This is a genomic window from Conyzicola lurida (genome assembly GCF_014204935.1).
Lineage (GTDB): Bacteria > Actinomycetota > Actinomycetes > Actinomycetales > Microbacteriaceae > Conyzicola > Conyzicola lurida.
Window position 1 is genome coordinate 3576605 of record NZ_JACHMJ010000001.1, and the last position, 56423, is coordinate 3633027.

At 69.7% G+C, this 56423-nt stretch carries 58 protein-coding genes and 3 tRNA genes (2 of these 61 running past the window's edge); 41 read left to right on the plus strand and 20 right to left on the minus strand.

The genetic code is table 11. The annotated features are described in order from the left end of the window. A protein-coding gene (locus tag HD599_RS17395) for a glycosyltransferase family 2 protein (RefSeq protein WP_184239966.1) crosses the window boundary here: on the plus strand, positions 1-816 show its 3' portion. 96 nt of this gene lie to the left of the window's left edge; 816 of the gene's 912 nt are visible here — the last part of the coding sequence; its start codon lies off the left edge, out of view; it ends in the stop codon at positions 814-816. Then, positions 816-2288 carry an oligosaccharide flippase family protein gene (locus HD599_RS17400; RefSeq protein WP_184239968.1) on the plus strand — a complete coding sequence of 491 codons (1473 nt, stop codon included), beginning with the start codon at positions 816-818 and terminating at the stop codon, positions 2286-2288. Before HD599_RS17395 ends, HD599_RS17400 begins: the two co-directional genes overlap by 1 nt. On the opposite strand, the gene HD599_RS17405 is transcribed toward HD599_RS17400, so the two are convergent. Together HD599_RS17405 and HD599_RS17410 are read right to left on the minus strand one after the other, a co-directional pair. Then, positions 2219-3583: an O-antigen ligase family protein gene (locus HD599_RS17405; protein WP_184239970.1), complete on the minus strand. Its 1365-nt coding sequence runs from the start codon at positions 3581-3583 to the stop codon at positions 2219-2221. The two genes, HD599_RS17400 and HD599_RS17405, sit on opposite strands and share 70 nt — an antisense overlap. Before the next feature lie 4 nt (positions 3584-3587). After that, positions 3588-4337: a hypothetical protein gene (locus HD599_RS17410; protein ID WP_184239972.1), complete on the minus strand. Its 750-nt coding sequence runs from the start codon at positions 4335-4337 to the stop codon at positions 3588-3590. A 153-nt stretch (positions 4338-4490) separates the two neighbouring features. Here HD599_RS17410 and HD599_RS17415 point away from each other — a divergent pair, with 153 nt between their 5' ends. Then, the gene (locus HD599_RS17415; RefSeq protein WP_184239974.1) at positions 4491-5171 is read left to right on the plus strand and encodes a hypothetical protein; all 681 of its coding nucleotides are present in this window, start codon (positions 4491-4493) and stop codon (positions 5169-5171) included. On the opposite strand, the gene HD599_RS17420 is transcribed toward HD599_RS17415, so the two are convergent. The 8 genes from HD599_RS17420 to HD599_RS17455 all read right to left on the minus strand — a co-directional run bounded on the left by HD599_RS17420 (position 5134) and on the right by HD599_RS17455 (position 15037). Continuing rightward, on the minus strand, positions 5134-6009 hold the full coding sequence (locus HD599_RS17420; RefSeq protein WP_343062148.1) for a glycosyltransferase: 876 nt from the start codon (positions 6007-6009) through the stop codon (positions 5134-5136). The two genes, HD599_RS17415 and HD599_RS17420, sit on opposite strands and share 38 nt — an antisense overlap. Positions 6010-6011: 2 nt before the next feature. Then, a complete protein-coding gene (locus HD599_RS17425) occupies positions 6012-7940 on the minus strand; it encodes a DUF4082 domain-containing protein (protein ID WP_184239976.1) in 1929 nt (642 codons plus the stop codon). A 79-nt stretch (positions 7941-8019) separates the two neighbouring features. Next, the gene (locus tag HD599_RS17430) at positions 8020-9885 is read right to left on the minus strand and encodes a glycosyltransferase (RefSeq protein ID WP_184239978.1); all 1866 of its coding nucleotides are present in this window, start codon (positions 9883-9885) and stop codon (positions 8020-8022) included. Beyond that, positions 9882-10898 (minus strand): TolB-like translocation protein, encoded by a 1017-nt coding sequence (locus HD599_RS18380; protein ID WP_184239980.1) that lies wholly within the window; start codon positions 10896-10898, stop codon positions 9882-9884. Before HD599_RS18380 ends, HD599_RS17430 begins: the two co-directional genes overlap by 4 nt. Next, the gene (locus HD599_RS17440) at positions 10895-12145 is read right to left on the minus strand and encodes an MFS transporter (protein ID WP_343062149.1); all 1251 of its coding nucleotides are present in this window, start codon (positions 12143-12145) and stop codon (positions 10895-10897) included. Before HD599_RS17440 ends, HD599_RS18380 begins: the two co-directional genes overlap by 4 nt. 2 nt (positions 12146-12147) lie before the next feature. Then, positions 12148-12894 carry a hypothetical protein gene (locus tag HD599_RS17445; protein ID WP_184240703.1) on the minus strand — a complete coding sequence of 249 codons (747 nt, stop codon included), beginning with the start codon at positions 12892-12894 and terminating at the stop codon, positions 12148-12150. A gap of 2 nt (positions 12895-12896) precedes the next feature. Beyond that, positions 12897-13520 carry an acyltransferase gene (locus HD599_RS17450; RefSeq protein WP_184239982.1) on the minus strand — a complete coding sequence of 208 codons (624 nt, stop codon included), beginning with the start codon at positions 13518-13520 and terminating at the stop codon, positions 12897-12899. A gap of 2 nt (positions 13521-13522) precedes the next feature. Continuing rightward, positions 13523-15037: a sugar transferase gene (locus tag HD599_RS17455; RefSeq protein ID WP_184239984.1), complete on the minus strand. Its 1515-nt coding sequence runs from the start codon at positions 15035-15037 to the stop codon at positions 13523-13525. Between the two features lie 483 nt (positions 15038-15520). On the opposite strand from HD599_RS17455, the gene ypfJ reads away from it, so the two are divergent. Beyond that, positions 15521-16390: a KPN_02809 family neutral zinc metallopeptidase gene (gene ypfJ, locus HD599_RS17460; RefSeq protein WP_184239986.1), complete on the plus strand. Its 870-nt coding sequence runs from the start codon at positions 15521-15523 to the stop codon at positions 16388-16390. 6 nt (positions 16391-16396) lie between these two features. On the opposite strand, the gene HD599_RS17465 is transcribed toward ypfJ, so the two are convergent. The 5 genes from HD599_RS17465 to HD599_RS17485 all read right to left on the minus strand — a co-directional run bounded on the left by HD599_RS17465 (position 16397) and on the right by HD599_RS17485 (position 19933). Then, positions 16397-16624, minus strand: a complete 228-nt coding sequence (locus HD599_RS17465) for a hypothetical protein (protein ID WP_184239988.1) — start codon at positions 16622-16624, stop codon at positions 16397-16399. A gap of 122 nt (positions 16625-16746) precedes the next feature. Continuing rightward, a complete protein-coding gene (locus HD599_RS17470; protein ID WP_184239990.1) occupies positions 16747-17133 on the minus strand; it encodes a flagellar assembly protein FliW in 387 nt (128 codons plus the stop codon). Then, on the minus strand, positions 17130-18011 hold the full coding sequence (gene flgL, locus HD599_RS17475) for a flagellar hook-associated protein FlgL (protein ID WP_184239992.1): 882 nt from the start codon (positions 18009-18011) through the stop codon (positions 17130-17132). The genes HD599_RS17470 and flgL overlap by 4 nt, the downstream gene beginning before the upstream one ends. A 3-nt stretch (positions 18012-18014) precedes the next feature. Beyond that, positions 18015-19421, minus strand: a complete 1407-nt coding sequence (gene flgK, locus HD599_RS17480; RefSeq protein ID WP_184239994.1) for a flagellar hook-associated protein FlgK — start codon at positions 19419-19421, stop codon at positions 18015-18017. 29 nt (positions 19422-19450) lie between these two features. Next, positions 19451-19933, minus strand: a complete 483-nt coding sequence (locus HD599_RS17485) for a flagellar protein FlgN (protein WP_184239996.1) — start codon at positions 19931-19933, stop codon at positions 19451-19453. A 384-nt stretch (positions 19934-20317) separates the two neighbouring features. Here HD599_RS17485 and HD599_RS17490 point away from each other — a divergent pair, with 384 nt between their 5' ends. The 30 genes from HD599_RS17490 (at position 20318) to HD599_RS17635 (ending at position 45454) form a co-directional block, all read left to right on the plus strand. Beyond that, on the plus strand, positions 20318-21139 hold the full coding sequence (locus tag HD599_RS17490; RefSeq protein ID WP_184239998.1) for a sigma-70 family RNA polymerase sigma factor: 822 nt from the start codon (positions 20318-20320) through the stop codon (positions 21137-21139). A gap of 130 nt (positions 21140-21269) precedes the next feature. Further along, the gene (locus HD599_RS17495; RefSeq protein ID WP_184240000.1) at positions 21270-22409 is read left to right on the plus strand and encodes a flagellin N-terminal helical domain-containing protein; all 1140 of its coding nucleotides are present in this window, start codon (positions 21270-21272) and stop codon (positions 22407-22409) included. Between the two features lie 139 nt (positions 22410-22548). Then, positions 22549-23931, plus strand: a complete 1383-nt coding sequence (fliD, locus tag HD599_RS17500; protein ID WP_184240003.1) for a flagellar filament capping protein FliD — start codon at positions 22549-22551, stop codon at positions 23929-23931. 2 nt (positions 23932-23933) lie between these two features. Continuing rightward, positions 23934-24380, plus strand: a complete 447-nt coding sequence (gene fliS / locus HD599_RS17505; protein ID WP_184240005.1) for a flagellar export chaperone FliS — start codon at positions 23934-23936, stop codon at positions 24378-24380. Beyond that, positions 24373-24687 carry a hypothetical protein gene (locus HD599_RS17510; RefSeq protein WP_184240007.1) on the plus strand — a complete coding sequence of 105 codons (315 nt, stop codon included), beginning with the start codon at positions 24373-24375 and terminating at the stop codon, positions 24685-24687. The genes fliS and HD599_RS17510 overlap by 8 nt, the downstream gene beginning before the upstream one ends. A 126-nt stretch (positions 24688-24813) precedes the next feature. Then, the gene (locus HD599_RS17515; RefSeq protein ID WP_184240009.1) at positions 24814-25155 is read left to right on the plus strand and encodes a flagellar basal body protein; all 342 of its coding nucleotides are present in this window, start codon (positions 24814-24816) and stop codon (positions 25153-25155) included. Then, positions 25155-25547 (plus strand): flagellar basal body rod protein FlgC, encoded by a 393-nt coding sequence (locus HD599_RS17520; RefSeq protein WP_184240011.1) that lies wholly within the window; start codon positions 25155-25157, stop codon positions 25545-25547. The genes HD599_RS17515 and HD599_RS17520 overlap by 1 nt, the downstream gene beginning before the upstream one ends. After that, positions 25547-25852 (plus strand): flagellar hook-basal body complex protein FliE, encoded by a 306-nt coding sequence (gene fliE, locus HD599_RS17525; RefSeq protein WP_184240013.1) that lies wholly within the window; start codon positions 25547-25549, stop codon positions 25850-25852. The genes HD599_RS17520 and fliE overlap by 1 nt, the downstream gene beginning before the upstream one ends. Next, complete coding sequence (fliF, locus tag HD599_RS17530) at positions 25852-27444, plus strand: flagellar basal-body MS-ring/collar protein FliF (RefSeq protein ID WP_184240015.1); 1593 nt, start codon at positions 25852-25854, stop codon at positions 27442-27444. The genes fliE and fliF overlap by 1 nt, the downstream gene beginning before the upstream one ends. Further along, positions 27441-28460: a flagellar motor switch protein FliG gene (gene fliG, locus HD599_RS17535; RefSeq protein WP_184240017.1), complete on the plus strand. Its 1020-nt coding sequence runs from the start codon at positions 27441-27443 to the stop codon at positions 28458-28460. Before fliF ends, fliG begins: the two co-directional genes overlap by 4 nt. Beyond that, a complete protein-coding gene (locus HD599_RS17540) occupies positions 28450-29058 on the plus strand; it encodes a FliH/SctL family protein (RefSeq protein ID WP_184240019.1) in 609 nt (202 codons plus the stop codon). The genes fliG and HD599_RS17540 overlap by 11 nt, the downstream gene beginning before the upstream one ends. Further along, positions 29055-30398 (plus strand): FliI/YscN family ATPase, encoded by a 1344-nt coding sequence (locus HD599_RS17545; RefSeq protein ID WP_184240021.1) that lies wholly within the window; start codon positions 29055-29057, stop codon positions 30396-30398. Before HD599_RS17540 ends, HD599_RS17545 begins: the two co-directional genes overlap by 4 nt. Further along, complete coding sequence (locus tag HD599_RS17550) at positions 30398-30829, plus strand: hypothetical protein (RefSeq protein WP_184240023.1); 432 nt, start codon at positions 30398-30400, stop codon at positions 30827-30829. The genes HD599_RS17545 and HD599_RS17550 overlap by 1 nt, the downstream gene beginning before the upstream one ends. Positions 30830-30831: 2 nt before the next feature. Beyond that, complete coding sequence (fliK, locus tag HD599_RS17555) at positions 30832-32331, plus strand: flagellar hook-length control protein FliK (protein WP_246376977.1); 1500 nt, start codon at positions 30832-30834, stop codon at positions 32329-32331. Between the two features lie 46 nt (positions 32332-32377). After that, on the plus strand, positions 32378-32827 hold the full coding sequence (locus HD599_RS17560) for a flagellar hook assembly protein FlgD (RefSeq protein WP_184240027.1): 450 nt from the start codon (positions 32378-32380) through the stop codon (positions 32825-32827). A 23-nt stretch (positions 32828-32850) separates the two neighbouring features. Beyond that, on the plus strand, positions 32851-34041 hold the full coding sequence (locus tag HD599_RS17565) for a flagellar hook protein FlgE (RefSeq protein ID WP_184240029.1): 1191 nt from the start codon (positions 32851-32853) through the stop codon (positions 34039-34041). 114 nt (positions 34042-34155) lie between these two features. Next, on the plus strand, positions 34156-34476 hold the full coding sequence (locus HD599_RS17570; protein ID WP_184240031.1) for a flagellar FlbD family protein: 321 nt from the start codon (positions 34156-34158) through the stop codon (positions 34474-34476). Next, entirely contained in the window at positions 34476-35240 is a 765-nt protein-coding gene (locus HD599_RS17575; RefSeq protein WP_184240033.1) for a motility protein A, read from the plus strand. The genes HD599_RS17570 and HD599_RS17575 overlap by 1 nt, the downstream gene beginning before the upstream one ends. Next, complete coding sequence (locus HD599_RS17580; RefSeq protein WP_184240035.1) at positions 35237-36136, plus strand: OmpA/MotB family protein; 900 nt, start codon at positions 35237-35239, stop codon at positions 36134-36136. The genes HD599_RS17575 and HD599_RS17580 overlap by 4 nt, the downstream gene beginning before the upstream one ends. Positions 36137-36172: 36 nt before the next feature. After that, the gene (locus HD599_RS17585; RefSeq protein ID WP_343062150.1) at positions 36173-37102 is read left to right on the plus strand and encodes a flagellar motor switch protein FliM; all 930 of its coding nucleotides are present in this window, start codon (positions 36173-36175) and stop codon (positions 37100-37102) included. After that, positions 37103-37831 (plus strand): flagellar motor switch protein FliN, encoded by a 729-nt coding sequence (gene fliN / locus HD599_RS17590; RefSeq protein ID WP_184240037.1) that lies wholly within the window; start codon positions 37103-37105, stop codon positions 37829-37831. Then, the gene (fliO, locus tag HD599_RS17595; protein WP_184240039.1) at positions 37832-38296 is read left to right on the plus strand and encodes a flagellar biosynthetic protein FliO; all 465 of its coding nucleotides are present in this window, start codon (positions 37832-37834) and stop codon (positions 38294-38296) included. A 41-nt stretch (positions 38297-38337) separates the two neighbouring features. Further along, positions 38338-39135: a flagellar type III secretion system pore protein FliP gene (gene fliP, locus HD599_RS17600; RefSeq protein WP_184240696.1), complete on the plus strand. Its 798-nt coding sequence runs from the start codon at positions 38338-38340 to the stop codon at positions 39133-39135. After that, complete coding sequence (fliQ, locus tag HD599_RS17605) at positions 39135-39410, plus strand: flagellar biosynthesis protein FliQ (protein ID WP_184240041.1); 276 nt, start codon at positions 39135-39137, stop codon at positions 39408-39410. Before fliP ends, fliQ begins: the two co-directional genes overlap by 1 nt. A 1-nt stretch (position 39411) precedes the next feature. Further along, positions 39412-40170, plus strand: coding sequence for a flagellar biosynthetic protein FliR (locus HD599_RS17610; RefSeq protein ID WP_184240042.1), 759 nt, complete (start codon positions 39412-39414; stop codon positions 40168-40170). Beyond that, positions 40171-41298 (plus strand): EscU/YscU/HrcU family type III secretion system export apparatus switch protein, encoded by a 1128-nt coding sequence (locus HD599_RS17615; RefSeq protein WP_184240044.1) that lies wholly within the window; start codon positions 40171-40173, stop codon positions 41296-41298. A gap of 1 nt (position 41299) precedes the next feature. Continuing rightward, positions 41300-43351, plus strand: a complete 2052-nt coding sequence (locus HD599_RS17620; protein ID WP_184240046.1) for an FHIPEP family type III secretion protein — start codon at positions 41300-41302, stop codon at positions 43349-43351. Then, a complete protein-coding gene (locus HD599_RS17625; protein WP_184240048.1) occupies positions 43326-44216 on the plus strand; it encodes a hypothetical protein in 891 nt (296 codons plus the stop codon). The genes HD599_RS17620 and HD599_RS17625 overlap by 26 nt, the downstream gene beginning before the upstream one ends. A gap of 9 nt (positions 44217-44225) precedes the next feature. Beyond that, positions 44226-44510: a carbon storage regulator gene (locus HD599_RS17630; protein WP_184240050.1), complete on the plus strand. Its 285-nt coding sequence runs from the start codon at positions 44226-44228 to the stop codon at positions 44508-44510. 206 nt (positions 44511-44716) lie between these two features. Continuing rightward, positions 44717-45454: a WecB/TagA/CpsF family glycosyltransferase gene (locus HD599_RS17635; RefSeq protein WP_184240052.1), complete on the plus strand. Its 738-nt coding sequence runs from the start codon at positions 44717-44719 to the stop codon at positions 45452-45454. A 101-nt stretch (positions 45455-45555) separates the two neighbouring features. Here HD599_RS17635 and HD599_RS17640 read toward each other — a convergent pair whose 3' ends face one another. The 4 genes from HD599_RS17640 to HD599_RS17655 all read right to left on the minus strand — a co-directional run bounded on the left by HD599_RS17640 (position 45556) and on the right by HD599_RS17655 (position 47577). Next, positions 45556-47190 (minus strand): DUF885 family protein, encoded by a 1635-nt coding sequence (locus tag HD599_RS17640; protein ID WP_184240055.1) that lies wholly within the window; start codon positions 47188-47190, stop codon positions 45556-45558. Between the two features lie 79 nt (positions 47191-47269). Then, positions 47270-47345, minus strand: a tRNA-Phe gene (locus HD599_RS17645). A gap of 62 nt (positions 47346-47407) precedes the next feature. Further along, positions 47408-47481: transfer RNA gene (locus HD599_RS17650), tRNA-Asp, on the minus strand. Positions 47482-47504: 23 nt separating this feature from the next. Next, a tRNA-Glu gene (locus HD599_RS17655) sits at positions 47505-47577 on the minus strand. Positions 47578-47839: 262 nt separating this feature from the next. Here HD599_RS17655 and HD599_RS17660 point away from each other — a divergent pair. Together HD599_RS17660 and HD599_RS17665 are read left to right on the plus strand one after the other, a co-directional pair. Continuing rightward, complete coding sequence (locus tag HD599_RS17660; RefSeq protein ID WP_184240057.1) at positions 47840-49198, plus strand: M23 family metallopeptidase; 1359 nt, start codon at positions 47840-47842, stop codon at positions 49196-49198. Positions 49199-49213: 15 nt separating this feature from the next. Continuing rightward, complete coding sequence (locus tag HD599_RS17665) at positions 49214-50608, plus strand: C40 family peptidase (RefSeq protein ID WP_184240059.1); 1395 nt, start codon at positions 49214-49216, stop codon at positions 50606-50608. 125 nt (positions 50609-50733) lie between these two features. Here the strand turns inward: HD599_RS17665 and HD599_RS17670 are convergent, their stop codons facing one another. After that, positions 50734-51225, minus strand: coding sequence for an inorganic diphosphatase (locus HD599_RS17670; RefSeq protein WP_184240061.1), 492 nt, complete (start codon positions 51223-51225; stop codon positions 50734-50736). Between the two features lie 46 nt (positions 51226-51271). Between HD599_RS17670 and tilS the strand changes: the two genes are divergently transcribed. From tilS to folP, 5 genes are all read left to right on the plus strand, one after another. Continuing rightward, positions 51272-52324, plus strand: coding sequence for a tRNA lysidine(34) synthetase TilS (gene tilS / locus HD599_RS17675; protein ID WP_184240069.1), 1053 nt, complete (start codon positions 51272-51274; stop codon positions 52322-52324). Between the two features lie 19 nt (positions 52325-52343). After that, complete coding sequence (gene hpt, locus HD599_RS17680; RefSeq protein ID WP_184240071.1) at positions 52344-52895, plus strand: hypoxanthine phosphoribosyltransferase; 552 nt, start codon at positions 52344-52346, stop codon at positions 52893-52895. 112 nt (positions 52896-53007) lie between these two features. Then, positions 53008-55017, plus strand: coding sequence for an ATP-dependent zinc metalloprotease FtsH (ftsH, locus tag HD599_RS17685; protein WP_184240073.1), 2010 nt, complete (start codon positions 53008-53010; stop codon positions 55015-55017). A 6-nt stretch (positions 55018-55023) separates the two neighbouring features. After that, complete coding sequence (gene folE / locus HD599_RS17690; RefSeq protein ID WP_184240075.1) at positions 55024-55605, plus strand: GTP cyclohydrolase I FolE; 582 nt, start codon at positions 55024-55026, stop codon at positions 55603-55605. Beyond that, a protein-coding gene (folP, locus tag HD599_RS17695) for a dihydropteroate synthase (RefSeq protein ID WP_343062151.1) crosses the window boundary here: on the plus strand, positions 55595-56423 show its 5' portion. The gene runs 77 nt beyond the window's last position; only the first 829 of its 906 coding nucleotides appear in the window; the start codon lies at positions 55595-55597; its stop codon lies off the right edge, out of view. Before folE ends, folP begins: the two co-directional genes overlap by 11 nt.

Consider the following 56423-nt stretch of genomic DNA (forward strand, 5'->3'; position numbering starts at 1 on the left):
CTCGACAACGGCAGTGACGACGGCGGCTGGGAGCGCGTGAAGAGCCTCTCGCTGGTCGAACCGCGCATCGTCGCCCACGCGCGCGACGACCGGCCGTTCACCGACGACATCCGCGCCCAGCTCTACGCCGCCTATGCGCCGGGCGCCCGTGCGGGCGATTGGTGGTGCCGCCTCGACGCCGACGAGCTCTACGTCGGCGACCCGCGCGACGTGCTCGCCGCCACCCGCCCCGACCAGTTCTCGGTCTGGAGCGCGAGTCTCTCCTTCTATTTCACCGACGAGGATGCCGCCCGCTACGCGGCAGACCCACACGCTTTCGACGACGGGGTCAGCGTGCTGGAGAAGTGCCGCTACTACCTCAACCACTGGTCGGAGCCGCGGTTCTTCCGGCACGATCCTGGTGTGCGCTGGCGCGAGGGCGACGGCGGCTACCCGTCGGCCGTCTTCGCCCGACCGGCCTCGCCGACCCGCGTGCTTCTGCGGCACTTCCCCTACCGCTCGCCGGCGCAGATCCAGCGCCGGCTCGACGCCCGCGCCGCCGGGGCGGAGTTCGCGCACGAGAACGTCGTCGACTGGGCGCGGGCGGTCGCGGGAATCCGCGAGCAAGGGCGCTTCGTCGCACGGCCGGGCGCGCAGACCGCCACCTGGCTCGACAGGGTGGTCGCGGCATCCGCCCTCGACTTCGACGCCCACGACGGCCACTTCGTCGTCAACGACGAGCTCATGCCGCCGATCCCCGCCCCGCTGCCGCGCGCGCAGCGGTGGCGTGCGTCGGCCCGGCGGTTCGCCCGCCGGGTGCGTGCGGGGGCGGGCTGATGGCGATCGAGCTGCCCGACCCGCTGGCCCCCGGCCCGACCGCCGAGCCGGCACCCCGCGCCCCGACCGTGCGCCGCGGACTCGCCTGGAGCACCGCGAGCAACATCGTGCTGCGCGTCGGCAACCTCGCGGTCGGCATCATCATGGCGCGCATTATCGCGCCCGAGGAGTTCGGCGTCTTCGCCGTGGCCCTCACGGTCTGGTCGGTGCTCGGCTCGGTCGCCGAGTTCGGGCTGGGCGCCGATCTCGTGCGGCGCGACGACTACGAGCGGCATCTGCCGACCGTCGCGACGCTCGGCGCGGTGCTCAGCGGGTCGCTCGCCCTCGTCATGGTGCTCGGCGCCCCGACGATCGCGGGGCTGTTCGGCAGCCCGGCGGCGACCGGGGTGGTGCAGCTCATGGCGATCCCGATGGCGCTCATCGGTCTGTCGGTCGTGCCCGCCGCGCTTCTGCAGCGCTCGATGCGGCAGGGCACGCTGTTCGCGATCGACGGTTCCTCGCTCGTCGTCTCCACGGCCGCGACGGTGGTCTTCGCGCTCGTCGGCCTCGGCCCCGCGGCGCTCGCCCTCGGCCGGGTCGCCGGGCAGGGGCTCACGGTGCTGCTGCAGTACATCGCGGTCCGGCGCTGGCCGGTGTTCGGGCTCGACCGCACGGTGCTGCGCGAGGCCGTCGGGTTCGGGCTGCCGCTCGCCCTCGCGAACGTCGTCGGCTGGTCGATCATCAGCATCGACAACCTCATCGTCGCCCGCACCACGAGCCCCGAGGAGCTCGGCCTCTACGCCCTCGCCTTCAACGTCGCCTCGTGGCCGATGTCCGTTGCCGGTCAGTCGGTGCGGGTGATCGCGCTGCCCGCGTTCTCCCGGTTGCCGGATGACGCCCACCGCGGCCGCGCGATGGTGCGGGTCAGCGGCCTCATCTGGTCGGTGAGCGCGGTGATGGCGCTCGGACTGGTCTTCGTCGCGCCGCAGGTCGTGACGGTGCTCTACGGGGAGCGCTGGGCCGGGGCCGCGGCGGCGGTCGCGCCGCTCGCCGTGTTCGGGGCGTTCCGGGTGATTTTCGACCTGGCGGCGACGTACCTCATCGCCTGCGGACACACCCGGCAGGTGGCGGTGGTGCAGGTGGTCTGGCTCGTGGCGCTCGTGCCGGCGATGATCGCCGGCGTGACGCTCGGCGGGCTGGCCGGCGCGGGCTGGGCGCACGTCGTGGTGGCCGTGGTGGTGGTACTGCCCGCGTACCTCGTCTACCTGCACCGGGCGCGCGTGCCGGTCGCCCGATTCCTGCGCGCGTGGACGGTGCCGACCCTCGCGGGACTGCCGCTCGCCGTCGCACTCTGGGTGATCACCTCGACGCTCACGCTGCCCCTGGTGGTGCTCGGCGCGGCGGCGGGTGCCGGGCTGCTGCTCTACGCGCTGCCGATGTCGCGCTGGTGGATCGGCCGGGCGCGGGCCGTGGGCGTCGACGCCCCGGTCTGATCCGCGGCCGTGCCGCGCAGCCGGTAGTTGGCGCCCGCCATCCCGATCACGAGAAAGAAGATGCCCGTCGCCATCGGGAAGGCGAACACGTCGAACGTGGCGAGCAGCACCGCGCCCACCGCGCTCGCGGCCCCGAGCCCGTGGCCGATACGGCGGGGCAGCTCGGGCCGGTGCTCGCCGCGCCAGACCAGTCCGCTCACCACCGCGGCGCCGCTGAGGGCGAGCAGCGCGACGATGCCGAGAACCCCGATCTCGATCGCGGACTGCAGCAGCTGGTTGTCGAGGATGCGGTACTCGGGCAGGAACGTACCGGGCCCCCGGCCGATCACTGGGCTGCGGGCCACGAACTGGCCGACGAGGTCGTAGCTGCCGATGCGCGACGACGTGCTGGAGTCCTCGCCGCCGAACAGGCCGCGGATCGTGCCCACCATGCCCGGCACGAGCAGGTACACGCCGGCCACCAGCACGCCCGCGGCGCCCAGCGCGATCAGCCGCATGCGACCCGACCAGGTCGGGATGAGTACGAGCATCCCCATAGCGAGCCCGAGCAGTGTCGACCGCGACACCGCGAGTGCGGCGGCGAGCACGATGAACAGCACGGGAAGCCAGCGGCGCAGGGCGGGCCGCCCGGTGTCCCAGAGCGCGAGGGTCAGCGCCACGGGCATCATCGTCGAGAGCACGAACCCGTACTCGAGCGGGTGGCTCGCGGTTCCCGACGAGCGGGCGAACCCCGACCGCACCTGCAGCGCGCTGTCGGCATTGGTCGACAGCCCCGGGATCTGCAGCCAGTCGATCAGCGAGAGGCCGGTGGCGAACTGCAGCAGCCCGAGCAGGCCGAGCAGCCCGGCCGCGAGGCAGGCGCGACGCACGAGGGTGAGCAGACGTTCGTAGTTCGGGATGCCGTCGGACACGAGTAACACGAGCCCGATCCACGCGAAGACCTTCACGAGGCCCGTGTCAGCGGGACTCGCCTCGCTCGAGGGCAGCCCCCGGAACATCGCCCCCGCATAGCTCACGGTGACCGCGGCGAGATAGACGAACGCGGCGATGCGCACCGGGTTGCCGGGGTTCCGCTCGGAGCCGCGCTGCAACTGGTGCCAGCACCACCACAGCCCGCCCGCCGTGGCCCAGAGCAGCGCGGGGGACCCCACCGAGCCGAGGGCGGTCACCGACTGCCCGGCCGGCACCGCGAACAGCAGCACGAGGAACACGGTGAGGAAGCTCACCGCGTCGAGCGGCGGGTGCTCCGGCGGTCCGACGACGGATCGCCGGAGCAGGGGGTCCGGTGCCGTCATGGTCTCAGGTGGACACGTGCGCGGAGGCGCCGGCCGGGCGCTTCTTACGCGGCCGCGCCGAGGCGACGTCGGCGGTCGCCTCGCCGGTGTCGTCGGGTTCGTCCTCGGGCGCGGGTGCCGCGGCGAGGCGCTCGCGCCGCTGCCGGCGCCGGCGCGCGATGCTCAGCACCAGACCGTCGACGAGCGCGGTCAGCAGGAAGGTGGCGACGAGTCCGCCCGCCGCCACGCCCAGCACACCGCGGGTGCGGTCGTTCGTGAGCGCGGTCGGCTTCTCGTCGACCGCGAGGTCGAGCACCGACATCCGGGCCGCGTCGGGCACCGCCACGTCGTTCTGCAGCGCGGCCAGCCGCACGGGCAGGGTGTCGAGCACGGCCCGCAGGATGCTGCGCGCGCCCGACTGCGTGTCGCTGGTCGCCGTCACCAGCAGGATCGGACCGCTCGCGTCGCTGTCCCGCTCCACCGTGTAGCCGGTCACGCCGGGGTCGTCGCCGAGGATCTCGCTCGACGTGGCGTCCGAGTTGACCGAGCGCATCAGCACCTCGAGGGCCGGGTTGAGGCCGCCGAGGTACAGGAAACCGTTGCCGCCGTCGGGCACCGTGCTCGAGCCCGGGAGCAGCACCGCGGTGCCGGAGATCTCGTACGTCGGCTCGCTCGCGTCGTAGACGAGGTAGGTGGCGCCGGCGGTCAGGAGCACGCCGACGACGATGACGTACCAGCGCCGGAGGGATGCGCTGAGCAGGTTGGAAGCGAGCATCGATGCAGTGCCTTTCATGACCGTGCCAAGGCACTCGGGTAGTCACTAACCACCCAATTTATTAGCGGGAACGGCCGCGGCACAGGGATTACATTTCCTGCCCGTTTCTGGTCAAATGGCCGGGCTGCGCGGCACGGAAAAGAGGGGGCGACGGTGGTTTTCGACCTGCTTCTCGCCTGCCTGCGCCGGTGGTACATCGTGGTCCTCGGCCTCGCCTGCATCGCGGGCGTGGCGTACACGCTCGACCGCACGCCCGGCGTCTACTTCGCGCAGGTCGACGTGCTGTTCCTCGCCGACGAGAGCCAGGCCGGCGCCAATCCCCTGCAGAACCAGGAGGACAGCGTCATCCACTTCGCCTCTGTCGTGCAGCAGTCGGTGAGCGACGGTGCCGTGCAGACGCGGCTGTCGTCGCCGAGTGCGACGCTGCAGGGCTCGGGCATCCGCGAGGGGTACGTGGCGCGCCTGTCCGACGCGGGCGGCCAGTGGGAGAGCAGCTTCAACCGCGCGGTCATCGAGATCGAGGTCGTGGACTCGTCGCTGGCCGAGGTGCGGCGCGTGGTCGACGAGGTCGTGGGCAGGATCACGGCGGAGACGGCGCGCATCCAGGAGGAGGCCGGCGTCGACCCGGCGACGTGGGTGACGGCCGACGTCGAGACCGAAGAGGTGTCGATCGGTTACATGGGCAGCACCCGCGGCAGCAGGCTGCGCGGGCTGGCCGCGGTAGCGCTGGTCGGGGGAGCGGCGACCGTTCTGACCGCCGTTCTCGTCGACCGCTGGCGCTCCCGCCGGGTCGTGGTCAGGTCGCGCGCCGCAGCCGAGCCAGCCGCAGTTTGATCGAGTCGAGCCCCGACCGGCCGACGAGCTTCAGCGCCGTCGCCTTGGCGGCGGCCCGGGCGACCTCCGCCACGCGTCGTGCCGGCCGCACGCCGAGCAGGTCGACGGCCGAGCGCAGCCGTCCCGGTTCCGTGGCTTCGTCGAGCAGTCCGGGGAACAGCTCGCGGTAGGGGGCCGGGGAGGTGAGTGCTCCGTGTACCCGGTTGCTCACGTTCGACCCGTGCACCACCTGAAGCCAGGCCGGTGCTCCACGGACTTCCACCACCGGCATCCGCTCGCCCAGAGCCGTGTGCCAGTCGACCCAACAGGTCTCGGCCGATGCCCACGGTTCGACGACAGAGCAGAACGCGTTGCTGCGGTCGGTGCGCCGGTAGACGTCGGTACCGCTCGCGATCAGCCCGTTGACGAGGTAGATCGCCGCCCGGCCCGCCCGCTGCCCGCGCGCCTCGGCTGCCGCGTGCAGCCGCTCGGTGAAGTCGCGCGCGAGGCCGTCGTCGTTGTCGACGTTGGTGGTCAGCAGCAGGTCGCCGCGGACGCCGACGACGCGCTCGATGTCGCCCAGCAGGTCGGCGCGCGACACCTCCTCGCGGAACAGCGGCGAGAAGGTGCCGACCGCCCACCGGGTGCGGATCCGGTCGAGCAGCCACGCGGGGCTCTGCGGGTCGAAGTAGACGATCCAGTGGAAGTCCCCGTGTGTCTGCGCGCGCACCGCGGGCAGGCAGTACCGCTCGAACAACTCGGCGCGCTCGACCAGCCAGCCCTCCTTGGCCCGCACCACGCTCTCGGCCCCGGCCGAGGGCAGGTTGAACCGGGTCAGGAGGACCTGGTCGATAGCCACCTCTACAGCGCGATCTTGTACACGTGGTAGCCGTACTCGGCAGCGAAGGTGTCGGTGAAGATGCCGGCCGCGTTCGCCGTGAGCGACCGGTTCTCGAACAGCACCTCGACCGAGCGGCCGTCGACCCCGGCCGGCAGCGTGAACGAGCGCGCGCCCGGAGTCGACGAACCGTCGATCATCGCGAACACGTAGGCGTATCCGCCGCTGGTCTTGAGCATGGTGTCGAGTCCCGGGCCGAACGAGTAGTCGTACGACTGGGTGTTGATCACCGGGGCGAGCGCCTTGATCTGCAGGTTCACCGTCTGCGCGGCCGTCACGTTGGGTGCGGCACACGAACCCTTGGCGTACTGCACGACGCGGATCAGCCCGCCCGCGGTGCAGGTGCCCGACATGCTCTGGTTGAAGTAGACGATGCCGCGGGCCTCGTTGATGACCGAGTTCATCACGGCGCCCTTGAGCTCGCCGGGCTGGATGTTGCGGACGAACTGTTCGCCCGGCCCGCCGTTCACCAGGTCGATGAACTGCCACATCGGCTGCAGTGATCCGTCGACCGCGTCACGCGCGCGCAGCGAGTTCATCATCTTGCCGTAGCTCGACGACGTGCGGCAGTTGCTCTGGTCGATCGGGGTGAGGTAGATGTCGCGGTACGGCTTCCAGTCGCAGTAGGGGATCGTGTACCAGTACATGTCGGTGGAGACCACGTCGGTGTATCCGTTCACGTACTGCTCGGCGTCGGCGGCCGGCAGGTCGGTTCCGAGCACCATCTGCGTGAAGTTGGCGTACTTGAAGCGCCCGTCGTCACCGATCGAATCGACGATCTGCTGCAGGTGCCGGTGCCCCTCGGCGGCCGGCCAGCGTCCGTCGACCTCGTCGTCGAGGAAGTTGCCCACCCAGTAGTCGCTCGTGCCGGTGAACGAGGCGTTGAGCTTGTCACCGATCCAGTAGGCCTCGTTGCGCTCGAACAGCGAGTAGGAGGTGCCCTCCCACATGCCCGAGTACGAGTTGAAGCCGAGCGACTTGTCGTAGGCGACCTCGGCGTCGTTGCTCACGCCGTTGAAGGTCGCGACGATCGGGAAGAACGAGGGGTCGGTCCAGCCGACGGAGGCCGGCTTGTCGAACTGTCCCCAGTAGGACGGGCCGCCCTCCCACGCGATGCGGGGCAACGCGAGCTCGCCGCTGCCGGGAGGCGGGGTGGGCGTCGGAGTCGGCGTCGGAGTCGGAGTCGGTGTGGGTGTGGGTGTGGGCGTCGGCGTAGGGGTGGGCGTCGGTGTCGGTGTCGGAGTAGGGGTGGGGGTCGGAGTAGGCGTCGGAGTCGGTTCGGGCGTCGGCTCCTCACCCGTGGCCGTGAACACCACGTCAACGTAGTAGTTACTGTCGTGGTAGTTGTAGGTCGGGAAGGCGCCGGGCGTGTAGTTGTACACGCCGCCGCCCGCCGGCACCGTGAGCGGGCCGACCGTCACCGGCTCGGTGAACACGTTCTCGTCGCTCGAGTACAGGCCGAGAGGCGCCAGGTAGGACGCGACGTAGGTCTCGCCGGCGGTGATCGCGACGGGCTCGGCCAGGGTCGCGGTCTGCCACCCCGACTTCGACTCGTTCACGAAGGGCGCCGTGGCCACGGCCGTGCCGTCGGCGGTCCACAGGGTCGCGACGTGCTCGCCCCTGTTCTGCTTTCCCTTGTAGTAGCGGATGCCCGAGACTGTTCCGTCGACACTGCTCGTGAACGTGACGCCGAGCTCGACGGCCGAGGTGTCGAGGTCGGTGACCGTGACCGGCACGGTGTCGTCGGTGAAGATGCCGTCCGCGCTCGCCGCGGGGAGACCGACGATCTGGGAGACGGCGACGAGCGAGGCCACCGCCACGCTCGCGACCACAGCCACCAGCCGCCGTCGATTGTGGCCCGTGGATCCGGTCGTCTCGTGCGTCATTGCCATGCGTGTCATCGTGTGTCCCTAGGGTTGGTCCCCCACAGAATCCCCCACCGGAGCAAATCTCCCCTTGACGCTAACACCGTCATTTTTCGACGTCCAATGAATTTATCTTCATCTGGCGCGGGCTCTCCGGCAGGGCGCATCTACCCGTGCTGAACGCGGGGGAAGTGGCGGGCACGATGTAGGTCACGGGGGCGCGGCTCGACTCGTCGCGGTCCCAGGCGGCGGCGCTACCCGACCGGGCCGTGCGGCCCGCGAGCGTCAGCGCGGCGTAGGCCGCGGCATCCACGGCACTCAGCGGTCCGCGCACGCTCGCGGCCAATTCGCGCAGGGTCGAGCGGGTGGTCGAGGGTGCCGTCGTCTCACGGTTGCCGCGCCGCTGCCGGCGCAGGATGGCAAGGAGTCCGTCGAGTCGTCGCGGGGTGCGCACCCGCACCGGCTCGGTCTCGACGACGCGCTTCTCGTGCGCGCCGAACAGCGCGTCCACCACGAGGTCGTCGGCGGTCAGCTCCGGGAACTCGCCGAGCCGCTCGTGCCCGCGTCGCCCCAGAGCGTAGGCGCCGGCGCCCCAGAGCGCACCGCTCGTCGAGGGCAGCCGGGTGCGGGCGCGGTAGTACGCGCGCACCGGCGCCGACGCCCCGGTCGTGTCGTAGCGGAACGCCGGCCGGGCCGCGAGCACCGCTCCGCTCTCCAGCTCGGCGAACACCGCCGCGATCGCGCCGGGGTGCAGCTCGACGTCGGCGTCGAGGTAGAGGCGCGGCCAGAAGCGCGCGAGCCGGTCGCCGCGGTTGAGCGCCGCCGCCTTCGACGGGCGGGCGGTCTCGACCACGCGTACCCCGCGGAACTCGCGGGCGATCGCGGCCGTGTTGTCGCGGCATCCATTGCAGACCACGATCACTTCGAGACGGTCGGATGCCGCGAGCGACGCCAGCGGAGCGAGCGTGCGCCGCAGCACGGCCGATTCGTTGTGCGCGGGGATGATGACGGCGCCGAGCACGCCCCGGTCGGGCAGATCCGGCCAACGGGTGGCGTGCGGCAGGCGGTCCCACGACGACCGGTCGAGCAGCACGCGCAGGGTCGAGCGGTGCACGCCGCGGTAGCCCCGCAGCGCCTCGTGCAGCACGACGACGGCCCGGTACGCGGCGGCGTACCCGCGCCCGTGGTACTTGGCGATGTAGCGCACGCGGTTCACCGCGAGCAGGGCGTGCAGCTCGGCCGAACTGCCGGAACCGCCCTGGTCGTGCCGCACGAGCGCCCGCGGCTCGAACCAGACGTCGAACCCGGCGTCGCGCACCCGGCGCAGGTAGTCGGTCTCCTCGGAGTAAAGGAAGAAGCGGGGGTCCCAGTCGCCCACCGCGCGCACCGTCTCGCGACCGAGCATCACGGCCGCGCCGGTCGCCCAGTCGACCGTGCGGGCGCGCAGGTAGCTCGCCGGCCGCCCGTCGAGTTCGCTCGGCAGCCACGGAGGCGCGCCGCTTCCAAACAGCGCGTCGCCGACCGCTCGTGGCAGGCTCGGCTCCCGGCGGAGCGACGGGTAGGTGCTGCCGTCGACGGCGGAGATGAGTGGCACGACGGCCCCCGCCCCCGGGGTGCGCAACCGGTCGAGCATGCTGCGGATACTGCCGGCCTCGACCACGAGGTCGGGGTTGAGCACGAGCGAGGCGTCGGCGTCGCCCGCCGCCCGCAGCGCGAGGTTGATGCCCTCGGCGTACCCGCGGTTGCCGCCGGCGTCGACCAGGGTTACGTCGGGATGGCCGGCGAGCAGCTGCAGGGTGCCGTCGGTCGACCCGTTGTCGGCGACGACCACGCGCAGCCGCGAGTCGAGGGCCTCGTGCCGCAGGCTGGCGAGCAGCCCGCCGAGGTGCGCCGCGCTGTTGAATGTCACGACCGCGACGGCGACGTCGGCGACGTCCCCGGCGGCCACGAACCGGCCGTAGTCGCCGGTCACGGCCGCACCACCGAGGGAGAGGACGCGTGGGCGATGAAGAGAGCGGATGGCGCAGAGCCGTCGGCCCGGATCGACCAGACGTCGCTGTCGCCGACCGCTTCCGACGGCAGGGCGTAGAGCAGGGTGGAATCGTCGAGCCATTCTGCCTGGTCGTCGATCGAGCGGTCGTCCGGCAGGATCGTCTCCTCGCCGCTGTCGAGGTCGAGCACCGCGAGCGACCAGTGCGGGGCCGTCGCGCTCGCCACGTTCTTCTTGTAGACGACACGGGTGCCGTCGGGGGAGATCGACGGGCACTCAGCCGTCTTGTGCACGGTGGTCAGCGTGCGGTCGGCGATCGACCCGCGCACGAGCCAGGTCGAGCCGCCCGTCGCCGCGGTCGCATAGAAGGCGTCGTCGTCGCCCGGCACGAACGTCACTCCCCAGAAGTTGCGGTCGACAGCGGTGTTCGGTTCGCCGTCGACCAGCAGTTGCCATTCCTCGAGGTTGCCGAGGTCCTGGCCGTCGGCCGTGACGATGCGGGTGGCGGTCGAGAAACCGATCGTGGCGTACCCCTCGCCGGTGACGAACGACGTGAAGGCGGCGAGCTCGCCGTCGGGAGAGAGGCGCGCCCGGCTCGGGATGCCGGGGAGCGGCCAGGTGCTGGTGACGGCACCGTCGGCATCGAGCAGGTTGGCAGAGAATGTGGTGAGGATGCCGCGTTCGATGCGCAGGCACACGGTGGCACTGGTCGCGGAGTACACCCGGTCGCACGAGACGTCGGTCACGGTGCGCTCGCCGCCCGGGTCGTCCGCCGCGACGCTCGCCACGAAACCGTAGCCCGCGTCGGGCGTCGAATCGCGGAAGACGATGCGTCCCGCATCGTCCCGCGCGTCGAAGGCCGCCGTCTGCACCGCGGCCAGGTTCTCGGAGCGGGAGCGCGTGTCCGACGCGGCGACCAGGGCGACCGCCGCGGAACCGCCGAGCAGCACGACGGCCAGCGCCGCGACGACGAGCAGCCGGGCGCGGCGGTTCACGACTGCACCCGGAGGAGGGGCCGCACCAGCACGAACAGCACGGGAATGGCGACAGCCAGCGCCGCGGCGACGATCAGCACCGCGCTCTCGCGCCCCACGGCGAACCAGAGCACGCCGAACCCGGTCGAGCCGACCAGCCGGCCGACAGCGACGACGGTCTGCGCGGCCGCGATGCCGCTCGCGGTGGAGCCCTCCGGCGCGAGCTCCCCGGCGAGGGCCGCGAGCACCCCGTCGGTCGCGGCATAGAACGCGCCGAGCAGCGCGAGGCAGGCGACCGTGACGACCGCGCCGCCCACGGGCAACGCCGCGCACGCGTAGGCGGCGAGGAGCGCGACGTGGCCGAGCACGAACACCCGGGCGCGGCCGAAGCGGTCCGCCACCCGGCCGAGCGGCACGGCGAACAGGAAGAACGCCACGTTGGTCCCCACGTAGAGCAGCGGGAACCACTGGGCGGCGAATGGGCTGCGGTCCTGCAGCACGAGGTAGACGAACCCGTCGCCGACCGTGAGCACGGCGAGCACCCCGGCGGCGAGGATCAGCCGGCGCAGTCGCGGATCGGTCAGGTTGCGCCAGCGGAACGGGGCACGCGGGGCGACCCTCTCCCGGCCCTCGCGCGCGGCACGCCGGCCCGGCACGAGCAGCCCGAGGATCGCGACCCCGAGCAGTGCGAAGGCCAGCGACGCGACGAAGACCACGTGGTAGCCCTGCGGAATGAGGAACAGGATGACGAACGCGAGCAGCGGTCCGACGGCGGCGCCGATCGTGTCGAGCATGCGGTGTACGCCGAACGACCGTCCGAGATTCGTCGTCGTCGACGACGCGGTGATGAGCGCGTCGCGCGGCGCGGTGCGGATCCCCTTGCCCAGCCGGTCGAGGGCGATCACGGTGGCGACCGCCGCGAACCCGTTGACAACGAGCAGCACGATCTTCGTCCCCGCCGACAGCGCGTAGCCCGCGAAGGCGACCCACTTCGAGTGGTCGGTGCGGTCGGACGCCCAGCCGCCACCGATGCGCACGATCGCGCTGACCCCTTGGTAGAGCCCGTCGATGAAGCCGTAGGCGATGGTCGAGAGGCCGAGCGCCCCGGTGATGTAGAGCGGCAGGATCGACGCGACCGACTCCGACGAGATGTCGGTGAGCATGCTGACGATGCCGAGCGTGATGACGGTGGCCGATACCCGCGTGGCCGGTTCCCCGCGTCGGGACGCGCGCGTGCGGTCGCGGCGGTCGGACAGCGAGATGTACACGGCTACTGCGCCACGGTCAGCACGGCGAACAGGGAGTACGCGGCCCCGGCCGCGGTCGGCGAGACGGTGAGCGTCACACTCGAGTCGGCGCGCGCGAAAACCATTCCGGTGTCGGAGCCCGCGGCCGGCAGGGGGCTTCCGGCGAGATCCAGCTTCGCGAACGCCGACTGGAAGTACTCGACGACAGACTGCGGCGACTCCGTCGTCGTCGCGTCCACCGTCGCGTGTACCACGGGTCCGTCCGAATCGAGCGAGGACGACACCACGGTCGAGCCCGCGAGCAGGGTCAGACTGTCGGGGAACCCGGGCACGAGCGCCTTGGCCGCGGAGACCGCCTCGGGCGGCAGGGTCGCGAGCGGCGCGGGCGGAGGGTCGGCCGGCATTACGACGGGATCGGTCGGCAGGTGCTCCACCTCCGTGGTCGTGCGGGGCACGGCCGGCGCCGGGGCGGGTGCGGGGGCAGGAGCCACGGTCGGCGCGGGCGCGGGCGCCGGCGCGGGGTCGGCCGCGGCATCCGGAATCTCGCCGTTCGACGGCGGCACGGGGGTCGCGGGCTGCACGTCGAGCGGCGGTGCGGTCGGTCCGGGAGCCGGTGCCTCGGTGCTCCGAGGGCTGGCGGATGGCGCGGCGACCACGGGTGCACCCGCCGACGTCTCGGACGTCGGCTGGGGCAGATTCGCGGCGACGAGCGCGCACGCCACGGTGGCCGCGCCGAGCGCGACCAGGGTGATGCGGTGTCTGCGGTCCATCGTCATAACGGCGTGAGCATCCCCTCGGTCTCTTCGTAGCGTTCGCCAGTCCTCGGGCAGACGAACGAGCCGTCGGCCGCGCGCTCCAGCGGCACCCCGGCCCGGCCGACCCAGCCGACCCGGCGGGCGGGGACCCCGGCGACCACGGCGTAGTCGAGCACGTTCTTGGTGACGACGGCCCCGGCAGCCACGAGCGCGTAACGGCCGACCGTGATCGGGGCGACGCACACGGCGCGGGCGCCGATCGAGGCGCCGGTGCGCACCGTCACTCCGACCGCCTCCCAGTCGTCGTTCGACTTGCGCGACCCGTCGACGTTGATCGCCCGCGGGTAGGAGTCGTTGGTGAACACGACGGCGGGGCCGACGAAGACGCCGTCCTCGAGCAGCGCCGGCTCGTAGATCAGCGCGTAGTTCTGCAACTTGCAGTTGCGGCCGATGATGACGCCGGGGCCCACATAGGCGCCGCGTCCCACGATGCAGCCGGCCCCGAGCTGGGCGTACTCGCGTACCTGGGCGAGGTGCCAGACCACCGAGTCGGCGCCGATCGTCGCCCGCGGGTCGATGTCGGCGGAGACCGCGATGCGGGCGGGCAGCTCGTTGCCCGCGAGAGTGGCGTCGAGTCCCATCATCAATACGCTCCGACCGGCTGGGCGACGACCTTCACCGTGCGCCACAGGATGATCAGGTCGCCCATCAGCGACCAGTTCTCCACGTAGTAGAGGTCGAGGCGCACGCTGTCTTCCCAGCTCAGGTTCGAGCGGCCGCCGACCTGCCACATGCCGGTGAGGCCCGGCTTGATGTACAGCCGGCGGTGCACGTGCTCCTCGTACGCGCTCACCTCGATCGGCAGCGGCGGGCGCGGGCCGACGAGGCTCATATCGCCCATCAGCACGTTCCAGAGCTGCGGCAGCTCGTCGAGCGAGTACTTGCGCAGCACCTTGCCGAGACGGGTGACACGCGGGTCGTTCTTCAGTTTGAAGAGCACGCCGTTGCCGTCGTTCTCGGCGCCCACCGCCTCATAGGGGTGCGGGGCGGTCTCGGACATCGACCGGAACTTCAGGATGCGGAACGGATGGCCTCCGCGGCCGACCCGCTCCTGCGCGAAGAACGCGGAACCGGGGCTGTCGAGCTTGACCAGCAGGGCGATGACGGCGAAAGCGGGGCTGAGGAAGAGCAGGGCGACACTCGCCATCGCGACATCCATCGCCCTCTTCGCCACATGCTTTGCGCCGTCAAACTGCGGGATCTCGACGTGGATGAGCGGGAGTCCGTCGACGGGGCGGAAGTGGATGCGCGGTCCGGCGATGTTGGCGAGGCTGGTGGCGAGGATCAGCTCGGCCGTCGAGCCCTCGAGGTCCCAGGCCAGATCATGGATGAAATCGCTGTCGGACGCCTGGCCGGCGACCACGACCCCGTCGACCCGCAGGGTCTTGGCGAACTCGGCGGTGCGGCTGAGGTCGCTCAGCACGACGAGGTCGCCGAGGGCGCTGATCGACTGGGTGGGTTGCCCCTCCTCGACCACGGCACCGACGACGAGGTAGGCGGCGCCCGAGTTCGCGTGCATCTGCCGCACGACCTTCTCGACGTCGCGGCGTCCGCCGATGACGATGACGCGGGAGAGGAAATGGCCGGCCGCACGCTGCGTGATCAGCCACTGGCGCCACAGCCACCGGCCGAGAAGCAGACCGAGCAGGCCGGCCGGGAAGGTGAGGGTCACGAACCAGCGCGCGGCGTCGGCTTGGAAGACGACGAAAGCGACGGCGAGGATGCCCAGCGCCGTCATGCTCGCGTTGAGCACGCGCTTGTACTCGCTCGCCCCCACGCCGATGACGCGGGGGTCGCGGCTGCGGAAGGCGGAGAGGGAGGCCGTCCAGATGCCGAGCACGAGCAGTGACATCCAGGTGAAGCCGGCGGTGTCGTGGCTCACACCGAGGTGGGCGACGAACGTGATGGCGACCGCGAGCACGATCACCGAGGCGTCGGTGATGCGGAGCTTGCGGCGGTAGCCGCCCGCCCAGCGGGCCCCGCTGGCCGGTATGGCTGCAGCAATCGGCTCGGTCGAATCGTGGATGGTGCGTTGATGTGACGGGTGATGTGGCGCAGTACGCCGGGCGCGGGTTCGGGAGACCGCAAATTCGACCATGTTATTCCTGCAATTCCAGTACAGCGGGGACCACTGAGAGCACCGTGGGTGGCGGTGCTCGAACTTCGTTTGCCGAGGCGGTGCGTCGACTGGGTAAGTGCCGGCGTCGTCTCGTTGTCGGGTTGGTGTCACCCGTAGGGGGGAGACGATCCCGAGGTTAGGCTCGCTGCTCACGCGGCAGGCATCCCCCCTTTGGGGGGCATCGCGGGGTACACGCGCTGTGGTTAGGTTGGCGGATTTGTCCGCGGGCCGTGGGGCCTCGACGCGTGATTTCACGCGGAACCCAGGCCCTTACTGTACGGGGTACAGCCGTGTCGGCATATCCCCGCCGAGGGACACGGGGGGCCGTGACTAATCGTCGTGAACGGGGGACACCGCAAGGCGGGCGTCGGTGCCGGGCGGGCCGACCGTCGGACCCGCGCGGGAGGCGGTTGAGCGGTCGAGTTTTCCGGCGGAGGAACATCCACGGAGTACGGTGTGGAAATGACGTTCAACGACAACGCCAAAATCGACTCGAGCAAGGTGCGCCGACGCGGTCGCGCGACGGGGATCGCCGCGGGCGGTGGAGGTCTGCTTGTTATCGGGCTGTTCATCGTCTCGCAACTGATCGGGGTCGATGTCACCGGTCTCGCGGGCCTCGCGGGCGGCGGAGACACGGCAACCGACGAGGCGATCCAGAACTGCGAGACCGGCGCGGACGCGAACGACGGCCTGGATTGCCGTCTCGCCGCGGCATCCGATTCTCTCGACACCTACTGGAGCGCACAGTCCTCCGCCGCGTACGTCACGCCGGGAGTGGTCCTGTTCGACGAGCAGGCCGGCACGGGCTGTGGCAGCGCGACCAGCGCGACCGGCCCGTTCTACTGCCCCGCCGACCAGACGATCTACATCGACCCCGGCTTCTACGAGGAGCTGCGCACGACCTACGGCGCGACGGGCGGACCGCTCGCCGAGATGTACGTGATCGCGCACGAGTGGGGCCACCACATCCAGAACCTCAGCGGCACGATGGACACCCTCGACCAGCAGACCACCGGCCCCACGTCCGACGGCGTGCGCCTCGAACTGCAGGCCGACTGCTTCGCCGGCGCATGGGCGGGGGAGGCGTCGACGGTCGCCGATTCAAGTGGCACGCCGTTCCTCGAGCCGCTCACGACCGATCAGGTGGCCCAGGCGTTGAGCGCCGCCGCTGCCGTGGGCGACGACCGGATTCAGGAAGCGGCGACCGGGCAGGTCAACCCGGAATCGTGGACGCACGGCGCGAGCGATCAGCGCCAGAAGTGGTTCACCGCGGGGTTCGAGAGCGGGCCGGCCGCGTGCGACACCTTTGCCGTGGGCGCGGCCGGCCTGTAGTCACCGTCAGTCGAGCGACTCCTCGAGCGCCCGCTCGGCCTCCTCGATGGTGGCGAAGGTGCCGAGGGTCTTGGCCAGCCGCGTCGTCGCGGCGAATCCGGCACCCCAGCGTGCCTCCACCATTCCGACGAAGTCGCCGTTGCGACGCGCGACCCAGAGGCCGGCCTGCTCGACAGTCCACGCGATGTCGACGGTGGTGGCCGACTTCTTCGAGGTGTGCGACGTAATGCTCATCAGTGATCTCCCTTCATTGGGCGGTGATGAGTGACACTATCCCTCGTACGGGGGATCGCCGGAAGACCCTTACGGGTCGGGCATGAATGTGCCTCAGCGCGACCGGTCTCGCCGGGGAGGGCTCAGGCGGCGCGGTCGGCGGTGAGCTGCGCGCGCAGGGGGTAGTCCTGGCCCTCGAGAATGATCTGCGCGCTGGCACCCGTCGCCGCGTTGACCACGATGGGGGCGAGCAGGTTGGTCGTGGTTCCGTCGGCACCCGGGTTCGCGACGACGAGGACGAGAGCGTCGGTCGGGGCATGGATGTCGAGGGCGACGCAGTCCTCGTCGGAGATGATCGGCGCGTAGTCGGGCAGGTACACGCCGGCGTCGAGCACGAACAGACGGATACCGCTGTCGTCGGCGGACTGCAGCGAGAACAGGCCGTCGGCGCCGTCGATGTCGGTGAGCACGAATCGCGTGTGCGGGGCGAGGCCGTGCGGCGAGGTCGCGAAGGTCAGGAGCGCGCTCATCGGAGGAAGTCCATGAGGGTCTGCTGGAGGGCGCGCGAGGTGACGGAGAGTGCTGCCTGGTAGTTCAATTCCTGTGCCTTGAGATCGATGATGGCCTGGCCGAGGTCGAGGTCCTCGATTTCGGCGCGCTGTGCCTCGAGAGAAACTGATTCGGTCACGTTCGCTCCCTGGGTCTTCAGTACCTGCGCCTGGCGGGCGCCGACCGCGCCCTGTTGACCGAGGATAGTCGCCACCTTGGTGTCGATCTCCGTCAGACGCGTTCCGACGTTCACGCCGGAGCGCAGGTCGGTGATGATGTTGTCGACGAGAGCGAAGATGGAATCGTCGCCGACCCCGAAGGTGGCAGCGCCGTCGGCGTCGACGCGGATCGCGACGTCGGTGCCGATGCGGCGCTCGACCGAGCTGCCCGTGCCGGTGAACGTGAGGTCGTCGTTAAACGCGACCCCCGCGTCGGAGTTGCCGGCGAAGACCGAGCGGCCGAGGTAGGAGGTATTCGCGGTCTTGAGCAGTTCGGCGCGCAGGCTCTCCAGCTCGACGGCGATCGCCTCTTTCTGCAGGGGGGACATGGCGCCGTCGTTGGCGCCCTGCACTGTCAGGTCGCGCACGCGGCTCATGATGTCGGTGGAGGTCGAGAGCGCGGTGTCGACGGTGGTCAGCCAGGCGTTGCCGTCGCTGATGTTGCGGGCGAACTGGCTGGTCGCCGCCTGGGCCGAGCGGACTCGCAGCGAATCGGACGTGCCTGCCGGGTCGTCGGAGGGCTGATTGATGCGGACGAGGGTTCCGGCCGCATTCTGCTTCTGGGCGAGGGCGCTGAGGCTCTGCTGCAGGTTGCGCTGCGCGGTGATCATCAGACCCTGGTTGGTGACGCGGTTGATCACGGGCTATCTCCCCACGATTCCGGTGCGGTTGATGAGCGTGTCGAGCATTTCGTCGACCGCCGTCATCACTCTCGCCGCACCCTGGTAGGCGGTCTGGAAGGTCAGCATGTTGACGTTCTCCTCGTCGATGTCGACCGAGGCACTGGCGAGCTGGTTGTTGACCGCCGCCTTCGTCGAGAGGTCGGCGAGAGCCGACTGCTGCACGCCGGTCTTGGTCGTGACCCCGATACCGGTGACGATCGTCGACCAGAGCGAGTCGGGAGAATCCACGGCCGTGCCGAGCTTGCCGATAGCGGCGGCGACCGAACCGTCGAGGCCGCCGGCGCCGGGCGCCGCGTTGGCGATCTGGCTCACGTCGGTCGGGATGACGATCAGGCCGAGAGCCGCCGGTACGCCGGCGGTGAAGCCGAAGAAGTCGTGGCCGGTGGTTCCGTCGGCGATCGCTCCGCCGCTGTGGATGCCGTTCACGTCGCCGGCCAGCTTGGTGGCGAACTCGTTGTAGCTGTTCGCCGCCTGCACGAGCGCGCCGCCGGTTCCGAGCATGGAGAGCGCGCCGGCGATCTCGCCGCCGTCGGCCCCGACGGGGACGGTAGGGCGGTCGACCCACGACAGTGTGACGGGGTTGGTGCCGGCAGCGGCCATCGATGCGCCGCCGGTCACGGCGATCTTGTACGATTTGTCGCCGGAGACCAGAGCGTTGCCGCCGACGAGCACCTCGGCGGTGCCGTCAGGCAGGGTGCGCACGCTTGCACCGGTGAGGGTGGAGATAGTCGTCGTGAGGGCGTTGCGCTGGTCGATCAGTTCGTTGGCCGATCCGCCAGCGGCGAGCGTTGACCGGATGAGGCCGTTGAGCCCCGCCACCTGCGACGCGGCGTCGTTGAGCTCGTTCGCCATACCGACGGCCTCGCTGCGCAGCTGCGTCCACTGGTAGTCGACCGCGGTGTACCCCACCGAGATCTGGGTGGCAAGCGCGCTCGACTGCTGCAGCAGGACGGCGGCGGTGGCCGCATCGCCCCCGCGGTTGCTCATGTCCTCCCAGGCGCCCCACACCGTGCTGAGCTGGGCGGAGAGGCCGTCGTCGCCGGGTTCGTGCAGCGACGCCTCGAGGGTGCTGAGCACGTTGCCGCGCACGCCCCAGTAGCCGCTCGACGCGCTCGAGGTGCGCACCTTGTTGTCGAGGAACTCGTTGCCGAGGCGTTCGATCGAGGTGACGGAGACTCCTTGGCCGACCTTGACCTGCCCGGTGAGCGGACCGACCTGGGCGAGCGAACCCGCCGCGCTCTGCACCGCACGCTGACGCGTGTAGCCGGCCGTGTTCATGTTGACCATGTTCTGGCCAACGACGTCGAGGCCCTGACGGGCGGCGACGAGGCCGGTGTAGGCGGTGTTCAGGCCGCTGAAGGTGCTCACTGTCGTGTCCTTGGTTTCTTCGGTTCGATCTAGAGTTTCAGGTCGAACATTCGGGCATTGACCGAAGCTTCGGAGACGCCGTTGGCGTCGTAGGTGCCGCTGGACGAGCCGTCATGCGCGAGCGCTTCCTGCGTGGAGCGGATGGCGACGCGGAGGTACTGCACGTTCAGGTCGCGCAGCTCCTGGATCTCACGGGTGAGGGCGGTCATGGCGGTCAGGTGAGCCGTCAGGATGCCGCGCCAGGTCTCGTCGCTGACGTGAACGGTGATCTCGCGGAGCGTGGCGCCCTCGTCGATACCGAGCTCGTCGGCGAGCGTCGTCACTTCGACCGACCGGGCGAGGCCGGCCAGACGCAGCTTCTGCATGACCTGTTCGACCTCCTGCGTGGCGTACTGCAGCCAGCGCGCCTTGCCGGAGGTGAGCAGCAGTTGCTCTTCGGTCAGTTTGAAGACCAGCAGTTCGAGCAACTCCCGCTCTCGCCACAGGGACGCGGACAGTTCATGTGTACCCATGACTGAATGACCTCTCTGCCTGCTCGAGCGATACACCGCCAGAAGGGATCTTGAGTAGCCCCGGGTTCGCGTCATAAGCGACTGTCGGCAAGGGTACCAACGCCGTTAGCCGAACAGCCGGGAAACTTTGGCGGATTTCCGGGATTTAACGCCGATTGAACGCGCGACCCGTTCGAGGGAGCCCCGTTCGGGGGCGACCCGCTTTGGGGGCGCTGCACCCCCAGAGTTTGCTTTCTGTCAGTTGGCTGAACGCATACAGTCGCAAGTACCCGAATAAAGCGCGTGTTTACCCTGGCTCGCGATGCACGACATTACGTCCAGAATTAAGCGGCATTCGCGCTGTACCGCGCGTGCCGTTGCAACAACGTTGACGGGGGTCACGCTGTGGAACGGTTTGAAAGAAACAAGCTGGTGGTGGAAAATCTGCCACTCGTCGGGTATCTCGTTTCCGAGGTCTGGGCCAAGGCGCGCCACCTGTCGAGAGACGACCTGGCGTCCGCCGGAGCGCTCGCACTCGTCTCTTCCGCGGACTCGTTCCGCCCCGAACTCGGCATCCCGTTCGGCGCCTTCGCCCGCCGCCGCATCGTCGGCGCTTTCGCCGACGAGATGCGTTCGAGCGACTGGGCGACCCGCGGCGCACGCCGCCGCATCAAAGACACTATGGCCGTGCAGGACACTCTGACCGCCGCGATGGGCCGCAAGCCCAACGTCGACGAGATCGCCGCCGCGCTCGGCGTCGACCGCGAGGAAGCCGCCGCCGGCATCGCCGACGCGTCGCGCGTGGTCGTCACCCTCGACGAGACCGTCGCCGACGTGCTGGTCGCCGACTCGGCGCTGCCCGAGGAGACCGTGCTCTCCGCCGAGCGGCTCACCTACCTGCGCGCTGCCGTCGATTCGCTCCCCGAGAAGATGCGCGTCGTCATTTCCGCCATCTACTTCGACGACAAGACGGTGAAGGAGATCGCCGAGGAGTCGGGAACGACCCACTCCGCCGTGTCGCAGCTGCGCAGCGAGGCCGTGCGCCTGCTGCGCGACGGGCTCGAGACCCACTATTCCGACGCGCCCGACTCTGCCGGCGAGTACACGCCCGCATCGCGCATCGCGATCTCGAGCCGCAGCGCCTACCTGGCGCGGGTGGCCGAGGCCGCGATGGTGACCTCGGTGCGCGACCGGGGCGCCGTGCGCACCGAGGCCGCGGCATCCTGATTTCGGCTTTCGAACACGACTAAAAAAGCTTCGCTTCGTGCCTAACGCGTTTTGGCGGGCAGCCGATAGCTAAAGGTATCGGCCCATGGATGGGCAGATGCAGCCAAACCCAATCACGGAGGAAAACATCATGGGTATGCAGATCAACACCAACGTTGCGGCGCTCAACTCGTACCGCAACCTGTCCAACACGCAGAACGACCTGTCGAAGTCGCTTGAGAAGCTCTCCAGCGGCCTCCGCATCAACCGCGCAGCGGATGACGCAGCGGGTCTGGCAATCTCCGAGGGCCTGCGTGCGCAGGTCGGTGGCCTCACGGTCGCCTCGCGTAACGCTCAGGACGGCATCTCGGTCATCCAGACCGCTGAAGGCGCGCTGACCGAGACCCACTCGATCCTGCAGCGTCTCCGCGACCTCGCCGTCCAGGCCGGTAACGACTCGAACAACTCCGAGTCGCGTGCCGCCATCACGACGGAGGCCACGCAGCTGACCGCCGAGCTCACGCGTATCTCCGACGTCACCAACTTCAACGGCACGAAGCTGCTCGACGGCTCGTCCGCGTCGCTCAGCTTCCAGGTCGGTGCAGACGGTGCCGCCAGCAGCCAGATCTCGGTGAGCCTCACCGGTGCGAACGTCAAGGGTGTCGCTTCGGCGCTCACCGTTGGTGCTGCTGGATCGCAGATCACTGTCGCCACCCCGACCGCGGTCACCGGCGCTCAGTCCTTCACGGTCACGAAGGGCGGCGCCGCGACGGTCGTCACCACCGCATCGCTCGGTGCGGCCGGCAGCATGACCTCGGTCAACGAGGTTGCCGCAGCGCTCAACAAGGACGCCAACTTCAAGACGGACCTCGTCGCGACGGTTGACGCCACGAACAAGCTCATCATCTCGTCGAAGACCGGCGGAGTCGTCACGGCAGCAACCGCCCCCGGAACCGGCCTCTCGGTCGGCGTCGCGGCACCCGCTGGCGCGCTCGACTTCACCAACGCCGCGGGCGCTGCAGCTGCGATCACCAAGATCGACGCTCAGATCTCCAACGTGTCGACGGCTCGCGCCGGCCTCGGTGCCGTGCAGAACCGCTTCGAGTCCACGATCAACAGCCTCAACGTCTCCAAGGAGAACCTGGCCGCTGCTGAATCGCGTATCCGCGACACCGACATGGCGTCCGAGATGGTCAGCTACACCCGCGCGAACATCCTGTCGCAGGCCGGTACCGCCATGCTCGCGCAGGCGAACCAGTCCAACCAGGGCGTTCTGCAGCTCCTCGGCTAGTCCGAACGGGTAGATACCAACGCCCGGCGGTTCTCGAGAGGGAACTGGACGTCTTGATCGAGCGCCGCCGGGCGTTTCACCCCCACCAGCACGACCCACCGCCCTCACCACACCAGCCACTCAGCGAAGGAGATCGGACATGGCCACACTCGGTCTCGACGGCCTCGCGAGTGGTCTGCCCACGACGGAGCTCATCGCCTCGTTGATGGCTCTGGAGACGATCCCCCAGACTCTCCTCAAGAACAAGGTCACCAGCGCGACCACCGAGGTCACCGCTCTGCAGGGCCTGAACGCACTGGTCGCCGCCCTCCAGACGCTGTCTGCCACGACCGCCAAGCCAGCGGCCCTCGACTTCTACAACGCCACGAGCACCTCGACCAAGGTCACCGCCACGGCGACGACGGGTGCCGTCGGCGGCGAAATCGACATCGTCGTCGGAGCCCTCGCCCAGTCGCAGTCCGGCGTGACCGCGCCGATGACCGCCTGGACCGACCCGCCCGTCATCACCATCGTCGGCGCCGACGGCGTCGCGACCGAAATCACCGCCGACTCCAACTCGCTCGACGACGTCGTCGCCGCGATCAACGGCTCCGCCGCGGGGGTGAGTGCGACAAAGGTCGCCTCGGGCACCGACGCGGGCGGCGCGGTGCAGTACCGCCTCCAGCTCACGGGCAAGGCGAGCGGTGCCGAGAACGCCTTCACCGTGTACGCGGGCACCGAGGCCGACGTCACCGCCGGAACCGCGACGAACGTGCTCGCTCAGGCGGGCGCCGCGACGGTCCGCACCGCTCAGGACGCCTCGGTCACCCTCTGGAAGGGCACTGCGGCCGAGCAGGTCATCACCTCGACGACCAACACCTTCACCGACCTCCTCCCCGGCGTCTCCGTGACGGTCTCCGGCGTCTCGGCCGACCCGGTCACCGTCGCCGTCTCCCGCGACAACGCGACGTCGGCCACGACCGTGAAAGCGCTCGTCACCTCGCTCAACGAGGCACTCGCCTACATCAAGACGCGCTCGTCGGTCACGACCAGCACCGATGCGACGGGGGCCGCGATCGTCTCCGGCGGAGTCTTCACCGGCGACAGCACGGTGCGCGACGTCTCCTCGAAACTGCTCGCCGCGGCATCCCAGCCCGTCAATGGCAAGTCGCCGTCGGAGTACGGGATCTCGATCACCAAGACCGGCACGATGGAATTCGACGAGGCCAAGTTCACCGCGGCCTTCGCGAAGGACCCCGCCGGAGTCCAGGCGGCGATCACCGAGATCGCCGGACGTCTCGCCGACGCCGCCAAGGGGCTCTCCGACAAGACCGTCGGCACGATCACCTCCAAGATCACCGGCACCCAGACCACGATCGACAACCTCAGCGACCAGGTCGAGCGGTGGGACGACCGCCTCGCCACCCGCAAGGCGAACCTGCAGCGCATGTACTCGGCGTTCGAGGTCCGCATGAGCAACATGAACGCCCAGATGACCTGGCTCACCTCGCAAGTCGACGCACTGCAAGCGCAGAAGGACTGATGATGACGATGTACGCGAACCCGAAGCAGCAGCTGAACCGCTACGCCACGGACTCAATCATGTCCGCTTCGCCCGCGCGCCTGCTCACGATGCTCTACGACCGGCTGCTGCTCGACCTCAGCCGCGCAGAAGCCGCGCACGAGACCCGGTCGTGGGCCGTAGTCTCCAGCAACCTGCTGCACGCCCAGGACATCGTCGCCGAGCTCACCTCGTCGCTCAAGGTCGACGCGTGGGACGGCGGCGAACGGCTGCTCGCGCTCTACACCTACGTGAGCGCCGCGTTGATCCGCGGCAACATCCACCGCGACCTCGACGCGGTGCGCGAGTGCGTCACGCTGCTCGAGCCGCTGCGCCAGGCCTGGCACGAGGCGGCCGGCCAGCTGACCGTCGCCCAGCCCGCACCGCAGTCGCTCCCGGCAGTCACCGGCGGGATGCTCGGCGTTGCCTAGTTCACCGATTCCGCAGTTCGACAGCTGGGCCGACGTGATGGCCGAACTCGAGGCATCCCACCTGCGGGCGCTCGATTCGAGCACGGCAGCGGATGCCGCTCCGCACGTCACCTGGAAGCCGCCGACCGATCTCGGCCCGATGCCGACCGAGCTCCGCGAGCGGGCGGTCGCGTTGCTGGCCGAGCAGCGCGAGTCGCTGCACACCCTCGACGAGCTGCACCGCGAAACCGGACGCCACCTTGCCGCCGTGCGCTCGATCCCGAGCACGCGCGACGACCAGTCGGTCTACCTCGACGTCTCGGGCTGAAGAATTCTTCAATCCTCATCTAACGCCTGAGGGTTCGTGACCGATAGCTAGTTTCGAGAGCACGGATTGCTCACCATCAGGCCACGGATCGGCCGCTTCGTTTCTTCTTCACGAGACGGAACAGCCGTGCTTGAATCTGTGTCCTCCAACGCCCTGAGCAGCGCCCTCGACGGCCTCGCTCTGCGCCAGCGTGTGATCGCGAGCAACATCGCGAACGTCAACACCCCCGGCTACACGGCCAAGCGCGTGCTCTTCGAAGACGCCCTCGCCCAGTCGGTGGAGAACGGCGACGGAAACGTCACGGCCGTCACCGCCCGCTCGCTCGAGCCCACCCGTCTCGACGGCAACAACGTCAACCTCGACACCGAGACGCTGTCGAACGTCGACACTGTGCTGCGCTTCCAGTTCGCCAGCCAGGCCATCGGCGGCCAGTTCAGCGCGCTGCGCACGGCGATGCGGACCAACTGATGACCTTCGACGCGATCGGCATCGCCAGCACCGGCCTCACCGTGCACCGCAAGTGGCTCGACGCGGTCTCCGACAACCTCGCCAACGTCAACACCGTCAAGGCGACGACCGACGACGCGTTCCAGGCGCGCTACGTCATCGCCCAGGAGGGCGAGGGCACCACCGGCGCCTACGTGCAGGGCGCGGCCTACGGCGACGCGGAAGGCCGGCTGGTCTACGAGCCCGACCACCCCCTCGCCGACGCCGAAGGCTACGTGCGCTACCCCGATATCGACCTCGCCTCGCAGATGGGCCAGCTCATCCTGGCCCAGCGCGGCTACCAGGCGAACGCCGCGGTCGTCGACCGCGCGAAAGAGACCTACCAGGCAGCACTCCAGATCGGACGCAACTAATGGACCCGCTCTCTCTGACCTCGGTGCAGGGCACCACCGGCACCGGGTACGTCTCGGCCGCCGGCGGTGTGCAGTCCACCGACGGTTCCGGATTCGCCGCGTCGCTCACCGGGGCGGTCGACGGACTGCAGGGTCTGCAGAACACCTCGAGCGAACTCGCCATCCAGGCCGTCACCGGCGACCTCGAAGACATCCACAACGCGACGCTCGCCTCGTCCCGCGCCTCGGTGACGCTCGAACTCGTCGCCGCCGTGCGTAACAAGGGCGTCGACGCCTTCAACGAGATCATGAGGATGCAGGCCTAATGCCCCGCCAGGTCACTTCCGCGTTCGGCCGCTTCGCCGACGCCATCCGCGAATTCACGATCGCCCAGCGCACCGTGGCCCTCATCGGGGTCGCGGTTCTCGTGCTCGGTATCGTCGCCCTCGGGTTCTGGATCACGAAGCCCTCGTACACCCCGCTGTTCTCGGGCCTCAGTGGCGCCGACGCGAACACGCTCGTCGAGCAGCTGCGTGCCGACGGCGTTCCCTACGAGCTGGCCAACGGCGGCGCCACGATCATGGTGCCCGAGGAGAACGTCTACGACGAACGCCTCAAGGCGGCCGCGGCCGGCCTGCCGTCGTCGAGCACAGGCGGCTACTCGCTGCTCGACTCGATGGGCGTCACCGCCTCCGAGTTCCAGCAGAACGTGACCTACAAGCGCGCCCTCGAGGGCGAGCTCGCGAAGACCATCTCCGCCCTCACCGGCGTGCAGAACGCCTCGGTGCGGCTCGCGATCCCCGAGGAGACGGTGTTCGTCTCCGAGACCAACGACCCCACCGCCTCGGTGTTCGTCGAGACCCAGAACGGCGTCTCGCTCAGTTCCGACCAGGTGCAGGCGATCGTGCACCTCACCAGCGCGTCCATCGACGGCATGGCGCCCGAAGACGTCGCGGTCATCGACTCCAAGGGCACCGTGCTCTCCGCCGTGGGCGAGGGAGCCGTCGGCGGCGCGGACCAGCAGATGTCCGACTACGAGACCGCGATCCGCGCCTCGGTGCAGACCATGCTCGACAAGGTCGTCGGAACCGGCAACGCCACCGTCGTGGTCGCCGCCGACATGAGCCGCGAGTCGGGCGAGCGCGTCGAAGAGACCTTCAGCTCCCCCGACGGCACGCTCGCGCTCAGCGAATCGGCCACCGTCGAGGGCGGCGACGTCGCGGGCGACACCGCGGCCGGCGTGCTCGGCCCCGACAACATCGCCGTCCCCGCCGAGGGCGCGGAGGCCGAGGCCACCGGTTCCTCGTCGATCGTGCGCAACAACGCGGTCAACAAGGTCACCGAGTCGACCACGATCCCGGCCGGTGTGCTCACCCGCAAAACGATCTCGGTCGCGCTCAACCAGGCGACCGCCACCGGCCTGAACGTGGAGGACATCACCGCCCTCGTCTCCTCCGCCGCCGGAATCGACGAGGAACGCGGCGACGTCGTCACCGTCGAGGTCGTCCCGTTCAACGGCGCCGGCGCCGAAGAGGCCGCCCAGGCGCTCGAGGCCGCTGCTGCCGCCGCCGATGCCGACCGTATGGCCGACCTCATCCGCACCGGCGTGATCGCCCTCGCGATCGCCCTGCCCGTCATCATCGCGATCGCCGTCTTCGCCGCCCGCTCGCGTCGTCGCAAGCAGGACATCGAGGAGGCTGCCGACCTCGCCGACCTGCGCTCGATCCTCAACGACACGCAGCCCGAGGTCATGGCGACCCCGTTGCGTCCGGCGATTCCGACGGTCCCGGCATCCCCTCTTCTCATCGAGCCGAACATCGACCGCACCCGCGCCGAAATCGACGCCCTCGCGGCCCAGGACCCGCAGCGCGCCGCGGAGTTCCTGCGCGGCCTCATGGATAGCAAGCAGAACGCATGACCGACCTCGCCACCACCCTCAGCGGCACCCAGAAGGTCGCCGTCGTCCTGATGAGCATGGACCAGCAGGCGGCCGCCTCGGTCATGCAGCAGTTCAGCGAGTCGGAGGCCGAGGAGATCGCCGGCGAGATCATCAAGCTGCGGCGGGTCGAATCCGCGGTCGCCGACAAGGTGATGAACGAGTACCTCGAGCTCACCGTCAAGGGCGGGTGGAGCTCGCGCGGCGGCAAGGACTTCGCCAACACCCTGCTCGAGGCGAGCTTCGGGGCCGAGCGGGCCGGCGACCTGATGAACCGGGTCGCCTCCAACATGGCCGGCAAGGCGTTCGAGTTCCTCGACAGCGTCGAACCCGCCCAGATCATGACCCTGCTCGACGGCGAACTGCCGCAGACCATCGCCCTCGTGCTCGCCCACATGCGCCCCGAGCACGCGTCGCCCGTCCTCGCCGGCCTCGACGAGGACCTGCGCACCGAGGTCGCCCAGTGCATCGGCACCATGGGCGTCGCGATCCCCGAGGCCGTGCGCGTCGTTGCCGACACGCTCAAGTCCCGCGCCGGAGCTGTCACGTCGACCGGAGACGCGGTCGAGGCCGTCGGCGGTGTGCAGCCGCTCGTCGAAATCATCAACCGGGCGGATGTCGCGACCGAACGCGCGCTCTTGGAACAGCTCGACCAGATCGACCCCGAGCTCGCCGAAGAGGTGCGCTCGCGCATGCTGACCTTCGCCGACATCGTCAAGCTCGAGAAGCGCGACGTGCAGCAGGTGCTGCGCGGCATCGACACCGGCATCCTCGCCATCGCCATGAAGGGCTCGACCGAGGCCGTCATCGACGTCATCAAGTCGAACCTCTCGGAGCGCAACCGCGAGATCCTCGAGGACGAGGCATCGTCGCTCGGCCCCGTGCGTGCATCGCAGGTCGAGGAGGCGCGCGCCGAGGTTGTGCGGGCGATCCGCGACCTCGAGGCGCAGGGCAGCATCACCGTGCAGCGCGGCGACGAGGACGAATATGTCTACTGATGCCGAGTTCTCCACGCTGACCTACCCCGCCCTGCGCAACCAGCGCCAGGACGACCGCGACGACCGCGCCCGTGCGGGCGGCCACGCGGCCGGCTACGCCGCCGGGCTCCGTGCGGCCGAGGCCGAGGTCGCGGCCCGCATCGCCCAGCTCGACGCCGAGCACGCGGCCGTGGTCAGCCACGCGCGTGCCCGCACCGACCGCGCCGTCGCTCTGCTCGCCGCCGCCTGCGCGGCGCTCGACTCCCGCACGGTGCCGGTGCTCGAGACCGCCCACGCGATTCTCGCGGAAGGCGCCATCCAACTCGCCGAAGCCGTCGTGGCCTCGGAATTCAGCGACGTCGGCACCGCGGCGGCCTCGGCCCTGCACCGGGCGCTCGCCACCGTCGACGCGTCGGGCGTGCACGTGGTGCGCCTCAACCCCGACGACCTCGGCGTGCTCGATGCCGATCTGCTCGCCGCCACCGGCGTCACCTTCGTTCCCGACCCGTCGCTCGGCCGCGGCGACGCCGTCACCGAGTTCGCGGACGGCTACCTCGACTGCCGCGTCTCCTCCGCCATCGAGCGCGCCCGCACCGCCATCGCGGAGGCGCGGTCATGACGACGACGCTGCTGCCCCCGGCCTCGCGCGGATTCCGCGCCGCGGTCGCCGCCGCCCGCCCGCAGCGCGTCGGCATCGTCTCGTCCATCGTCGGCCTCGGCGTCGAGGTCAGCGGTATCGACTGCGCGATCGGCGACCTCGTCACCATCGGAGACTCGTCGGGCGCCGGCGCGGCTCCGATCGTCGCCGAGGTCATCGCGACGACGCGTACCGGGCTCCGCTGCATGCCTCTCAACCGTCTCACCGGCATCAGCGCCGGCGCCCCCGTGCGCGCCCAGGGCGAGCCGATGCTCGTGCCCACCGGCTCCGGGCTCTTCGGCCGCGTGATCGACGGTCTCGGCCGGCCGATCGACGGTAAAGGCCCGATCGTCGCCGACGGCTGGGTGCCGCTCGACAACGAGAGCCCGTCGGCCATGGGCCGCGCGCGCATCGACACCCCGCTGCAGCTCGGGGTGCGCGTGCTCGACACACTGACCACCGTGGGCCGCGGCCAGCGCATGGGCCTGTTCGCCGGCTCCGGTGTCGGAAAGTCGTCGCTGCTCTCCATGATCGCGCGCGGCACCGACGCGGAGGTCTCGGTCATCGCCCTCGTCGGGGAGCGCGGCCGCGAGGTGCGCGAGTTCCTCGAGGACGACCTCGGCGAGGAGGGCCTCGCGCGCTCCATCGTCGTCGTCTCCACCTCCGACGAGCCGGCCATGATGCGCCTGCGCGCGGCGTTCGTCGCCACCCGGATCGCCGAGTCGTTCCGCGACCGCGGCGCCCACGTCATGCTCATGATGGACTCGCTGACCCGCGTCGCCATGGCGCAGCGCGAGATCGGACTCTCCGTCGGCGAACCCCCGGCCACCCGGGGCTACCCGCCGTCCACGTTCTCCCTGCTCGCCCAGCTGCTCGAGCGCGCGGGCACCGGCGAGGTCGGCTCGGTCACCGGCATCTACACGGTGCTCGTGGACGGCGACGACCACAACGAACCGATCGCCGACTCGGCCCGCTCGATCCTCGACGGCCACGTCGTGCTCGACCGCAAGCTCGCGATTTCCGGACACTTCCCCTCCGTCGACGCGCTCGGCTCGATCTCGCGCGTCGCCTCCCGGGTCAACACCCGCGAGCACACCGAGACCGCCTCGATGCTGCGCAAAGTGCTCGCCGCCCGCAAGTCGGCGCAGGACCTGCTCGACATCGGCGCGTACCAGCCGGGCGCCAACCCGCTCGTCGACGCCGCGGTCACCTACGAGGCCGAGATCAACGCGTTCCTGCAGCAGCGCATGACCGACCAGTCGGGCGTCGTCGAGGCGTGGGCGCAGCTCACCCGCCTCACCCGAGCCTTCGGGGGTGCCTGATGGCGCGCGCGTTCCGTCTCGCCGGGCTGCTCCGCCTGCGCCAGGTGCAGCAGGAGCAGGCGGCGAGCGACCTCGCCGCCGCCAATGCCCGCGCCCGCGACAACGCCGCCCGCCAGAACCGCGCCCGCGCCGCCCTCGGCGGAACCGGTGCGGACGCCACGAGCAGCAACGTGCTCTACGCGATCGCGGCCGCCCGGTCGTCGTCGCGCAGCATGCTCGCCGAACTCGAGGCGGCCGACTCTCGGAACCAGGCGCAGGTCGCCGAAGCCGCCGCGGCGTACGCCGCGGCTCGGGCACGGTCGCTCGGCCTCGAGAAGCTCGAGATCCGTCACATCGAGACCGAGGACGGCGCCGACCTCGCCGCCCAGCAGGCGGTCGTCGACGAGATCGCATCCACCAGCATCCACCGCAAGGGAGAGGACACCCCGTGAGCATGATCGGTCTCGTCGCCGCCGCCCCGCCGGCCTCAACGAACACGAAATCGCAGTCCGGCGGCCAGTCCGGCGCGGAGGGCTTCGGCTCCGAGCTGCTCGGCGCGATCTCCGCCGCCTCCGACGCGGGCCTGACCGACGCGCCCGCCGCCGAGGCGGGCACCGCCGCTCCCGTCGACGAGGCTCCGGCCGAGCAGGCCTCCGCCTCGACGACCGACGACCTCTTCGCGGCACTCGCTGCCGAGTTCACCGGGTCGGCCGCGGCCGTCGAGCCGGGCGAGACGGATGCCGCGGCCGACCCCGCCGGCGACTCCGACCCCGCCGCGGAGACCGACGCCGCGCCCACCGCCGCGCCGCTCCTCGTCGCGACCCCGCTCCCCGAGGCCGCCCCCGTCACGCTCCCCGTCGGCCTCGTCCCCGCGGACGCCGCCGGGGTCCCCTCGGCCCCGTCCGCCGACCTCCCGGCCGCACCCGCCGCGGCCGCGCAGGCCGTCGCCTCCGCCACGGCGGCGAGCGCCGCGGCGAGCGTCGCGACGCTCTCTGCCGTGTCGGGTGCCGCGACCACCGCTCCCGCCGCGGCACCCGTCGCGCAGGCCGTGGCAGCGGTCGCCGCCTCTCCCGTCGTTCCCCGGGCAACCGGAACTCCCGCGTCAACTTCCGCCGTTGCCGCGTCCACGACTACCGCTCCCGCGTCAGCCGCGAACGTGCCCTCGGCACAGGAATCGGCCGCGTCCGTTTCCCCCGTCACGTTCCCCGGTGCCGCGACAGTTTCCCCACTGCCCGCGTCCGCCGGTGCCGCGTCCCCCGTCATGCCCGGGTCTCCAGTCGTGTCCCCCGTCATGCCCGGGTCTCCCGTCGCTTCCCCCGTCTCGTCCGCGTCCCCCGTCCCGGCATCCCCGGTTGCCGCTGTCGCCCCGGTCACGGCCGAGTCCGCGGAACAGGTTCTCCCGGCAACGACCGTTGCCGCGTCCGATTCCGCCGCCGACGCCGCGCCCGTCGCTCCGCTCACCCTGACGCCGGCCGTCGCCGCCGCGACGCCGACCGTTCCGGCCCAGGCCGCAGCGCCGGCCTCCGTGGTCGCCGCCCCGGCCCCGCCGCTCGCGCCGCAGCTCGCCACCCCGATCTTCACCCTCGCCGCGGCCGGCCCGGGCGAGCACGTGATGACCGTGGACATCACCCCCGACAACCTCGGACCGATCACCGTACGGGCCCACGTCGGCGCCGAGGGTGTGCGGGTCGAACTGTTCGCCCCCTCCGAGATCGCCCGGGACGCGTTGCGGGCGATCCTGCCCGACATCCGCCGCGACATGAGCGGCGCCGGTCTCGGCAGCAACCTCGACCTGTCGTCGCAGAACCAGCCCACGGACCGCGGGGACGAGGGACAGCAACAGCGGGGAAACCCGCGGCAGGCGGCATCCGCCCACGAAACGGCCGCCGCTCTCTCGGCAGCCGCGCCGTGGATCCTGACCGACCCGTCGGCGACCATCGACGTTCTCGTATGACGACCCGACCTACCGACCACGCCCGCGCACCAGAGGAGCCCCACGAATGAGCATTGACAGCATCACCGGCGTCGTCTCGACGCAGGCCGCGGCTGCGGCGGCCTCTGCCGCGGCGGCGCCCAAACAGACGATGGACTCCGAGGTGTTTATGTCGCTCCTCGTCTCGCAGCTGCGCAACCAGGACCCGAGCTCGCCGATGGACACCAACGAGATGATCTCGCAGACCACGCAGCTCGCGATGATGGAGAAGATCACCGAGCTGACCGAGACGGGCACCGAGAACTTCTCGCTGCAGATGCGCATCGCCGCATCGGCCATCGTCGGCAAGCAGGTCAGCTACCTCGACTCGACCACCGGCCTGCCGATCAAGGGAACGGCCGACAGCGTCTCCTTCACCGGCGTCGTCCCGACCGTCTCTGTCGGCGGCAAGGACATCCCGCTCGACCTGATCGCCGGCATCACCACCACTTCCGCAGCAACCACCACAGCTTCCTAAACAACCAACCGAAAGGCTCACCCATGCTTCGCTCGCTCTACGCAGGTATCTCCGGTCTTCGTTCGCACCAGACCATGCTCGACGTCACCGGCAACAACATCGCTAACGTCAACACGACCGCGTTCAAGTCCTCCTCCACGCAGTTCCAGGACACGCTCTCCCAGCTCACGCAGGGTGCCGGCGGCCCGCAGCAGGGCGTCGGCGGAACCAACCCCGCCCAGGTCGGCCTCGGTGTGCTCGTCGCGGGCATCTCGACCAACTTCGCCCAGGGCTCCACGCAGGCGACGGGCAAGGCCGCCAACCTGATGATCTCGGGCGACGGCTTCTTCGTCACCCGCAACGGCAACCAGACCTCGTACACCCGCGCAGGCGACTTCGACTTCGACGCCAGCGGCCGTCTCGTGAGCCCCGACGGGTCGCTCGTCCAGGGCTGGGGCGCCGTCGACGGCGTCGTCGCCGAGGGTGGTCTCACCGGCGACATCCAGCTGCCGATCAACGCGATCTCGGCCGGCGAGGCCAGCACGTCGGCCACGCTCGGCGGCAACATCCCCTCGGACGCCGCCGTCGGCACCGTCGTCGTGCGCGACATCGAGGTGTTCGACGCCACCGGCGCCGCACGCAGCCTCAGCCTCACGCTGACCAAGACCGCTGCGGGCTGGAATGTCGCGGGCGCCGACCCCGACAACCCCGCGGGTCCCCTCACCGGAACGACCGCGCTCACCTTCGTCGACGGCGTGCAGACCTCCGCGGGCACGATGACCGTCGGTGCCGGCGGTATCGCGATCGACCTCAGCGCCGTCACCGGCTCCGCGGGCCTCACCACCATGTCGGTCACCGCCAAGGACGGCCGCGACCCCGGAACGCTCGAGTCCTACACGCTGACCCCCGACGGCACGCTCATCGGCTCGTTCAGCAACGGCGCCTCGCAGGCACTCGCCCGCGTCGTGCTCGCCACGTTCACCAACCCGGGCGGTCTCGAGAAGACCGGCGGCTCGTCGTACCGCGCCACGTTCAACTCCGGCGAGGCCGAGATCGGCGCCCCCGGCGACGCCGGCTACGGTTCGATCACCAGCGGCGCCCTCGAGATGTCGAACGTCGACCTCTCGCAGGAGTTCACCAACCTGATCGTCGCGCAGCGCGGCTTCCAGGCCAACGCCCGCATCATCACCACCTCGGACGAGGTCCTGCAGGAGCTGACCAACCTGAAGCGATAGCGCCCGCGCTCGACGCACAACGATCGGCCGTCATCTGCCTTACACGGGGCAGAGGGCGGCCGATAGTGCTGTGTAGGCGGCCCAGGAAGGGTAGCTAAAAACGGGGATGGATCCATGATCGTTGTCACGCGGCTTAATAACAGCCAGTTTGCGATCAATCCTGACCTCATCGAACGCATCAACGCGAACCCGGACACGACCCTCGTGATGGTCGACGGCGCGAAGTACATCATCACCGAGACGATGGACGAGGCGATCGACAAGATCGCCCGCTACCGCGCCCGCGTGATCGCGCTCACCCAGGAAATCGCCGCGCAGGCTCCGCCCGTTCGCCCGCTCGGACTCGTCAGCCCGATCGACCCGGCAGCCGTGCACGACACCGACACCGACACCGAGGGCGAAGGCGTTACCTCACTAGGACCGAGGAAGCTCTGATGGATCCCGCAACAATAATCGGCCTACTGCTGGCCTTCGGTGCCCTCTTCGCGATGATCACCCTCGAGGGGGCGAACGTCGCCTCGGTGCTGCTGCCGGCCCCGATGATCCTCGTCTTCTTCGCCACCATCGCCGTCGGCATCGCCGGCGGAACCATCAAGGACGCGATCGCCGGATTCAAGTCGCTCCCCAGCGCATTCATCGGCAAGACGTCGAAGCCGCAGGACACGATCGACCAGCTGGTCTCGCTCGCCGAGAAGGCGCGCAGCGACGGACTGCTCTCGCTCGAGCAGGAAGCCGACTCCATCGACGACCCGTTCCTCAAGGGAGCACTGCAGAACGTCGCCGACGGCACCGACGGCGAGGAACTGCGCATCCTGCTCGAGGACGAGCTCGCCACCAAGGCGAAGTCATCCCGCAACGCGGCCAAGTTCTTCACGACGATGGGCGGCTACGCGCCGACCGTCGGCATCATCGGCACCGTCGTCTCGCTCACCCACGTGCTCGAGAACCTCTCGGTGCCGGAGGAGCTCGGCCACATGATCGCGGCCGCGTTCGTCGCTACCCTGTGGGGACTGCTCTCCGCCAACTTCATCTGGCTGCCGATCGGCTCCCGGCTCCGCCGCCTCTCCGACCTCGACGTCGAACGCATGACGCTCACCATGGAGGGCGTGCTCGCGATCCAGGCCGGCAGCCAGCCCCGCCTCCTCGGCGAACGACTGCGGGCCATGGTGCCCGCCGACCAGCTGGCTAAAGCAGCATGAGCACGCCGCGAAAGCGGAGAGGGCTCGAAGAAGAACACGTCGAGCACGTCGACGAACGCTGGATGGCCTCCTATATGGACATGGTCACCGTGCTCATGTGTATGTTCATCGTGCTGTTCGCTATGTCGACCGTCGACCAGGAGAAGTTCGAGCAGCTACGCAACTCGCTCGCGACCGGCTTCGGCCAGACCGAGGTCGGCGCGCTCGACACGGCGTCCGGAGTCGTCGTGCCGGCGACCCAGCTCGACTCGGAGGGCGAGGTCGTCGACCTGCCCGTGACCGAACTCGACCTGGCCGAGACCGAGGTCGACAAACTCGAGGCGCTGAAGGAACAGATCCGCGCGAACCTGCAGACGCAGGGACTCGAGCAGACCGTCGACTTCAAGATCGACGATCGCGGCCTGACGATCCGTCTCATCGGCTCCGAGACCTTTTTCAGCCCGAACAGTATCGAGCTCGCCGGCGTCGCCCCCGCGGTGCTCGACTCGACGGCGCCCGTGCTGGCGACCACGAACTACCAGATCGCGATCGAGGGCCACGCCGACGTTCGGGCGCCCGGTGCCCCGTACGCCACCAACTGGGAACTCTCGTCGGGCCGCGCGACGGCCGTGCTGCGCCGCCTCGTCGAACACGGCGGAATCGGCGGCGAGCGCGTCGGGGCCATCGGCTACGGCTCGGCCCGCCCCATCGCCACGGGCATGACCGAAGCCGACCTGGCTGCCAACCGCCGCGTCGACATCGTCGTGATCTCCGACCAGCCCGAGTCGGTGCGCGCGCTCATCCCCGAGGTTCTGGAGAGCTACCTCGAGGTGTCGAGCGCCGACGCCGCCGAGCCGGAGAAATCGGAGAGCGCGGAACCCGAGAAAGCCGAGAAGACCGAGGATTCCGGACACTAGCTAACCGCCACCCCGAAGCGGCCGATAGTGCCCTTCGTGACTGTCCAGGAACACATCGCCGTTGGCGCGCCCGCGAAAGCCGCCCCGGCCGTCGAGCTGTACGACTTCCGCCGACCGACAACCCTCGCCCGTGAACACTCGCGCGTGCTCGAGCTCGCGTTCGAGACCTTCGCCCGCCAGTGGGGCACCCAGCTGACCGCGAGCGTGCGCATCGTCTCGCAGGTCAGTTGCGAGCAGGTCGTCATGCAGACCTACGACGAGTACGCGTCGGGACTGCCGTCGACGACCGCCATGGTGCTGTGCACCCTCGGTTCCACCGATGCCAAGGCCGTCATCCAGGTGCCCGCGGCCGCCGCCCTGGGGTGGGTCACCTACATGCTCGGCGGCATCCGCCCCAAGCCCGTGGCCGAGCGCAAATTCACCCAGATCGAGCAGGCGCTCGTGCGACGCCTCTTCGAAGACGCGCTCGAAGACCTCCGCTACTCCTTCGGCTCACTGTTCGTCACGCCGATCGCCGTCGACTCGATCCAGTACAACTCGCAGTTCGCTCAGGCCGCGGCCACGGCCGACCTGATGATCGTCGCGTCGTTCGTCATCCGCGTCGGCGACACCTCCACCACCGCGACCCTCGCCGTTCCCGCCGAAGTGCTCCTCCCGCAGCTGGGCGAGGCCAACCCCACGAGCACCGCCGTCGACGCTCACGACCTCATCACCGCCCAGCTCGGCGGCGTGCCCGTCGAGATCGCGCTGCGCCTCACGCCGGCGAAGGTCACGCCGAGCAAGATCCTCGGCCTCGCGGTCGGCGACATCCTGCCGATCCCGCACCCCCAACACCGCCCGTTCGAGCTCGCCGTCGACGGCCAGGTGCTCGCCCGCGGCGCGGCCGGGGCCAACGGCGCCCGACTCGCCTGCGTCGTCGTCAGCACCGGCGCCACGAACCCTGACTTCAACTCCGAGGAGATCTAAGTGAACAACCTTGCCCCCAGCCTCACGACGTCGCTCAGCGAGGCGACCGCGTCCGCCGAGGCGCTCACCCGCCTCCTGCCGACCACCGTCGCCCTGAGCCCCGTGCTCTCGAGCGCCGCCGACGCCCCTCTCGCCCTGCAGCGCTCCTCCGTCGTCGCCTCCTACGTCGGCGAGTTCTCCGCCGATGTCGCGCTCGCCCTCGTCGAGCCGGACTCCCTCGTCTCCGCGGCATCGCCCACCGGCGCGGCCGTCGCGCTCGCCGACATCCTCCGCCCCTCGTTCGAGGCCGCCACCGGCATTCTCGGCACCGGCGTCCTCGGGGACACCCGGGCCGACGACGCGAGTGCCCTATTCGCGGATGCCGCAACCGTCGTCTTCGCCCTCTCCAACGCCGGCGTGGTCGCCGGGTGGTACGCCATCCGGATCCGTACGAGCAACGTCGTCGCCGGCGGCCGGCCCCTCGGCAACGACGAGATCGTCGGCAAGCTCGGCCGCATCAACAACGTCGAGATGTCGCTGACGGTCGAGATCGGCCGCACCCGCATCTCCGTGCGCGACGTGCTCGGACTCGAGCCCGGCGCCGTCATCGAACTCGACCGTTCCGCCGGCGCCCCCGCCGACGTGCTGCTCAACGGCCGCCTCATCGCCCACGGCGAGATCGTCGTGATCGACCAGGACTACGCGGTCCGCATCACGAAGATCCTCGACGTGATCGAGAGCCTCAGCTAGATGGAGACCGTGGTCGTCGGGCTGCGCGTCGCCCTGTCGCTCGGCGTCGTCCTCGCCCTGCTCTGGTTTCTGCACCGCCGCATCACGCGCGGAGCGAAGCAGCGCGGTCCGGCGGCGGCGATCGCCGTGCTGGGCAAGCAGGCCGTCGGCCAGAAGGCCTCGGTCGTCGTCGTGGACGCCGACGGGATGCGCTTCGTCCTCGGCGTGACCGAGAACAACGTCACCGTCCTGCACTCGGCCGAATCGCCCGAAGCCGTGGCACCGGTCGTGACCCCCGCCGCCGCCTTCGCCGACGTCCTGACCGCGGTGCCGAGCGCGACGGTCACCAACCTGAAGCCCACAGCCGCCGCGTCGACCGCGAAAGACCTCGAGGCCGCGCTGGTGAAGCCGGGCGCCCTGAACGGCTCGATCCTCTCCCCGGCCACCTGGCGCCAGGCGGCTTCCGCGCTCGGCCGTTTCCGGTGAGCGTCGCCGCCGCAGCACCCTCCCTGCGCCGCTCCCGGCTGATGCGCCTCGGCATCGCCGCGCTGTTCCTGCTCGTCGTCGTCACGGCGTTCGTGCTGCTCACCCCCGGCCAGGCGCACGCCGTGCCGATCGACCCCACCGCGCCCGTCGACCCGGTCGACCCCGAGGGCGGACTGTCGATCGACATCAACGGTCCGAACGACGGCCCGTCGTCGGCCATCGTCACGCTGCTCGGCATCACACTGCTCTCGGTGGCACCGGCCCTGCTGCTGATGATGACGAGCTTCACGAAGATCTTCGTGGTGCTGGCGATGACCCGCAACGCCCTCGGCCTGCCGTCGATCCCGCCGAACCAAGTGCTCGCGGGCCTCGCGCTCTTCCTGTCGCTGTTCATCATGGCGCCGGTGCTCACCGACATCAACGAGGTGGCCGTTCAGCCCTATCTGAACGGGGACATGACCTTCGTGCAGGTGGTGGACGCGGCATCCGCCCCTCTTCGGGCCTTTATGCTCTCGAACACCCGCGAGGAAGACCTCGCCCTGATGACCCGCGTCTCGGGCGCGGAGAACCCCGACAGCCCCGACGACGTACCGATGCTCACGCTGATCCCGTCGTTCATGATCTCCGAGCTGCGCGCCGCCTTCATCATCGGGTTCGTCATCTTCGTGCCGTTCCTCGTGATCGACCTCGTCGTCTCGTCGGCGCTGATGTCGATGGGCATGATGATGCTGCCGCCCGTCATGATCTCGCTGCCGTTCAAGATCCTGCTGTTCGTGCTCGTCGACGGCTGGGCGCTCATCATCACCTCGCTGGTCTCCAGCTACCAGGGCGGCGGCTGATGGACACCAACGCGGTACTCGACATCGGCCTGCAGGCGTGCGTCATCGGCGCCAAGCTCTGCGCGCCCATCCTCATCGTCGCGCTCGTCGTCGGCTTCGCGATCTCGCTGCTGCAGTCGATCACGCAGATCCAGGAGGTCACGCTTTCCTTCGTGCCGAAGCTGGTCGCGGTGGCGCTCGCGCTGCTCGTCTCCGGCCACTGGATGATCTCCGAGATGGTCACCTTCACCAACGACCTCTTCGCCCGCATACCCGGACTGCTCGGGGGAGGCTGACGTGGAACTCTCCCTCGACCTGCAGTGGATCGAAGCGGTCATGCTCGCCGGCGTGCGCATGGTCGCCTTCGTCGTGATCGCCCCGCCGTTCTCCACCAACGCCATCCCGCTGCGGATCAAGGGCATGCTCGCGCTCGGCCTCTCGCTCGCCGTCGCCCCCATCGTCACCCCCGGCTACGTCTCGCCCGACACCGGGGGATTCATCGTCGCGCTGCTGCTCGAACTCGTCGTCGGCGCGCTGCTCGGATTCCTCGTGATGCTCGTATTCTCCGCCATCCAGTCGGCCGGAAACCTGATCGACCTCTTCGGCGGGTTCACCCTCGCCCAGGGCTTCGACCCGCAGCTGCAGGTCAACGGCGCCCAGTTCACGCGCCTGTTCCAGATGGCGGCGCTCGCCCTGCTCTTCGCCTCGGGCGGCTACCAGCTGGTGATCGGCGGCCTGGCCCGCACCTTCGACGCGATCCCGATCGGCGGAGGCATCGACCTTGCCGAGCCGCTCGCCGCCATCACGAGCGCGACCGGCCAGATGCTCGTCTCGGCGCTGCAGATCGCCGGCCCCCTCATCGTCGTCCTTTTTCTTGCGGATGCCGGTCTGGGACTGCTGACGCGCGTGGCCCCCGCACTCAACGCCTTCGCCCTCGGATTCCCGGTCAAGATCCTGCTGACCCTCATCCTCGTGCCGCTGCTCTTCGTCGCCCTCCCCGAGATCGTGGGGTCGGTCACAAAGTCGGCGATGGACCTCGTGATGGGGGTGAGTTGAATGGCGGATGACGCCGGAGAAAAGACCGAGCAAGCCACCGAGAAGCGCATGAAAGAGGTGCGCGAAAAGGGCCAGCTCTCCCGCTCGCAGGACCTCACCGCGTGGGTCGGCGTCGGCGCCGTCGCCGTGATGATCCCCGTCACGATCGAACTCGGCACCGCGCAGACCACCGACCAGATGTTCACCATCGGGTCGATCATGGAGAACCCGAGCCTCGAGGGCGCCGTGCAGGCGCTCGACAACGGCATGGGATCGATCCTCGGCATGCTCACCCCGATGATCGTGGTGGTGACGGTCGCGGTGCTGGCCGCGGCGGCGATCCAGGGCGGCATCCATTTCAAGAAGTTCTCGGGCAAATTCGAGCAGTTCGACCTGGTCAAGGGACTCGGGCGCACGTTCGGCGGCCAGGCGCTGTGGAACGGAGTGAAGGCGTTCACCAAGACCGGCGTCGTCGGGCTCGTGCTGTTCGCGGTTATCCAGAGCCTGATGCCCGTGCTCTCCACCGCCGGCGGCCTGCCGCTGACCGCGCTGATCAGTGCCGCGACCGGCGGCACGTCGGCGCTCATCCAGTCGGCCGTGCTCGCCGGCCTCATCCTCGCCTTCGCCGACGTGTTCGTGGTTATGCGCCGTAACCGCAAGAAGACGCGCATGTCGAAGAAGGAAATCAAGGACGAGAGCAAGAGCTCCGAGGGCGACCCGATGATCCGGTCGCAGCGGCGCGCCCGCCAGCTCGCGATGAGCCGCAACCGCATGATGACCGCGATCGCCGACGCCGACGTCGTGCTGGTCAACCCCACCCACTTCGCCGTCGCGCTCAAGTACGAGCCGGGCAAGTCGGCGCCGCGCGTCGTCGCGAAGGGTGCCGGCGAGGTCGCCGCGAGAATCCGCGAGCAGGCCGAGACCGACAGCGTGCCGATCGTGCGCGACATCCCGCTCACCCGTGCCCTGCACAAAGCCTGCGAGCTCGGCCAGGAGATCCCGGTCGAGCTGTACACCGCCGTCGCGCAGGTGCTCGCCTTCGTGATGGCCCTCAAAGCCCGCGGCGCCGCGCAGGGAGTGCACACAATGAGCACCCCGACCGCTGCGCCCACCCCGCTCGCTTCTCAGCTGACAACAGGAGGTCACTGACGTGAACCGCAACCTCGCCAAACTGGCGGTGCCGATCGGTGTCGTCGGCATCGTGCTGCTGCTCGTCGTGCCGGTGCCGGCCGGCGTGCTCGACTTCCTGCTGATCATCAGCATCATGCTCGCGCTCGTCACGCTGCTCACCACGATGTTCGTGAAGAGGCCGCTCGACTTCTCGGTGTTCCCCTCGCTGCTGCTCGTGGCGACGCTCTTCCGGCTCGGCCTCAACGTGGCGTCCACCCGCCTGGTGCTCAGCGACGGCTACGCCGGGCAGGTGATCGAGGCCTTCGGGCACGTCGCCATCGGCGGCTCGATCATCATCGGCTTCGTGATCTTCCTCATCCTCGTGGTGATCCAGTTCGTGGTCGTCACCAAGGGTGCCGAGCGCGTGGCAGAGGTGGGCGCGCGCTTCACCCTCGACGCCATGCCCGGCAAGCAGATGGCGATCGACGCCGACCTCAACGCCGGCCTGATCACCGACGCGCAAGCGCGCGCACGGCGCGCCGAGGTCTCGGCCGAGGCCGACTTCTACGGCGCGATGGACGGCGCCTCGAAGTTCGTCAAGGGCGACGCGATCGCCGGCATCGTCATCATCATCATCAACCTCATCGGCGGCATCGCGATCGGCATGCTGCAGCGCGGTCTCGAGATCGGCGAGGCGCTCAACACCTACGCGCTGCTGACCATCGGCGACGGCCTCGTCACCCAGATCCCCGCGCTGCTGATGGCCGTCTCCACCGGCATCATCGTCACGCGCTCGAACGCCGAGGACGACCTCGGCAGCTCGGCCTCGACCCAGCTCACCCAGTCGCGCAACGCGCTGATGATCGCGGGCTCGGCTGCCATCGGCATGGCGTTCATCCCCGGCATGCCGCTCATCCCCTTCGTGCTCGTCGGCGGCGCGCTGTTCCTCGTGGCGCAGCGGGTCAAGGCGAACAAGGCCGCCGAGCTGAAAAAGCTCGAGGAGGCCGAGGTCGAGGTCGCCACGGGCGCCCAGCCGATCACCACCGAGGGCCTCATCGAGCAGATGCGGGTGCACGCCCTCGAGATCCTGCTGTCGAGCGACCTGGTCGACATCGTCTCGGACGCGTCGGACGACCTGCTCGCGCGGGTGCGCGCGCTGCGTCGCAAGATCGCCATGGACCTCGGTGTCGTCGTGCCCCCGGTCCGCACGCGCGACAGCGTCGAGCTGCCGAGTTCCACCTACGTCATCCGTATCGCCGGCGTCGAGGCCGGCCGCGGCATCGCACCGCAGGGCAAGGTGCTCGCGCTCGGCGACGCCCTCGACAACCTCCCGGGCCAGGCCACCGTCGACCCCGTCTTCGGGCTCTCGGGCAAGTGGGTGCCGAGCGAGATGCGGCACAGTGCCGAGATGATGGGCGCGACCGTGATCGACCGCGTCTCGGTGGTCGTCACCCACCTGTCGTCGATCATCAGCGCGAACGCCGCCCGGCTGCTCACCCGGGAGGACGTGCGGGTGCTCACCGAGGGCGTCAAGCAGGTCAACCCGTCGGCGGTCGACGAGCTCGTGCCGTCGCTGCTCAGCCTCGCCGAGATCCAGCGGGTGCTGCAGGGGCTGCTCGCGGAACAGATCGCGATCAACGACCTCCCGCGGATCTACGAGTCGCTGTCGCTGCGCGCCAAGGTGTCGAACGACCCCGAGGGGCTCATCGAGGCGGCGCGTCTCGCGCTCGGCCCGGCGCTCGTCTCGAACTACCTCGAGGGCAACGACCTGCGCGTCATCATGATCGACCCGCTGCTCGAGCAGTCGATGCTCGAGGGGCTGCGTCCCTCCGACCAGGGCACGCAGATCCTGATGAACCAGAACTCGCTCGAGGCCGTGCTCGGCTCGCTGCGCGAGTCGGTCGACAAGCTCGAGGCGAACGGCCAGTCGGCGGTGCTCGTGTGCGCCCCGGCGCTGCGGCCGGCGATCCGGCGTCTCGTCTCCGCGCAGTCCGACGGACTCCCGGTGCTCTCCTACCAGGAGGTCACCTCTGCCAACGTCAACATAGAAACAGTGGGGGTCGTGCGTGTCACCGAGTCGATATCAAGTTGAGGCAGACTCCATCGACGAGCTCAACGCTCGCATCCTCGAACAGTACGGGCCGGATGCCGCGGTCGTCGCCACGACGGTCGTGACGACCGGCGGGCTGCAGGGCTTCTTCGCGCAGCGCAAGTTCCAGGCGACGGTCGAGCTCTCCGACGGCACGTCGCTGGACGCGCACTCGTTCGACCTGCCCGCCCGGGCCGGCATCGCCGCCCTGCTCGAGGAAGCGGACAACCGCGACCGCGCCGACCGGCGCACGATCGACCGGCTCGACGAGTCCGACTGGAAGGTGTCGACCTCCACGGTCGACTTCGCGGCGATCCTCGCCGACCTGACGCTGAACACGGCTCCGGATACCCCGGCGCTCGGTGCGGCCGGCGCGCGTCCCGGGTCGACCGAGCCGTCCGGGCCGCTGCCACTCCGCGGTGCCGGCGACCTCGTCGTGATCGTGGGCCTCGGCGACGACGCGCTCGCCGTGGCGCAGACGATCGCGGCCGGAGCCAGCGCGGCGGTGACACGCATCGCGGGCGACATCGAGCGCCCGGGCATCACCCGCATCGACGACCGGCGCGGCGCCATCGCGGCCCGCGCTGAGGGTGTGCGCGGCGGCCACGCCGTCGTCGTGGCATTCGGCCTGCCGCGCCGCGGGCCCACGCAGGCATCGGCCAGCGAGCTCGAGAACCTGCACGCCGACCAGTTCTGGGTGGCCGTCGACGCCGGCCGCAAGCCGGAGGACAGCGCCCGCTGGGTACACGCGGTCGCGCAGCTCGTGCCGCTCACCGCGGTCATGAGCTGGGCGCCGGACGAGACCGCCACGCCGCACTCGGTGACCCAATTGGGTTTGCCCGTCGGCTGGCTCGAAGCCGGTTGGTAGGCTGAGCGGGTGCTCGTGCTAACTCGCAAGCCGGGAGAACGCATTCTCATCGGTGACAACATCGTGGTCACCATCCTCGATTCCCGAGGCGACGGCGTTCGCATCGGTATCGACGCGCCCCGGGGTATCTCGATCCAACGCGAAGAGGTGCTGAAAGCCGTCGCGGACGCGAACATCGCGGCGACCGCGGCGCAGCCCGACGACGCCGAGCGCATCAAAGCGGCGCTGGGCATCCTGCCGGCGGAGACCGCCGCGCAGTCCGCTCCCGAAAAGCCCGCCACCCCGGCTTCCTAGTCGCGGCTCCGAGCCCGGCCGCGCGCTCGACAGGACCGTTCGCCCCGTTCGCCCGCCCGACAGGAGCGATCGCGGTGCCTCGGCCCGCGCCATCCTGTCGACCGGCAGGCCCGGTCAGCGCACAGCGCCGCCCATCCTGCCAGCGCGCCGGGGGAGCCCGCAACCGCCCGCCGAACCGCCGACGGCACCCGCTACAACTTGTCGGTATGAACCCCCGGGTGGCCGCGCAGCTCGGCCCTGTCATCGCGATCGGCGGCTACCCCGTGCTCAGCACGACCCCGGAGAAACTCGCCGACCACCTGCTCGCGGTGATCGCGGCCCGAACGTCAACCGCCCTCTTTTTCGCGAACACGAACTTCGTGGTGAAGAACCGGTTCCTGCTCGAGCGGGCCGATGACCTCCCGGTCGTGCTCGTGAACGACGGCGTCGGCATGGACATCGCCGCCACCCTGATTCACCGCACCCGCTTCGAGCAGAATCTCAACGGCACCGATTTCGTGCCGTTCCTGTTTGCGCGGGCAGACCGTCCGCTGCGCGTCTATATGATCGGCGGCACCCCGGAGGTGCTCGCCACGGCCGTCGAGCACGTCGCGACCGACCTCGGCCAGGTCGTCGTCGGCAGCAGCGACGGTTTCGCCGGCCTCACCCCCGACCTCGTCGGCCGCGTCGCCGCCGCTGCCCCCGACGTCGTGCTCGTGGCGATGGGCAACCCGCTGCAGGAGCGCTGGATCCTCGACCACGCCGCACAGCTGCCGCCGAGCGTCTTCGTCGGTGTCGGCGCGCTCTTCGATTTCTGGGCGGGGGCGAAGGCCCGCGCGCCCGAGGCGCTGCGCCGGCTCCGCCTCGAGTGGCTCTACCGCCTCTACCTCGAGCCGCGGCGCCTCGCCCGCCGCTACACCCTCGACATCGCGGTGTTCCTGCGGGCCTGCTACCGGTACCGCTAGCCGAAGGCCGCCCGCTCGACAGGACCGTTCGCCCCGTTCGCGCGTCCGACAGGACCGATCCCGGCGCGTCGGGCCGCGCCATCCTGTCGACCGGTGACGACCTAGCGCCCCAGCAGTTCCCAGTCGCCCGCGGCATCGATCGCCCGGATCTCGCTGTCGTCGCCGAGCAGCTCCCAGCGCTGCAGCGAGAACGGCAGGTTGCCGTTCTTCCACACCCAGTCGTGGAACCCGCGTAGCTCGAATCCGGGCCGCTCGGAGGCATCCGCGAGCAGCCGCACCAGTTGCAGCTTGCCGGTCAGGTAGGCCATCGCGAGCCCGGGTCCGCCGAGGTACATCGCCGTCTCGTCTGTCGCGGTCGCGGCATCCATCGGCACCCGACGCACGAACTGGTCGACACCCTCGGCAAACGTGTACTCGCCGACCGCCAGGTTCACGTCGACGACCACTCGCAGCGCGCGCAACCGTAGGAAGTTGTGAATGATCGTGAGCGAGTGCGGGTCGCCGTCGAACAGCCCCGCCTGCATCATGAGCTCTTCGTTGTAGTGGGCGATCCCCTCGTTGGCCGCGGAGTCGTAGTAGTGCCGCCGCACCGGCCGCTCGTGCGCCCAGGCCCGCACGAGCTGCTGGAAGTGCGTGCCCTCGTGGATGATGCCGAGCCGAGGGTCCAGTGCGTTCGCCGCGTAGAAGTAGCCGAGCTCGCCGTCGGGTGCGGGCATGTACGAGGTGCCGTCCTCGCCGAGCCGGTTGACGTCGGTGTGGTCGACCGGAACGCCGAGCCAGGTCAGCCCGCGCAGGTAGGCCGGCACCTCGGCGGTCAGGTAGTGGCCGTGCCCCTCCTGCGAGAGGATGCCGCGGCTCTCGTAGAACTCCCGAACGGCGAGCTCGTCCCGGGCCTCGGCCGCGTGCTGCGCGTCGCTCGTCGCCGCCGGGACCGCGGCTGGCGCGGGCCGGGTGCGGGCCGCGAGCTCCCACGCCACCGCACGGGTGTACTCCTGCTCGGCGGCCGCGACGAGCTGCGCGGGCGACTGGGCGATGAGCGCGACGTGCCGCAGGTACCACTCGAAGCCCTCGCGGCCCACGGGAGTCAGGGCGGGCATGCCCGGCCCGTTTTCGTCGAGCCAGTCGGCGAGAGAGACGAGGGCGGATGCCGCGGGCCCCACGGCCGCGGAGAGGCGAGCCGCGGCATCCGGGGTCACGTGCGTCGCGAGGGCGTCGACCGATGCGCGCAGGTCGGTGTCGATCGACCGGAGGGTATCGGCGGCGACAGCGGCGAGCTCGGCGGCGCCGCCCGCCGTGAGGTTGGCGACGGCCACCTCGACCTGCGCCGGTACCGCGAGCAGAGCGTTCACCAGCCCGGCCTGGCGCTCGGGGGAGAACGGGGCAGGGGGTAGGAGCAGGTCGAAGTACGGCCCGAGGATCTGGCTGGCCGCGAACACGGCGTCGCGCTGCCAGGGCTGGATCACGTCGAGCTCCCAGTGCGCTCGGGCGATCGCGGAGCCGATGAGCCGGTAGTCGACCTGCGCGGCGACGGGCTCGTCCGCGGGGTCGATGGCACGCCACCGGTCGACGAAGCCGCCGAGGGCCGCGCGGCGCTCCTGCACCGACTCGAGCGAGAACCGCGGCAGCCAGAGCGGGTCGTGGGCGATGCGCGGAATATCGTCGGCGCTACGGAAGGCCGTGGCATCGCGCCAGTCCCAGAAGTCACGGGCGAGGAGGTCGATCGTTTCGCTGGTCACGCGTCTATTCTGCGCCGTGGCGCAGACACCGCGGTTAACGCGAAAATCCCCGCCGAAGCGAGGATCTGCGTGACGAAAGTGGTGGCCCCGACCGGCGTCGATCCGGTGACCTCACGATTTTCAGTCGTGCGCTCTACCAACTGAGCTACAGGGCCATCGAGAACCTGAGTCCTCTAGGAAAAATAGCCCACCCTTTCGGATGGGCTATTCAACTTTGCGACCCTGACCGGACTTGAACCGGCGACCTCCGCCGTGACAGGGCGGCGCGCTAACCAACTGCGCTACAGGGCCATGCTATTGAGTTGTTAGTTTTGTGACCCCAACGGGATTCGAACCCGTGTTAACGCCGTGAAAGGGCGCCGTCCTAGGCCACTAAACGATGGGGCCATGCGCAAACAAACTGTCATAGCTACCGAGGGAAAAGCATACGGGTCGTTTGCCCAAACACCAAACTGAGAATCTCGAACCGCTCCGGCGAGGGAAAACCCCGCTGTTCTGCTGACGGATTAGGTTCAATCGTGCATTGAAGCTTTGGCAGGAAGAACGTAGCCTCTTCTCTTGGGGGTAACGAGGCGTCTGTTGTTACTGTTATTGAAGTTGACAGTGTTGCTGGCGTTATAAAGGGCGTCGAGACACGATTCGGGGAAAAATGACCACCTGGCTCCATCGAGCGGCTCAGCGCGCTCTGCCGGCGAAGACCGTGTCGAGCGCGAAGACCGCCGCCGCAACCGCCCGCCGCCGCACGCCCCGGGTCGTCGCCGTGGTGCTCGCCCTCACCCTCGCTGCCGTCGGCACGATCGTCGCCGACAACGCGACCCCGGCCTACGCCGTCGACTACCCGACCTGGCAGGACGTCGAGAACGCCCGGGCCAGCGAATCCGCGACCGTCGCCCAGATCGCCGAGATCACCGCCCTCATCGCGAGCCTGCGCGCCGAAGTCGAGCGCACTCAGGCCGAGGCCGAAGCCAAGGGCGTTCTCGCCCAGGAGGCCGACCAGGCCTTCCAAGAGGCGGCGCTGAAGGCCCAGAAGCTGACGGGCCAGGCGGATGACGCCGAGAAGCTCGCCGCGCAGTCCCAGCAGCAGGCCGGCGAGATCGTCGCCCAGCAGTACCGCTCGGGAAACGGCGACGTCTCCGCCAACCTCTTCGTCAACGCCACCCAGGCCGACGACCTGCTCTACTCCTACGGCATGGCCGACAAGTTCACCGAGCAGACCGCCGGCATCTACCAGAAGGCTCTCCAGGACCAGAACACCGCACAGGCCCTCGCCGACCAGGCGGATGTCGCCCAGAGCCTCCTCGAGGAACTGAAGGTCGCCGCAGAGGCCGCTCTCGCCGAGGCCACGGCCGCCGCCGACGCGGCAGCCGCAGCCGTCGCCGCGCAGGAGGAGAACGAGGCCAACCTCAATGCGCAGCTCACCGTGCTCAGCGAGCGCCGGGCAGCCACCGAGGCCGACTACAACGTCGGCGTGCAGGTGCGCGCCGAGGAAGAGCGCCAGCGCCAGGCAGCGGCCGCCGCTGCCGCCCAGGCCGCTGCCGCCGCCGATGCTGCCGCACGGGCTGCCGCCGCAGCGGCGGGCGCCGTCGCGATCGCCAACACCGGCTGGGCCAAGCCGGCCTACGGCGGGATCACGAGCGGCTACGGCAACCGCCTCAACCCGTACAGCCACGTCTGGCGCCTGCACGCGGGCACCGACATCGGCGCAGCCTGCGGTCGCCCGATCTACGCCGCCTACGCCGGAACCGTCATCTACTCGGGCTGGTACGGCAGCTACGGCAACTTCATCCAGATCGACCACGCCAACGGCATCTCGACGGCGTACGGCCACATCGTCAACGGCGGGCTCCTCGCGAGCGACGGCCAGCGCGTCGAGGCCGGCCAGCTGATCGCCTACGTCGGCACCACCGGCGGATCGACGGGTTGCCATCTCCACTTCGAGACCCGCGTCAACAACGTCGCCACCGACGCCGTGCCCTTTATGCGCGCTCAGGGGATCACCCTTGGCTAGTCCGATCGAGCTCTGATGCACTCGCGCCGTCGCCCGCTGCGGGCATCCGTCATCGTCGTCGCCGCGACGCTCGTAGCCGTACTCGGCACCGCGAGCGCGGCCCACGCCGATCCGGTGTACCCGAGCTGGGACGACGTGCTCGCGGCCCGCGCCAGCGAGGCGGCGACCGCCCGGGAGATCGCGCGCGTGCAGGACTTCATCGACGACCTCGAGGCCGAGGCAACCGCGCTCTCCGTCGACGCGCTCGAAAAGGGCGAGGCCTACAACCAGGCCGCCGAGGCTCTGGCGACCGCGACCTCGAAGGCCGAAAGCCTGCAGGCAGAGGCGGATGCCGCGACCGCGGCGGCGGAAGAATCGGCATCGCAGGCCGGCCAGCTCGTGTCGCAGCTCGTGCGCACCGGTGGCGGCAACATCACCGTCCAGCTCCTCGTCAACAGCTCCGACGCCGACGACCTGCTCTCGCAGCTCGGCACCATGAGCAAGCTCACCGAGCAGTCCGCGCGCGTGCTGCGGCAGGCGGAGACCGACCGCAACACGGCGCAGGCGCTCACCGACCAGGCGACGATCGCCCGTACCGGGCGCGAGGAGCTCGCGGCCGAGGCCGAGGCCGTTCTCGCCGAGGCGAACGCCGCCGCTGCCGAGGCGGAAGAGCGCATCGCCGCCCAGACGGTGACGGCTGACAATCTGACCGCCCAGCTCTCCGCCCTCACCGGCAGTGCCGAGGCTGCCCAGCAGGGTTATCTGAACGGCGTCGCGTTCGAGGCGGCCCAGCGCGCGGCCGAAGAGGCGGCTCAGAACGCGGCCAACCCGCCGGCAGCCACTCCCGCGCCGACGACGCCCGACGCGCCCGGGGCCGAAACCCCGGATGCCGGTACGCCCACACCGAGCGCCTCCCCGACGCCGAGCGCCGAGCCCGTGCCTGAGACCCCCGTTGTCACCCCGCCGGTCGTCGTCGCTCCCCCCGTCGTGGTCGCTCCGCCCGTCGTTGTCGCTCCGCCCGTCGTGGTCGCTCCTCCCGTGGCCGTGCCGGGCACGAGTGGAACGGTCGCCGCCGCGATCGCCTTCGCCGTCGCCCAGCTGGGCGAGCCCTACGAGTTCGGCGGCGCGGGGCCCGGCAGCTGGGACTGCTCGGGGCTCACCAAGACCAGCTACGGATCCGCCGGCGTCTACATCGGCAGCCACGGTGTGACCAGCCAGTACAACACCATGTCGGCGGCGGGGAAGCTCGTGCCGGTCGACCAGCGTGCGGCCGGCGACCTGCTGTTCTACGGCAATGGCAGCGGGCTGTACCACGTGACCATCTACATCGGTAACGGCCAGATGATCGAGGCCCCGCGCCCCGGCGTGGCCGTGCGCATCGTCGGAGTCCGCGGTGCAGACCTGCAGTCCTACGCCGGCCGCCCCGTCTAACTCCCCTCGGTGGTCGAGCAGGGCCGTCTACGGCCCGTATCGAACCCCTCGCCCTTAACCCGAAAACGGCGGCTGAGCGGGCCGCGAACGGTCCCACTCAACCACCGTTGAGGTAGCTAGAAGGCTCAGTGCCCTTCGGCAGCGAGCTTCGCGATGCCGGCTTCGACGATCTCGCCGGCTTCGGCAGCGTCGCCCCAGCCCTCGGTGCGGACCCACTTGCCGGGCTCGAGATCCTTGTAGTGCTCGAAGAAGTGCTCGATCTCCTTGCGGGTGTATTCCGGGATGTCGCTCAGATCCTGGATGTGCGCCCAGCGCGGGTCGGTCGCGGGAACCGCGATGACCTTGGCGTCGGAACCGCCGTCGTCGGTCATGTTGAAGACAGCGACGGGGCGTACCGAGACGCCGACGCCGGGGAAGAGCGGGTAGTCGAGGAGCACGAGAACGTCGACCGGGTCACCGTCGAGGCCCAGCGTGTTCTCGAAGAATCCGTAGTCGGTGGGGTAGACGAAACCGGTGAAGAGCACGCGGTCCAGGTAGACCCGGCCCGTCTTGTGGTCGACCTCGTATTTGTTGCGGCTTCCCTTGGGAATTTCGATGATCGCATCGTAGGCGGCCATGGTTTAGCGCTCCTTGGTTTGTTGATTGCTGCAATAACGTTACTGGATGCAACCATCGCGCCCGAGACTTACCCCGTCCATCGCCGATATCCGGCGCGCGGTGCGCTCGGCATTGCCGGTCCCTGAGCTCGTCGAAGGGCCCGGAAGCGCCGACCCTTCGACAGGCTCAGGGACCGAAGGGCTCGTCCTCGTCGCCCTCTCCGGCGGCCCCGACTCGCTCGCCCTCGCCGCGGCCACCGCGTTCGAGGCACCGCGGGCAGGGCTACGCGCGGGCGCCGTGATCGTCGACCACGGACTCCAAGACAGCTCCGCGGATGCCGCGGCCGCCGCCGCGCGAGCCGCGACATCCCTCGGTCTTGATCCCGTCCTCGTCCGCACCGTGACCGTCGGCACCGACGGCGGTCCCGAGGCCGCCGCGCGCACCGCTCGCTACGGGGCACTCGCCGCGGCCGCCGCCGAGGTCGGCGCGACCACGGTGCTGCTCGGCCACACCCTCGACGACCAGGCCGAGACGGTGCTGCTCGGCCTGGCGCGGGGCAGCGGCGCGACGAGCCTGCAGGGCATGGCGCCTGTGGCCGGTGTCTACGCCCGCCCTCTGCTGGGCATCCGCCGCGTGCAGACCGAGCAGTTCTGCGCCGACTCCGGGCTCGATCCGTGGGCCGACCCGCAGAACGACGACCCGGCGTACACCCGCGTGCGCGTGCGACGGAGTGTGCTGCCGATGCTCGAGTCGGAGCTCGGCCCGGGCATCGCCGAGGCGCTCGCGCGCACGGCCGACCAGTTGCGCGAAGACTCCGACGCGCTCGACCACTTCGCGGAGGAGATCGCCGAAGAGCTCGCCGACATCGCCGAGGCCGGCATCTCCCTGCCGGTGCGCGCGCTCGAGGCGAACCCGCCGGCGCTGCGCCAGCGGCTCATCCGGCTGGCGGTCGCGAGCGAGTTCCACATCGCGCTCAGCCGCGCCCACACGCTGGAGGTCGCGCGGCTGGTCACCGACTGGCACGGGCAGGGTCCGCTCGACCTGCCGGGCATTAGGGTTGAACGGCGCGATGGCCTGCTGATTTTCAGCGCGGCCGAGTCCGGAACATCCCCGGCCTAGAACTACGAACGGAACCACCATGGAATTCAGTGACGTCGAGAACGATATTGCGGAGGTCCTCTACACCGAGCAGGAGATCCACGCCAAGATCGCCGAGCTCTCCCGCCGCATCGAGGTGGATTACGCGGGCGAGAAGGTGCTGCTCGTCGGAGTGCTGCGCGGCGCGGTGATGGTCATGGCCGACCTGGCGCGCGAACTCACCATCCCGATCGAAATGGACTGGATGGCCGTCTCGTCGTACGGCTCCGGCACACAGTCCTCGGGCGTCGTACGCATCCTCAAGGACCTCGACACCGACCTGCACGGCCGTCACGTGCTCATCGTCGAGGACATCATCGACTCCGGCCTCACCCTCTCCTGGCTGCGCGGCAACCTCGAGAGCCGCGGCGCCGCATCGGTCGAAATCTGCGCGCTGCTCCGCAAGCCCGAAGCGGCGAAGGTCGTCGTCGACGTCAAGTACGAGGGCTTCCAGATCCCCAACGCGTTCGTCGTCGGCTACGGCCTCGACTTCGCCGAGCAGTACCGCAACCTGCGCGGTATCGCGGTGCTGGCGCCGCACGTCTACGCGTAATCCGTCAGGTATCCGCCTTCGGCGAACATGCAGCGGCCATCCAGCGCCGAGGCAGTAACCTGACCATACGTTTCTGAGCAGGAAGGTGCTGGGCGTCTCTGCCCGGAACATCATGGATTTCAAGCGAATTTTTCGTGGCCCGATCGTCTATATCGTCGTGGCCATCATCGCGGTCATCGTGGGCTCCAGCCTGCTGACCGGCTCCGGTTTCAAGGAGATCTCGGTCAAGGACGGCCTCGCCCTGCTCGACGGCAACACCGTCGAATCGGCCAAGATCGTCGACGGCGAGCAGCGGGTCGACCTCACGCTCACCAAGGCCGACGGGGACAACGGCAAGCTCGTGCAGTTCTACTACGTGGCGCCCCGTGGCACCGAGGTCGTCGAGGCGATCACCGCCGCCGACCTCAAGGACTACAGCGACGAGGTCCCGCAGACGAACTTCTTCGCGTCCCTGCTCAGCATCCTGCTGCCCTTCCTCATCATCGGTGTCATCTTCTACTTCCTCATCGGCCGCATGCAGGGTGGCGGCTCGAAGGTCATGCAGTTCGGCAAGTCGAAGGCCAAGCTCGTCGGTAAAGAGAGCCCCAAGGTCACCTTCGAGGATGTCGCCGGCGCCGACGAGGCGATCGAAGAACTCGAGGAGATCAAGGACTTCCTGAAGGAGCCGGCCAAGTTCCTCGCCGTCGGCGCCCGCATCCCGAAGGGCGTACTGCTGTACGGCCCTCCCGGAACCGGTAAGACCCTGCTCGCCCGCGCCACCGCCGGCGAGGCCGGAGTGCCGTTCTACACGATCTCGGGTTCCGACTTCGTCGAGATGTTCGTCGGTGTCGGTGCGAGCCGCGTGCGCGACCTGTTCCAGCAGGCGAAAGAGAACTCGCCCGCCATCATCTTCATCGACGAGATCGACGCCGTCGGCCGCCACCGCGGTGCCGGTGTCGGCGGCGGCAACGACGAGCGCGAGCAGACGCTCAACCAGCTGCTCGTCGAAATGGACGGCTTCGACGTCAAGTCGAACGTCATCCTGATCGCCGCGACCAACCGTCCCGACGTGCTCGACCCCGCCCTCCTGCGTCCCGGCCGCTTCGACCGCCAGATCGGCGTCGACGCCCCCGATCTCCAGGGCCGCAAGCAGATCCTCGAGGTCCACGGCAAGGGCAAGCCCCTCGCCAAGGGCGTCGACCTCGAAGTGCTCGCGCGCAAGACCCCGGGCTTTACCGGTGCCGACCTCGCCAACGTGCTCAACGAGGCAGCGCTGCTCACCGCGCGCAGCAACGCCCAGCTCATCGACAACCGTGCCCTCGACGAGGCCGTCGACCGCGTCATGGCCGGCCCGCAGCGCCGCACGCGCCTGATGAACGACAAAGAGAAGCTCATCACCGCGTACCACGAGGCCGGTCACGCCCTCGCCGCCGCGAGCATGCGCAACACCGACCCGGTCACGAAGGTCACCATCCTTCCCCGCGGCCGCGCCCTCGGTTACACGATGGTGCTTCCGCTCGAGGACAAGTACTCGGTCACCCGCAACGAGCTGCTCGACCAGCTCGCCTACGCCATGGGCGGCCGCGTCGCGGAAGAGATCGTCTTCCACGACCCGACCACCGGTGCCTCCAACGACATCGAGAAGGCCACGTCGATCGCGCGCCGCATGGTCACCGAGTACGGCATGAGCTCGCTCGTCGGGTCGGTGAAGCTCGGCCTCACCGCCGGCGAGCCGTTCCTCGGCCGAGACATGGGTGCCAGCCGCGACTACTCCGACGAGGTCGCCAAGACCATCGACGCCGAGGTGCGCGTGCTCATCGAGCAGGCCCACGACGAGGCGTGGCAGGTGCTCAACACCAACCGCGACGTGCTCGACAACCTCGCGAGCGAACTGCTCGAGAAGGAGACCCTCGACCACAACCAGCTGGCCGAGATCTTCGAGGGACTCGAGAAGCTGCCGGAGCGCCCGCAGTGGCTCTCCAGCGAGAAGCGTCCGCTCTCCGACCGTCCTCCCGTGAAGGTGCCCGCAAAGCTTCCGATCGACCCCGAGGTCGTCGACGGCGGCGTGGACTCCGAGCCGCCGGCCGAGACGCCCAAGCGCACCCCGCGTCCGCGCAAGACGCCCGGCATCGCGACCGCCTAAGCAGAAATGGCCGTCGACACCGAACGCATCGAAGCGGCGGTCGCCGAGATTCTCGCCGCGATCGGCGAGGACGTCACGAGGCCCGGCCTCGAGGAGACCCCGCACCGGGTCGCCTCGGCCTACGCCGAGTTCTTCGCCGGACTCGCGGTCGACCCGCTCAGCCACCTGGCCGAGTCGGTCGACCTCGAGCCGGGCGAACTCGGCGAGGTCGTCATCGTGCGTGACCTCGAGTTCCGTTCCATCTGCGAGCACCACCTGCTGCCGTTCATCGGCACGGCCAACATCGCCTACGTGCCGGGCAGCAAGGTCGTCGGTCTGGGCAGTCTGCCCCGGGTCGTCGACACCCTGGCCGCGCGCCCGCAGTTGCAGGAGCGGCTGACCGAGGAGATCGCGGACACGCTCGAGAGCGGGCTGCAGCCACGCGGCATCCTCGTCGTCCTCGACGCCGTGCACCAGTGCGTCACTACCAGAGGCCCCCGTCAGACCACGAGTTCGACGGTCACTCTGGCAAGCCGTGGAGTACTGAGCGAAACTAGTGCACGAGCGGAGATCATTTCGCTGATCGGAGGCGGCCGGCATGAGCACTGACTATCGAACCGGTGAATATCGGGACAGCGACCATCGGAACAGCGATGTCGCGGGTACCGACATGGTGCTGGTGCGACGCACCCCCCGCCCCCGCCCGCGCATCATGGGAATTCTCAACGTCACCCCCGACTCGTTCAGCGACGGCGGCCGGTGGAACACCGTCGACGACGCCGTCGCCCACGCCGCGCTCCTGCACGAGCAGGGTGCCGACCTGATCGACGTCGGTGGCGAGTCCACCCGTCCCGGGGCCGAGCGCATCTCCCCCGACGAGGAACAGCAGCGCGTGATCCCCGTCGTGCGTGCACTCGCCGATCGCGGCATCCAGATCAGTATCGACACCGTCAACTCGGCAACCGCCGTCGCCGCCGTCGAGGCCGGCGCGACGATCGTCAACGACGTTTCGGGCGGGCTGGCGGACGACGAGATGTTCCGCACCATCGCGGGGCTCGACGTCGACTACATCGTCTCGCACTGGCGCGGGCACAGCGCGAACATGGACGAGCTCGCCCGGTACAACGAGGTCGTGGGCGACGTACGCACCGAGATCCAGCGCAGGGTCGCCGAGCTCATCATCTGGGGCGTGGACGAGAAGCGCATCATCGTCGACCCCGGCCTCGGGTTCGCGAAGACCGCCGAGCACAACTGGAAACTGCTCGGCAACATCGACCGCCTCGAGAGCCTCGGCTTCCCCGTGCTCATCGGTGCTTCCCGTAAGCGCTTCCTCGGCGGGCTGCTGCCGGATGACGCGACCCCGGTCGACCGCGACCCCGCGACGGCCATCGTCAGCGCTCTTGCCGCGCAGGCCGGCGTGTGGGGCG

What these genes read in the sequence shown, in the direction of transcription:
- HD599_RS17400 (WP_184239968.1), top strand. Translation starts at nt 816, where the DNA reads ATGGCGATCGAGCTGCCCGACCCGCTGGCCCCCGGCCCGACCGCCGAG.
- HD599_RS17405 (WP_184239970.1), bottom strand. Translation starts at nt 3,583, where the DNA reads ATGACGGCACCGGACCCCCTGCTCCGGCGATCCGTCGTCGGACCGCCG.
- HD599_RS17410 (WP_184239972.1), bottom strand. Translation starts at nt 4,337, where the DNA reads ATGCTCGCTTCCAACCTGCTCAGCGCATCCCTCCGGCGCTGGTACGTC.
- HD599_RS17425 (WP_184239976.1), bottom strand. Translation starts at nt 7,940, where the DNA reads ATGGCAATGACGCACGAGACGACCGGATCCACGGGCCACAATCGACGG.
- HD599_RS17445 (WP_184240703.1), bottom strand. Translation starts at nt 12,894, where the DNA reads ATGGACCGCAGACACCGCATCACCCTGGTCGCGCTCGGCGCGGCCACC.
- HD599_RS17450 (WP_184239982.1), bottom strand. Translation starts at nt 13,520, where the DNA reads ATGGGACTCGACGCCACTCTCGCGGGCAACGAGCTGCCCGCCCGCATC.
- HD599_RS17455 (WP_184239984.1), bottom strand. Translation starts at nt 15,037, where the DNA reads ATGGTCGAATTTGCGGTCTCCCGAACCCGCGCCCGGCGTACTGCGCCA.
- ypfJ (WP_184239986.1), top strand. Translation starts at nt 15,521, where the DNA reads ATGACGTTCAACGACAACGCCAAAATCGACTCGAGCAAGGTGCGCCGA.
- HD599_RS17465 (WP_184239988.1), bottom strand. Translation starts at nt 16,624, where the DNA reads ATGAGCATTACGTCGCACACCTCGAAGAAGTCGGCCACCACCGTCGAC.
- HD599_RS17470 (WP_184239990.1), bottom strand. Translation starts at nt 17,133, where the DNA reads ATGAGCGCGCTCCTGACCTTCGCGACCTCGCCGCACGGCCTCGCCCCG.
- HD599_RS17485 (WP_184239996.1), bottom strand. Translation starts at nt 19,933, where the DNA reads ATGGGTACACATGAACTGTCCGCGTCCCTGTGGCGAGAGCGGGAGTTG.
- HD599_RS17495 (WP_184240000.1), top strand. Translation starts at nt 21,270, where the DNA reads ATGGGTATGCAGATCAACACCAACGTTGCGGCGCTCAACTCGTACCGC.
- fliD (WP_184240003.1), top strand. Translation starts at nt 22,549, where the DNA reads ATGGCCACACTCGGTCTCGACGGCCTCGCGAGTGGTCTGCCCACGACG.
- fliS (WP_184240005.1), top strand. Translation starts at nt 23,934, where the DNA reads ATGACGATGTACGCGAACCCGAAGCAGCAGCTGAACCGCTACGCCACG.
- HD599_RS17520 (WP_184240011.1), top strand. Translation starts at nt 25,155, where the DNA reads ATGACCTTCGACGCGATCGGCATCGCCAGCACCGGCCTCACCGTGCAC.
- fliE (WP_184240013.1), top strand. Translation starts at nt 25,547, where the DNA reads ATGGACCCGCTCTCTCTGACCTCGGTGCAGGGCACCACCGGCACCGGG.
- fliF (WP_184240015.1), top strand. Translation starts at nt 25,852, where the DNA reads ATGCCCCGCCAGGTCACTTCCGCGTTCGGCCGCTTCGCCGACGCCATC.
- fliG (WP_184240017.1), top strand. Translation starts at nt 27,441, where the DNA reads ATGACCGACCTCGCCACCACCCTCAGCGGCACCCAGAAGGTCGCCGTC.
- HD599_RS17540 (WP_184240019.1), top strand. Translation starts at nt 28,450, where the DNA reads ATGTCTACTGATGCCGAGTTCTCCACGCTGACCTACCCCGCCCTGCGC.
- HD599_RS17545 (WP_184240021.1), top strand. Translation starts at nt 29,055, where the DNA reads ATGACGACGACGCTGCTGCCCCCGGCCTCGCGCGGATTCCGCGCCGCG.
- HD599_RS17550 (WP_184240023.1), top strand. Translation starts at nt 30,398, where the DNA reads ATGGCGCGCGCGTTCCGTCTCGCCGGGCTGCTCCGCCTGCGCCAGGTG.
- fliK (WP_246376977.1), top strand. Translation starts at nt 30,832, where the DNA reads ATGATCGGTCTCGTCGCCGCCGCCCCGCCGGCCTCAACGAACACGAAA.
- HD599_RS17560 (WP_184240027.1), top strand. Translation starts at nt 32,378, where the DNA reads ATGAGCATTGACAGCATCACCGGCGTCGTCTCGACGCAGGCCGCGGCT.
- HD599_RS17565 (WP_184240029.1), top strand. Translation starts at nt 32,851, where the DNA reads ATGCTTCGCTCGCTCTACGCAGGTATCTCCGGTCTTCGTTCGCACCAG.
- HD599_RS17570 (WP_184240031.1), top strand. Translation starts at nt 34,156, where the DNA reads ATGATCGTTGTCACGCGGCTTAATAACAGCCAGTTTGCGATCAATCCT.
- HD599_RS17575 (WP_184240033.1), top strand. Translation starts at nt 34,476, where the DNA reads ATGGATCCCGCAACAATAATCGGCCTACTGCTGGCCTTCGGTGCCCTC.
- HD599_RS17580 (WP_184240035.1), top strand. Translation starts at nt 35,237, where the DNA reads ATGAGCACGCCGCGAAAGCGGAGAGGGCTCGAAGAAGAACACGTCGAG.
- fliO (WP_184240039.1), top strand. Translation starts at nt 37,832, where the DNA reads ATGGAGACCGTGGTCGTCGGGCTGCGCGTCGCCCTGTCGCTCGGCGTC.
- fliP (WP_184240696.1), top strand. Translation starts at nt 38,338, where the DNA reads ATGCGCCTCGGCATCGCCGCGCTGTTCCTGCTCGTCGTCGTCACGGCG.
- fliQ (WP_184240041.1), top strand. Translation starts at nt 39,135, where the DNA reads ATGGACACCAACGCGGTACTCGACATCGGCCTGCAGGCGTGCGTCATC.
- HD599_RS17615 (WP_184240044.1), top strand. Translation starts at nt 40,171, where the DNA reads ATGGCGGATGACGCCGGAGAAAAGACCGAGCAAGCCACCGAGAAGCGC.
- HD599_RS17635 (WP_184240052.1), top strand. Translation starts at nt 44,717, where the DNA reads ATGAACCCCCGGGTGGCCGCGCAGCTCGGCCCTGTCATCGCGATCGGC.
- HD599_RS17660 (WP_184240057.1), top strand. Translation starts at nt 47,840, where the DNA reads ATGACCACCTGGCTCCATCGAGCGGCTCAGCGCGCTCTGCCGGCGAAG.
- HD599_RS17665 (WP_184240059.1), top strand. Translation starts at nt 49,214, where the DNA reads ATGCACTCGCGCCGTCGCCCGCTGCGGGCATCCGTCATCGTCGTCGCC.
- HD599_RS17670 (WP_184240061.1), bottom strand. Translation starts at nt 51,225, where the DNA reads ATGGCCGCCTACGATGCGATCATCGAAATTCCCAAGGGAAGCCGCAAC.
- tilS (WP_184240069.1), top strand. Translation starts at nt 51,272, where the DNA reads ATGCAACCATCGCGCCCGAGACTTACCCCGTCCATCGCCGATATCCGG.
- hpt (WP_184240071.1), top strand. Translation starts at nt 52,344, where the DNA reads ATGGAATTCAGTGACGTCGAGAACGATATTGCGGAGGTCCTCTACACC.
- ftsH (WP_184240073.1), top strand. Translation starts at nt 53,008, where the DNA reads ATGGATTTCAAGCGAATTTTTCGTGGCCCGATCGTCTATATCGTCGTG.
- folE (WP_184240075.1), top strand. Translation starts at nt 55,024, where the DNA reads ATGGCCGTCGACACCGAACGCATCGAAGCGGCGGTCGCCGAGATTCTC.